The organism is Alteraurantiacibacter aquimixticola (assembly GCF_004965515.1).
GTDB classification, from domain to species: Bacteria; Pseudomonadota; Alphaproteobacteria; order Sphingomonadales; family Sphingomonadaceae; genus Alteraurantiacibacter; species Alteraurantiacibacter aquimixticola.
The window spans coordinates 227,455-284,554 of record NZ_SSHH01000001.1 but is presented as its reverse complement, the minus strand read 5'-3'; the positions used below and the strand labels follow the sequence as shown (position 1 = coordinate 284,554).

Annotated in this window: 52 protein-coding genes and 1 tRNA gene (1 of these 53 cut by a window edge); 40 read left to right on the top strand and 13 right to left on the bottom strand. The window is 64.6% G+C overall.

The genetic code is table 11. The annotated features are described in order from the left end of the window. Positions 1–34: 34 nt before the first annotated feature. Positions 35–541 (top strand): hypothetical protein, encoded by a 507-nt coding sequence (locus E5222_RS01235; protein WP_136691756.1) that lies wholly within the window; start codon positions 35–37, stop codon positions 539–541. Positions 542–613: 72 nt separating this feature from the next. Here the strand turns inward: E5222_RS01235 and E5222_RS01230 are convergent, their stop codons facing one another. Next, positions 614–1,225 (bottom strand): superoxide dismutase, encoded by a 612-nt coding sequence (locus E5222_RS01230; protein ID WP_136691754.1) that lies wholly within the window; start codon positions 1,223–1,225, stop codon positions 614–616. A 171-nt stretch (positions 1,226–1,396) separates the two neighbouring features. Here E5222_RS01230 and glmM point away from each other — a divergent pair, with 171 nt between their 5' ends. Genes glmM through thiD form a run of 3 tightly spaced genes read left to right on the top strand, consistent with a single transcriptional unit; the run spans position 1,397 to position 3,806 of the window. Beyond that, the gene (glmM, locus tag E5222_RS01225; protein WP_136691752.1) at positions 1,397–2,734 is read left to right on the top strand and encodes a phosphoglucosamine mutase; all 1,338 of its coding nucleotides are present in this window, start codon (positions 1,397–1,399) and stop codon (positions 2,732–2,734) included. Beyond that, on the top strand, positions 2,731–2,961 hold the full coding sequence (locus E5222_RS01220; RefSeq protein WP_136691750.1) for a DUF1272 domain-containing protein: 231 nt from the start codon (positions 2,731–2,733) through the stop codon (positions 2,959–2,961). The genes glmM and E5222_RS01220 overlap by 4 nt, the downstream gene beginning before the upstream one ends. Then, positions 2,958–3,806, top strand: coding sequence for a bifunctional hydroxymethylpyrimidine kinase/phosphomethylpyrimidine kinase (thiD, locus tag E5222_RS01215; protein WP_136691748.1), 849 nt, complete (start codon positions 2,958–2,960; stop codon positions 3,804–3,806). The genes E5222_RS01220 and thiD overlap by 4 nt, the downstream gene beginning before the upstream one ends. Before the next feature lie 14 nt (positions 3,807–3,820). Here thiD and E5222_RS01210 read toward each other — a convergent pair whose 3' ends face one another. Then, positions 3,821–4,732 (bottom strand): LOG family protein, encoded by a 912-nt coding sequence (locus tag E5222_RS01210; RefSeq protein ID WP_136691746.1) that lies wholly within the window; start codon positions 4,730–4,732, stop codon positions 3,821–3,823. Positions 4,733–4,867: 135 nt separating this feature from the next. Between E5222_RS01210 and E5222_RS16370 the strand changes: the two genes are divergently transcribed. After that, entirely contained in the window at positions 4,868–5,206 is a 339-nt protein-coding gene (locus tag E5222_RS16370) for an Hpt domain-containing protein (RefSeq protein ID WP_169053444.1), read from the top strand. 12 nt (positions 5,207–5,218) lie between these two features. Here E5222_RS16370 and E5222_RS01200 read toward each other — a convergent pair whose 3' ends face one another. Continuing rightward, the gene (locus E5222_RS01200; RefSeq protein ID WP_169053443.1) at positions 5,219–5,845 is read right to left on the bottom strand and encodes a response regulator; all 627 of its coding nucleotides are present in this window, start codon (positions 5,843–5,845) and stop codon (positions 5,219–5,221) included. Between the two features lie 152 nt (positions 5,846–5,997). On the opposite strand from E5222_RS01200, the gene E5222_RS01195 reads away from it, so the two are divergent. The 9 genes from E5222_RS01195 to E5222_RS01155 all read left to right on the top strand — a co-directional run bounded on the left by E5222_RS01195 (position 5,998) and on the right by E5222_RS01155 (position 21,792). Then, positions 5,998–6,969 (top strand): hypothetical protein, encoded by a 972-nt coding sequence (locus E5222_RS01195; RefSeq protein WP_136691740.1) that lies wholly within the window; start codon positions 5,998–6,000, stop codon positions 6,967–6,969. A gap of 14 nt (positions 6,970–6,983) precedes the next feature. Further along, the gene (locus E5222_RS01190) at positions 6,984–7,454 is read left to right on the top strand and encodes a hypothetical protein (RefSeq protein WP_136691738.1); all 471 of its coding nucleotides are present in this window, start codon (positions 6,984–6,986) and stop codon (positions 7,452–7,454) included. Positions 7,455–7,516: 62 nt separating this feature from the next. Continuing rightward, on the top strand, positions 7,517–8,575 hold the full coding sequence (locus E5222_RS01185; RefSeq protein WP_246021496.1) for a DUF11 domain-containing protein: 1,059 nt from the start codon (positions 7,517–7,519) through the stop codon (positions 8,573–8,575). Positions 8,576–8,749: 174 nt separating this feature from the next. After that, positions 8,750–13,702 carry a DUF11 domain-containing protein gene (locus E5222_RS01180; protein ID WP_211196070.1) on the top strand — a complete coding sequence of 1,651 codons (4,953 nt, stop codon included), beginning with the start codon at positions 8,750–8,752 and terminating at the stop codon, positions 13,700–13,702. A gap of 170 nt (positions 13,703–13,872) precedes the next feature. Next, positions 13,873–14,436, top strand: coding sequence for a heme NO-binding domain-containing protein (locus E5222_RS01175; protein WP_136691735.1), 564 nt, complete (start codon positions 13,873–13,875; stop codon positions 14,434–14,436). Positions 14,437–14,439: 3 nt separating this feature from the next. Next, entirely contained in the window at positions 14,440–16,377 is a 1,938-nt protein-coding gene (locus E5222_RS01170; protein ID WP_136691734.1) for an ATP-binding protein, read from the top strand. Between the two features lie 52 nt (positions 16,378–16,429). After that, the gene (locus tag E5222_RS16365; RefSeq protein WP_169053442.1) at positions 16,430–16,750 is read left to right on the top strand and encodes an Hpt domain-containing protein; all 321 of its coding nucleotides are present in this window, start codon (positions 16,430–16,432) and stop codon (positions 16,748–16,750) included. A gap of 346 nt (positions 16,751–17,096) precedes the next feature. Continuing rightward, positions 17,097–18,524 carry a sigma-54-dependent transcriptional regulator gene (locus E5222_RS01160; protein ID WP_211196069.1) on the top strand — a complete coding sequence of 476 codons (1,428 nt, stop codon included), beginning with the start codon at positions 17,097–17,099 and terminating at the stop codon, positions 18,522–18,524. Between the two features lie 13 nt (positions 18,525–18,537). After that, complete coding sequence (locus tag E5222_RS01155) at positions 18,538–21,792, top strand: PAS domain S-box protein (protein ID WP_136691730.1); 3,255 nt, start codon at positions 18,538–18,540, stop codon at positions 21,790–21,792. On the opposite strand, the gene E5222_RS01150 is transcribed toward E5222_RS01155, so the two are convergent. After that, positions 21,751–22,722: an endonuclease/exonuclease/phosphatase family protein gene (locus E5222_RS01150; RefSeq protein ID WP_246021562.1), complete on the bottom strand. Its 972-nt coding sequence runs from the start codon at positions 22,720–22,722 to the stop codon at positions 21,751–21,753. The genes E5222_RS01155 and E5222_RS01150 overlap by 42 nt on opposite strands. A 273-nt stretch (positions 22,723–22,995) precedes the next feature. Between E5222_RS01150 and E5222_RS01145 the strand changes: the two genes are divergently transcribed. From E5222_RS01145 to E5222_RS01095, 10 genes are all read left to right on the top strand, one after another. Beyond that, positions 22,996–23,688: a hypothetical protein gene (locus E5222_RS01145; RefSeq protein WP_136691726.1), complete on the top strand. Its 693-nt coding sequence runs from the start codon at positions 22,996–22,998 to the stop codon at positions 23,686–23,688. A 119-nt stretch (positions 23,689–23,807) separates the two neighbouring features. Next, positions 23,808–24,329, top strand: coding sequence for an RNA polymerase sigma factor (locus E5222_RS01140; protein ID WP_169053441.1), 522 nt, complete (start codon positions 23,808–23,810; stop codon positions 24,327–24,329). A gap of 34 nt (positions 24,330–24,363) precedes the next feature. Further along, on the top strand, positions 24,364–25,287 hold the full coding sequence (locus E5222_RS01135; protein WP_136691722.1) for a FecR family protein: 924 nt from the start codon (positions 24,364–24,366) through the stop codon (positions 25,285–25,287). Between the two features lie 2 nt (positions 25,288–25,289). After that, positions 25,290–27,644, top strand: a complete 2,355-nt coding sequence (locus E5222_RS01125) for a TonB-dependent receptor (protein WP_169053440.1) — start codon at positions 25,290–25,292, stop codon at positions 27,642–27,644. Next, positions 27,631–28,377, top strand: a complete 747-nt coding sequence (locus E5222_RS01120; protein WP_136691718.1) for a DUF2334 domain-containing protein — start codon at positions 27,631–27,633, stop codon at positions 28,375–28,377. The genes E5222_RS01125 and E5222_RS01120 overlap by 14 nt, the downstream gene beginning before the upstream one ends. Positions 28,378–28,426: 49 nt before the next feature. Continuing rightward, complete coding sequence (locus tag E5222_RS01115; RefSeq protein ID WP_169053439.1) at positions 28,427–29,617, top strand: glycosyltransferase; 1,191 nt, start codon at positions 28,427–28,429, stop codon at positions 29,615–29,617. Positions 29,618–29,619: 2 nt separating this feature from the next. Further along, positions 29,620–30,555, top strand: coding sequence for a hypothetical protein (locus E5222_RS01110; RefSeq protein WP_246021495.1), 936 nt, complete (start codon positions 29,620–29,622; stop codon positions 30,553–30,555). Next, the gene (locus tag E5222_RS01105; protein WP_136691714.1) at positions 30,539–31,057 is read left to right on the top strand and encodes a DUF2141 domain-containing protein; all 519 of its coding nucleotides are present in this window, start codon (positions 30,539–30,541) and stop codon (positions 31,055–31,057) included. Before E5222_RS01110 ends, E5222_RS01105 begins: the two co-directional genes overlap by 17 nt. A gap of 7 nt (positions 31,058–31,064) precedes the next feature. After that, a complete protein-coding gene (locus E5222_RS01100) occupies positions 31,065–32,225 on the top strand; it encodes a glycosyltransferase (protein WP_136691712.1) in 1,161 nt (386 codons plus the stop codon). Positions 32,226–32,239: 14 nt separating this feature from the next. After that, positions 32,240–33,385 carry an LptF/LptG family permease gene (locus tag E5222_RS01095; RefSeq protein ID WP_136691710.1) on the top strand — a complete coding sequence of 382 codons (1,146 nt, stop codon included), beginning with the start codon at positions 32,240–32,242 and terminating at the stop codon, positions 33,383–33,385. A 47-nt stretch (positions 33,386–33,432) separates the two neighbouring features. On the opposite strand, the gene E5222_RS01090 is transcribed toward E5222_RS01095, so the two are convergent. From E5222_RS01090 to E5222_RS01075, 4 genes are all read right to left on the bottom strand, one after another. Further along, a tRNA-Gln gene (locus E5222_RS01090) sits at positions 33,433–33,506 on the bottom strand. A gap of 80 nt (positions 33,507–33,586) precedes the next feature. Beyond that, positions 33,587–34,003, bottom strand: coding sequence for a DUF2147 domain-containing protein (locus E5222_RS01085; protein ID WP_169053438.1), 417 nt, complete (start codon positions 34,001–34,003; stop codon positions 33,587–33,589). 38 nt (positions 34,004–34,041) lie between these two features. Continuing rightward, positions 34,042–35,037: a radical SAM protein gene (locus E5222_RS01080; RefSeq protein ID WP_136691706.1), complete on the bottom strand. Its 996-nt coding sequence runs from the start codon at positions 35,035–35,037 to the stop codon at positions 34,042–34,044. After that, the gene (locus tag E5222_RS01075; protein WP_136691704.1) at positions 35,037–36,452 is read right to left on the bottom strand and encodes a dihydrolipoyl dehydrogenase family protein; all 1,416 of its coding nucleotides are present in this window, start codon (positions 36,450–36,452) and stop codon (positions 35,037–35,039) included. The genes E5222_RS01080 and E5222_RS01075 overlap by 1 nt, the downstream gene beginning before the upstream one ends. A gap of 88 nt (positions 36,453–36,540) precedes the next feature. Here E5222_RS01075 and E5222_RS01070 point away from each other — a divergent pair, with 88 nt between their 5' ends. After that, complete coding sequence (locus tag E5222_RS01070; protein WP_136691702.1) at positions 36,541–37,593, top strand: methyltransferase domain-containing protein; 1,053 nt, start codon at positions 36,541–36,543, stop codon at positions 37,591–37,593. A gap of 13 nt (positions 37,594–37,606) precedes the next feature. After that, positions 37,607–38,659, top strand: coding sequence for an SDR family oxidoreductase (locus E5222_RS01065; RefSeq protein WP_246021494.1), 1,053 nt, complete (start codon positions 37,607–37,609; stop codon positions 38,657–38,659). Here E5222_RS01065 and E5222_RS01060 read toward each other — a convergent pair. Next, positions 38,610–39,332: a glycosyltransferase gene (locus tag E5222_RS01060; protein WP_136691700.1), complete on the bottom strand. Its 723-nt coding sequence runs from the start codon at positions 39,330–39,332 to the stop codon at positions 38,610–38,612. The two genes, E5222_RS01065 and E5222_RS01060, sit on opposite strands and share 50 nt — an antisense overlap. Beyond that, positions 39,332–39,919 (bottom strand): TIGR04282 family arsenosugar biosynthesis glycosyltransferase, encoded by a 588-nt coding sequence (locus E5222_RS01055; RefSeq protein WP_246021493.1) that lies wholly within the window; start codon positions 39,917–39,919, stop codon positions 39,332–39,334. The genes E5222_RS01060 and E5222_RS01055 overlap by 1 nt, the downstream gene beginning before the upstream one ends. A gap of 54 nt (positions 39,920–39,973) precedes the next feature. On the opposite strand from E5222_RS01055, the gene E5222_RS01050 reads away from it, so the two are divergent. From E5222_RS01050 to E5222_RS01040, 3 genes are all read left to right on the top strand, one after another. Then, positions 39,974–40,777, top strand: coding sequence for a sterol desaturase family protein (locus E5222_RS01050; protein WP_136691698.1), 804 nt, complete (start codon positions 39,974–39,976; stop codon positions 40,775–40,777). Positions 40,778–40,872: 95 nt separating this feature from the next. After that, a complete protein-coding gene (locus tag E5222_RS01045; protein ID WP_136691696.1) occupies positions 40,873–42,087 on the top strand; it encodes a Ppx/GppA phosphatase family protein in 1,215 nt (404 codons plus the stop codon). Next, positions 42,087–42,761, top strand: coding sequence for an RlmE family RNA methyltransferase (locus E5222_RS01040; RefSeq protein WP_136691694.1), 675 nt, complete (start codon positions 42,087–42,089; stop codon positions 42,759–42,761). The genes E5222_RS01045 and E5222_RS01040 overlap by 1 nt, the downstream gene beginning before the upstream one ends. A gap of 74 nt (positions 42,762–42,835) precedes the next feature. Here the strand turns inward: E5222_RS01040 and E5222_RS01035 are convergent, their stop codons facing one another. Further along, positions 42,836–43,471: a c-type cytochrome gene (locus E5222_RS01035; RefSeq protein WP_136691692.1), complete on the bottom strand. Its 636-nt coding sequence runs from the start codon at positions 43,469–43,471 to the stop codon at positions 42,836–42,838. Positions 43,472–43,592: 121 nt separating this feature from the next. On the opposite strand from E5222_RS01035, the gene E5222_RS01030 reads away from it, so the two are divergent. Both E5222_RS01030 and E5222_RS01025 read left to right on the top strand, forming a co-directional pair. After that, a complete protein-coding gene (locus tag E5222_RS01030; protein ID WP_136691690.1) occupies positions 43,593–44,501 on the top strand; it encodes a prephenate dehydratase in 909 nt (302 codons plus the stop codon). Between the two features lie 5 nt (positions 44,502–44,506). After that, complete coding sequence (locus tag E5222_RS01025; RefSeq protein ID WP_136691688.1) at positions 44,507–44,995, top strand: GNAT family N-acetyltransferase; 489 nt, start codon at positions 44,507–44,509, stop codon at positions 44,993–44,995. Here the strand turns inward: E5222_RS01025 and E5222_RS01020 are convergent, their stop codons facing one another. After that, entirely contained in the window at positions 44,996–46,573 is a 1,578-nt protein-coding gene (locus E5222_RS01020; protein WP_136691686.1) for a tryptophan halogenase family protein, read from the bottom strand. It lies immediately after the preceding gene. Between the two features lie 96 nt (positions 46,574–46,669). Here E5222_RS01020 and E5222_RS01015 point away from each other — a divergent pair, with 96 nt between their 5' ends. The 9 genes from E5222_RS01015 (at position 46,670) to E5222_RS00975 (ending at position 56,403) form a co-directional block, all read left to right on the top strand. Further along, positions 46,670–47,335 carry a hypothetical protein gene (locus E5222_RS01015; RefSeq protein ID WP_246021492.1) on the top strand — a complete coding sequence of 222 codons (666 nt, stop codon included), beginning with the start codon at positions 46,670–46,672 and terminating at the stop codon, positions 47,333–47,335. Continuing rightward, positions 47,332–48,633 (top strand): DUF4350 domain-containing protein, encoded by a 1,302-nt coding sequence (locus tag E5222_RS01010; RefSeq protein WP_136691684.1) that lies wholly within the window; start codon positions 47,332–47,334, stop codon positions 48,631–48,633. The genes E5222_RS01015 and E5222_RS01010 overlap by 4 nt, the downstream gene beginning before the upstream one ends. Further along, positions 48,630–49,592: an AAA family ATPase gene (locus tag E5222_RS01005; protein ID WP_425456214.1), complete on the top strand. Its 963-nt coding sequence runs from the start codon at positions 48,630–48,632 to the stop codon at positions 49,590–49,592. Before E5222_RS01010 ends, E5222_RS01005 begins: the two co-directional genes overlap by 4 nt. Positions 49,593–49,603: 11 nt before the next feature. Next, positions 49,604–50,944: a DUF58 domain-containing protein gene (locus tag E5222_RS01000; protein ID WP_136691682.1), complete on the top strand. Its 1,341-nt coding sequence runs from the start codon at positions 49,604–49,606 to the stop codon at positions 50,942–50,944. 148 nt (positions 50,945–51,092) lie between these two features. Then, positions 51,093–52,154, top strand: a complete 1,062-nt coding sequence (locus E5222_RS00995) for a stage II sporulation protein M (protein ID WP_136691681.1) — start codon at positions 51,093–51,095, stop codon at positions 52,152–52,154. After that, positions 52,151–53,041 (top strand): RDD family protein, encoded by an 891-nt coding sequence (locus E5222_RS00990; RefSeq protein WP_136691679.1) that lies wholly within the window; start codon positions 52,151–52,153, stop codon positions 53,039–53,041. The genes E5222_RS00995 and E5222_RS00990 overlap by 4 nt, the downstream gene beginning before the upstream one ends. Positions 53,042–53,162: 121 nt before the next feature. Further along, positions 53,163–54,413 (top strand): mechanosensitive ion channel, encoded by a 1,251-nt coding sequence (locus E5222_RS00985; protein WP_136691678.1) that lies wholly within the window; start codon positions 53,163–53,165, stop codon positions 54,411–54,413. Between the two features lie 40 nt (positions 54,414–54,453). Continuing rightward, positions 54,454–54,978, top strand: a complete 525-nt coding sequence (locus E5222_RS00980; RefSeq protein WP_246021491.1) for a GNAT family N-acetyltransferase — start codon at positions 54,454–54,456, stop codon at positions 54,976–54,978. A gap of 93 nt (positions 54,979–55,071) precedes the next feature. Continuing rightward, on the top strand, positions 55,072–56,403 hold the full coding sequence (locus E5222_RS00975) for a sensor domain-containing phosphodiesterase (protein WP_136691675.1): 1,332 nt from the start codon (positions 55,072–55,074) through the stop codon (positions 56,401–56,403). A 25-nt stretch (positions 56,404–56,428) separates the two neighbouring features. Here E5222_RS00975 and E5222_RS00970 read toward each other — a convergent pair whose 3' ends face one another. Next, positions 56,429–57,100, bottom strand: partial view of a cation:proton antiporter domain-containing protein gene (locus E5222_RS00970; RefSeq protein WP_136691674.1) — the end only. The gene runs 1,107 nt beyond the window's last position; 672 of the gene's 1,779 nt are visible here — the last part of the coding sequence; the start codon falls outside the window, past its right edge; the stop codon is at positions 56,429–56,431.

Here is a 57,100-nt window from a genome sequence, read left to right as displayed (position 1 = left end):
GGGGTTGAGTGACATATTCCGTGGAGGGGAAACCATGCGCAAGATGATGATCGCAGCCGGCGCAGCTATGGCGCTGGCGACAGGGGCAGCCCAGGCCCAGAATTCCGCCTGGGGCTATTTCGAAGGCGAAGGCGGGTTGCTGCAGGCTGGCCTGGGCAATGCCGAAGGCCAGCAATTGCTGATCAAATGTGACGAGAGCGGCGACAACAAGGTCTTCGCCGCAATCCACTCGCCCCAGCAATTGGCTGGCCCGCAACAACGCGCACCATCGCGCGACGTACGGATGCAACTAGACGGCGGGCGGGTCATCGACACGCGGTGGCGCTTCTACCCCAACACCGCAATCGCGCTGAACAACCGCCGCGAGAGCGTGCTGCCCGACCTGGTGCTGCCGATGGCCGATGCCAATGAACTGACGGTCTGGCTCGATCCTGAAGACGGCACGGAAATCCGAATGATCTTCAATGTCGCCGGTGCGCGCGATGCGATCAATCGCGTGTTCGAAAGCTGCGATGATGACGCCAATCCGCTCGCAGGCTGACGCAGCGAGATCAAGAAAACGCCCGCCTTGCCGGATGGCAAGGCGGGCGTTTTCTTGCGCTGAGACCAGCGATCAGGCGGGATAGGTCCAGGCCGAACCGCGCGCCAGATTATCGGCGGCGAAGTCCCAGTTGAGATGATCGTTCACCACTGCCTTCAAATAGGCAGGGCGGGCATTGCGGTGGTCGATGTAATAGGCGTGCTCCCACACGTCGATCACCAGCAGCGGGTTGAAGCCGCTATCGGCCAGCGTATCGCCGTCATGCGTTTCCTCGATGGAAAGCTTGCCGTCCTTTTCAGCGAGCCACACCCAGCCGCTGGCGAAATGGCCTGCGCCGCGCGCTTCCAGCTGGCTCTTCAATTCATCGAGTGAGCCGAAAGCCGCATCGATCTTGTCGGCCAGGTCGCCCGAGGGGCCGCTGGTCGAAGGCGTCAGCGAGTGCCAGTAGAAGCCGTGGTTCCAGCTCTGCGCCGCATTGTTGAACAGGCCCTGGTTCGATCCGCGGGCCGCCACGATCACCTCTTCCATGCTCTTGCCGTCAAGGTCGGTCCCGGCAATCGCGTCGTTCATCTTGGTGATGTAGGTGTTGTGGTGCTTGCCATGATGGAAGCTGAGCGTCTCCGCGCTGATGGCGGGGGCAAGCGCTTCGCTGTCATAGGGCAGCGGCAGAAGTTCGAACGACATGAGGGATCCCTTCCTGTTAACTTGACTGTCACGGGGCCAACGCACGAGCCGCGCATCGGTTGCAAATCTTGGGGGGACTCCCCCTTGCGGGCGTGACATTGGCGCCCCGGCGCGCCATTGCAAGGGCAGAATTCCTTTAACTGACCAAAGCACGGGGTCAAAAGATCGCATATGGCTAGAGAGCTATTCGGGACGGACGGTATTCGCGGGCGCGCCAATGCCGGCAAGCTGACCGCGGATATCGCGATGAAGGTGGGCCAGGCGGCCGGCAAGCTCTTCCTGCGCGGCGATCACCGGCACCGCGTGGTGATCGGCAAGGATACCCGCCTGTCCGGCTACATGATGGAAAACGCGCTGACCGCGGGCTTCACCTCGGTCGGCATGGACGTGATCCTCACCGGGCCGCTGCCCACGCCCGCCGTGGCGCTGCTCACGCGTGAGATGCGCGCCGATATCGGCGTGATGATCTCCGCCAGCCACAACAAGTTCGCCGACAATGGCATCAAGCTGTTCGGGCCTGACGGCTTCAAGCTGTCCGATGCGGACGAGGAAGCGATCGAGGCCGAGATGGGGCGCGAGCAGCCGCTGGCGCAGGCGGAAAAGATCGGCCGCGCACGCCGGATCGACGATGCGCGCGGACGCTATATCCATGCGGTGAAGCAATCGCTGCCTGACGAGATCCGCCTCGATGGCCTCAAGATCGTGGTCGATTGTGCGCATGGCGCGGCCTATGACGTCGCGCCCACCGCGATCTGGGAACTGGGCGCGAAGGTCGTGGCGATGGGGGTCAGCCCCAATGGCCTCAACATCAATGACGGCGTCGGTTCGACCGATCTCGACGCGATCCGCGCCCGCGTGGTCGATGAGCGTGCGCATATCGGCATTGCGCTGGACGGCGATGCCGACCGGCTGATCGTGATCGACGAGAAGGGCGAGGTGGTCGATGGCGACCAGATCATGGCGCTGATCGGCACCACCATGGCCGAACAGGGCCTGCTGAAGGGGGGCGGCGTGGTGGCCACCGTCATGTCCAATCTCGGCCTCGAACGCTATCTTGCCGGCAAGGGTCTCGACCTGATCCGCACCAAGGTGGGCGACCGCTACGTGCTGGAGGCGATGAAGGCCGGCGGATACAATGTCGGCGGGGAGCAATCCGGCCACATGATCCTGCTCGACCATGCGACCACGGGCGACGGCACCATCGCCGCGCTGCAAGTGCTGGGCGCGCTGGTGAAGAGCGGCAAGCCCGCCAGCGAATTGCTGCACCTGTTCGATCCGGTGCCGCAACTGCTCAAGAATGTCCGCTATGACGGCGGCAATCCGCTGGAGAGCGAAAGCGTCAAATATGCGATCTCGCAAGCGGAAGGCGAGCTGGCCGGGAGCGGCCGGCTAGTGATCCGCAAGTCGGGCACCGAGCCCTTGATCCGGGTGATGGCCGAAGGTGACGATGCCGCGCAGGTCGAACGCGTGGTCGATGGTGTGTGCAAGGCGGTGGAGGACGCCGCTTGAGCCTGGAGATACGCCCGGACTGCGAACGCTGCGGCGCGGACCTGCCGGCAGAAGCGCCGGGCGCCTTCATCTGCAGCTTCGAATGCACCTTCTGCGCCCCATGTGCAGAGGCGCTGGATGATCGGTGCCCCAATTGCGGCGGCGAATTGTGCGACCGGCCGACGCGCGCGGCAAAGTACCACGCCAAGCATCCCCCCTCGACCGAGCGCCGCTACAAAGCCGCATGAGCAAGCGCCCGCCCCGCATCCTCGTGATCGCAGGCTCGGACAGTTCGGGCGGCGCCGGGATACAGGCCGATATCCGCACGATTACGCAATTGGGCGGCTATGCGATGACGGCGATCACTGCTGTCACGGCGCAGAACACCAAGGGCGTCAGCGGCATTGAAGTGATGTCTCCCGATTTCGTCGCCGCACAGATGGATGCCTGCATGTCCGATATCGGCGTCGATGCGGTGAAGATCGGCATGCTCGGCAGCGCGGATGTGGCCGAAGTGGTGGCGGACCGGCTGGAGGAGCTGGCCTGCCCTATCGTCTTCGATCCGGTGATGGTCGCCACCAGCGGTGCGCAGCTGGCCGATGAGGCGACCATCGAAGTGTTCGAATGGCTGATGGAGCTGGCGACGCTCACCACGCCCAATGTCCCCGAGCTAGAAAGACTCTCCAGAATGGAGATCGCAAACGAGATTGATCTCTCGGACGCAACAGGGATTGTGCTCAACAGGATAGGCGGCGGTGCGATTCTAGCGAAGGGTGGTCATTGGAAGGGTGGATTCATCAGCTCCAGAGATTCTTCCCCCGTCAGTACAGACAATCTGATCGTTGACACCCTCTACACGCGGGATGAGCAAGGACACTGGAACGAGCGTGCTTGGTCCGCTCCACGCATCGATACGCGCCACACGCATGGCACGGGCTGCACGCTGTCATCGGCCATCGCCACATTGCTGGCGCAGGGAATGGCGCTGGACGCCGCCGTTGCCGAGGCCCGCCAGTTCGTCCGCCGCGCGCTGGAGAACGCACCCGGCTTCGGATCAGGCCACGGCCCGCTGGGGCTACAGTCGCGAGACTAGCCCAGGGTTCAGGCTCAGTCGCAACCCCTGATCGGGTCGTCAGCCAGCTTGTAGAACTCGCAGATCTCGCCCCAGGCCTCGTCCGCGGTCTCGCAGATCTTGAACAGGTCGAGATCGTCCGCGCTGATCGTGCCTTCTTCCACCAGCCCTTCGAAGTTGATGATGTTGTCCCAGAACTTTTTGCCGAACAGCAGGACCGGGATCGGCTTCATCTTGCCCGTCTGGATCAGCGTGAGCAGTTCAAACAGCTCGTCGCAGGTCCCGAAGCCGCCGGGGAACACCGCCACCGCCCGCGCGCGGATCAGGAAATGCATTTTCCTGAGCGCGAAATAGTGGAAGTTGAGCGAGAGATAGGGCGTCACATAGGAATTGGGCGCCTGCTCATGCGGCAGCACGATGTTGAGGCCGATGCTTTCGCCGCCCGCCTCGCTCGCGCCGCGATTGGCCGCTTCCATGATCGAGGGGCCGCCGCCCGAGCAGACGACGAACTGGCGGTGCCCATCCTCGATGATGGACTTTTCGGTGGCCATCCGCGCCAGCTTGTTCGCCTCGACGTAGTAGCGCGACTTTTCGGCCAGCTTCTCGGCGATCTTCTTCTTTTCGGGCGTGTCCGCCTTGGCGAAGACTTCGTCGATCTGGTCGGGCGCGGGAATGCGGGCGGAGCCGTACATCACCAGCGTCGAGCCGACGCGCGCCTCTTCCAGCACCATCTCGGGCTTGAGCAGTTCGAGCTGGAAGCGCACCGGGCGCAATTCCTCGCGCAGCAGGAATTCGGTGTCGCGAAAGGCCAGCTTGTAGGTCGGATGGCGGGTCTGCGGGGTATCGGACGGATCGCTGTCGGCAAAACCTGCCTCTTCCTCCGCCGGATAGAATTTACGGTTGACCAGGTCGTGGTCGTCTTCACGACCATCGCTACGCTTATCCAAGGTGATCCTCCTAGGTTTCGCGCTGCCCTAGTCGCTTGCAGCGGTGGAGGAAAGGGGAAGGATGCAAACGCCGGCGCTCCGATGGGTAGGCGAGATGCATTCCAAGTACCGCCGATCTGCTCTACAGGCGACATCATGCGTTTTGCGATGTTCGATCCCAAACACCTGTTGGAGGACCTGCCGCGCGAGGCGGTGCCAGCGCTGATCGCGCAATTCATGGAACAGGCCTTCGCCGACCTCGAGGCTCTCGACCGGTGCCTTGAAGCAGAAGACTTCGGCAAGGCGCAGGAAGTCGCCCATCACCTGAAGGGAGGCGCCGCGGCCATGGGAGCGCGGGAAATTGCGCGCCAGGCCCATGCGATCGAGCAGGCCGCCGCCGGACGATCGGAAAAGGTGGAGCTGGGTGCACTGCGCAGCTGTGTGGAACAGACCCAGGTCGAACTTGCCGCCTTCCGCGCCATGCTGGAGCGTTAGGGCCAGCCGGCCCTATTGCACCGAACGCCCGCCCATTTCCTTCAGCGCCATGATCGCCTGGCTGCGGTTGGTCACGCCCAGGGCACGGTAGATGGCGGTGAGGTGGCTCTTCACCGTCGGTTCCGAAATGCCGAGCTCATAGGCGATGACCTTGTTCGAGCTTCCCGTGCTCAACGCATGCATCACGCGCAGCTGGGCTTTGGACAGCTTCTCGATCCCGCTCGCCTCAGCCTCCTCAGATGCGGCCAGGTCCCGCTCCTCGAAATAGTCCCCGCCGGCAAGGATCGCCCCGATGGCAGAACCGATCTTCTGCAGGCTGGCCTCCTTGTTGAGGAAGCCTTGCGCACCCATTCCCTTGGCGCGCGCGGCGACCTTCGCGCCTTCCGTACCGCTGATGATCAGCACCGGGATGCCCGGAAAGTCGGAGCGGACGAGACTGAGATTGATCAGCCCGGAACTGTCCTTCAGGCCGAGGTCGAGGACAAGCGCGTCATACTCCCGCTCGCCGAGCATTCGCAGCGCATCGGCCAGCGTTTCGCAGGTTTCGACAAAGATCGTGCTGTCGTGATCCTGCGCGGCCAGCTTGATTGCCGCGGCGCAAATTGGGTGATCTTCCGCAATCAGGACGTATTGGAGCATGACTACTCCCATATAGCCAAGTCGAAGCGACGGCAAAAGTCACGCGTGTCTGCGGCTTACAATGGTTAATTATGCTTTAGCCTTCTCATCCGTTAGTCTGAAAATGCGACTTCGCGGCAGAATTGGATCAATTCGCCTGCCAGTTGGCAGGCATGAAAAACGCATCTCACATCTATCTTATCGCTGCCAGCCTGGTTGGCATTGTCGCGACAACTGCCGTTCCCGCCCACGCCGCCGGCACCGATGCCGGCACGCTGATCGAGAACACGGCGGAAGCGACCTATGCTTCGGGCTCCTCGAACATCACGGTCACGTCGAACACCGTTACCATCAAGGTAGACGAGGTGCTGGACGTCACCGTGGCTTCGAACAATGTCAGCCAGCTTGCGGCGGACGTGGCCGTCTTCTCCTTCGATGTCACCAATACCGGCAACGGCCCCGAGGCCTATATCCTCGAAGCGGACGCTGCCCTTCCCGGCACGGACTTCGAGTTCACGGTCACGGCGATCGTTATCGACGATGGCGATGGCATCTATGAGCCTGGGATCGATACCGTCCTTCCCGCCGGCAGCGCAACGCCGGCTCTCGACCCCGACACCAGCGTTACCGTTTTCGTGATCGGCACGATGCCCGCAACCGCCACGGACGGGCAGAGCGGCTCGATCGAGCTCACCGCCAATGCCGAAACCGGTACCGGCGCGCCCGGCACGAGCTTTACCGGACAAGGCGAAGGTGGCGGCGATGCCATCGTCGGCTCGTCCAGCGCTACGGGCAATGCCACCTTGTCATCCATCGCGTCACTCGCAGTCGTGACGCTGACCAAGTCGGCCAGCATCGCCGATCCCTTCGGCGGTGAAGAAGCCGTTCCCGGCGCCGCCATCACCTATTCCATCGTCGCCGACATTACCGGAAGCGGCGAAATCTCCGGCCTGAACGTCATCGACCTCATCCCCACCGGTACGACCTATTCCGTCAATTCCCTCCTCCTCGACGGAACCAGCCTGACCGATGCCGATGACACCGATGGCGGGCAGGCCAACCAGACAGACGGAATCCACGTCTCGCTCGGAACTGTGAGCGGCGGGAATTCCCACACGGTCACTTTCGAAGTGACGATCGATTGAATCGGAGGTCCATCATGAAAACCAAGCGCTTCGCATCCCTCTTCGCCATCTTCGCCCTTGCAACGGCCGTGCCGGCGCAGGCGGAGGACGTTGTGTCGCTGACAGGCAATGTCCTTGTCGAACGCACCGTGGTTGAAAACGGCGAAAGCCGCATCGTCTACCAGGCGCCCGATCGGGTGGTGCCCGGAGACAAGCTCGTCTTCAGCACCGATTACGACAACACGACCAGCCAGGATGTCGAACAGTTCGTGGTCACCAACCCGGTACCGGCAGCAGTTACCGTCGCGCCGGAATCGGCGGCCGAGCTCGATGTTTCGGTTGATGGCGGACAGAGCTGGGGGCGGCTTGCCGACCTCACCATCGCCGGGACCGACGGCGCGGTACGCGCCGCCACGGCATCCGACGTCACCCATATTCGCTGGGTCCTTCCCATGATCGCCGCAGGCGAGAACGGGTCGCTGACCTACAACGCAATCGTCCGCTGACGCGGGGGTAACGCCCGGCCCGCGGGCAGGATTGGCGGGCAACAGTAGAAAGGAACTGAAAAGTGACACGCACCAGCAGAATGCTGGGTGCGGTGAGCGCGGTCGCGCTCACGGCTCTCAGCGTCAGCCCCTCCTATGCCGCAGGCACGGAAGCTGGCACCTCGATCACCAATACGGTGACCGTGAACTACCAGGTCGGGGGCATTGCCCAGACCGCGGAAACCGCGTCCGACACCTTCGTGGTCGACCGCAAGATCGACCTTCTCGTTGACCAGTCGGATGCCGTCACCACCACGGTTTCACCGGGTGAGACGCAGACGGTGACCACGTTCACTGTCACCAACCTGTCGAACGACGTGATGGACGTCGCGCTGACTGCCGCGCAGCTTGTCGGCGGCACCGCCGAACAGGGCGGCACGGACAATTTCGACGTGACCAACCTGCAGATCTGGGTTGATAACGGCGACGGCATCTTCGATCCGGCGACCGACACGCAGGTCAGCTATATCGATGAGCTGGCAGCCGATACCACGGCGACCGTCTTCGTGATCGGCGACATTCCGATCTCGCAGGAGACCGGCGATGTCGCGGGCGTGGTCCTGACCGGTACAGCGGCCGAAGGTGGCACTGCCGGCAGCCAGGGCGCAACGATCGTCGAAACCACCGGTGGCGACACGGCTGGTGAAGACACCGTCTTTGCCGATGCGGCGGGCGAAACCGACGTCCAGTATGACGGCACCCATTCGGCCGGCGACGACTGGAGCGTCCTTGCCGCGCTGGTGAGCGTGACCAAGGAAAGCCTGGTCCTGAGCGATCCCGTCAACGGGACCACCGATCCCAAGGCAATTCCTGGCGCAACGGTGCAGTACTGCATCAAGGTCAGCAACGCCGCCGGCGGCGCCGATGCGACCAATGTGACCCTGACCGACCCTGTTCCTGGCGACGTGACCTATGTCACCAGCACCGCTTTCGTCGACGGAACCGTGAATGGCGACGGCACCTGCAATGCAGGTACGACCACCGGTTCCTATGACGGGGGGACCACAACAGTGAGCGGCACGATCCCGACCCTTTCGGCCGGCGATACGCGCACGCTCGTGTTCAACGCGACGATCAACTGATCGAAGCGCAACTGCGATGGCCGGGGCTCCACCACCTCCTACCCCTGCTCCGGCCATCGCCATCTTCCTTCACCTAAAGGACTTGCCGTGTTTCTGGGCCGCCTCCTCGCTAAAGCTACGATAGTCGCCGCATTGGCGATGTCGCTTGGCGCGGGCACTGTCCAGGCCCAGGAAGTGCGCAATATCGCAGAAGCGCATTGGATGGCGGGTGACACGCCGGTCCGCGCCATCTCCAACGAAGTTTCCATCCCGATCGTTTCGAAGCCGGTCGCGATCACCACCTATCACCTGGACGGCAATTCCAAGCTCAGCTTGACGATGCCCGCCGCCCGCTGCGGATCCGGCAACGGCGCAACCCTCACCCCCGCATCGGCCGGTTCTTCCAGCGATCACGCCTCGCAGATCCGCAAGATCAGCCCGACCAGCAAAATCCGCATCGGCGAAGACCTGATCGTCGGCGTCGAGGCCGCTTTCGCCAATCGCGACCCCGACGCGGTCGATCTGCTGACCTTTGTCATCACCACCGAAAGCGGCGATCGCGAAGAGATCGTGGTCGGCGAGACCGGTCCCGACACCGGCATCTTCATGGGTTCCATCCCCACCGGCCCGATCCCGATGCCCGCCGTACATGACGATTGCACGCTGAGCCTCGTCCCGCTCGAACACATCACCGTCGAAGTTCGGGACCAGCGCAACAACAGCCCGCTGGGTTCGGTCGTGGTGAGTGCGCTGGTCGATCCCTATGGCTATGTCTTCGACAGCGAGACCGGCGAAGCCGTGGACGGCGCCGTGGTGACGCTGATCAATGTCGACACCGGCCTGCCCGCAACTGTCTTCGCCCATGACGGCGTGACACCCTGGCCTTCCACTGTCGTGACCGGCAGCGTGGTGACCGACGGCGCGGGCAACATCTATACGTTGGCCCCGGGCGAGTATCTCTTCCCGCTGGTGCCCGAAGCCAATTACCGCATCGAAGTATCGCCGCCCGATCCCTATTCCGCGCCGTCCATCGTCTCGCCGGGAGAGCTTGCCGAACTGACGCGGCCCAATGGGACGCCGCTGGTCATCCGCGACGGCTCCTATGGCGGATCCTTCCTTGTCACCGCGCCCGATGCGATGCGCATCGACATACCGCTCGACCGTCCGACGCTAGCCGTGGGGTTGAGCAAGGTCGCCTCGCGCGAGGTGGCCGAACCCGGCGATCCGGTGATCTACACCGTCACCGTGCGCAATCTCGATCCCTCGCGGGCGAAGCGCAATGTGACGCTGGTCGACCGCCCGTCCCGCTGGCTGCGCCTGCGCTCCGACTCGATCCGCATCGATGGCGAGCCGGTGGAAGGCGATGCCCTGACCATCGCACAGGATGGCGGCATGCTGACGCTGGCCTTCGACAAGATCGATGCGGGCGCGACCGCTACCGTGACCTATGCGATGATCGTACTGCCCGATGCCCCTCCCGGCGATGCGGTGAACGTGGCCGAGGCAACCGACATCTTCGGCAATGCCAGCCGCGCCCAGGCAAACCTGCGCATTGCACGTGAGTCCATTGCCGGGCGCATGACGCTGATCGGGCGCATCTCCGCAGGCGACTGCGCCGTGGAAGGTCCGCGCCCCGGCATCCCCGGCGTGCGCGTGATGCTGGAAGACGGCAGCTTTGCCATCACCGATGCCGATGGACGCTATCACTTCGAAGGCCTGATCCCCGGCACTCACGTGGTGCAGATTGCCGAGCGCACCCTGCCCGAAGGCGGCGAGCTGGTGGACTGCGCCCGCTCCACCCGCTCCGCCGGCAAGGACAATTCGCGCTTCATCACCGGCCAGGGCGGCAGCCTCGCCGTCGCCGACTTCCATGCGATCATCCCGCAGGCCGCAGCAGTGGAAGAGGCTGCTTCTGCCGCCGCCGAGGAGAGCACCCTGCTCTCCGATACCGCCGCTGCCGGCAGCGAAACGGACTGGATCGCGCTGGGTGATGGAGCGAACGAGTTCCTCTTCCCCGCCATCGACCACAATCCCCGCGCACCCGCCGTGCGTGTCGCCATCCGCCATCGCGGAGACCAGACCATCGCGCTGACCGCCAATGGCGCTCCGGTCGATCCTCTGACTTTCGAAGGCACCGACTACGCCACCGGCCGCGCTTTCGGCGTGAGCGCATGGCGCGGCATCCATATCGAGGGCGAAGTGCTGCAGCTGCGCGCGGAAATCCGCAACGCCGATGGCTCCGTCGCCGAAACGCTGACGCGCGACGTGTTCTTCGCCAACCGCCCGGCACGGGTGGAATTGCTCGAGGCGCGCTCGCAGCTTGTTGCCGACGGCACGACCCGTCCGGTGGTCGCCGTGCGCATCACCGATAGCAATGGCCGCCCCGTCCATGCAGGCATCACCGGCGAATTCGGCCTCAGCCAGCCTTACGAAAGCGCGCAGGCTCTCGACGCCATGCAGTCGCGCATGCTGTCGGGCCTTAACCGCAACCGCCCCGTATGGCGGGTGGAAGGCGATGACGGCATTGCCCTGATCGAGCTTGCCCCGACCATGGTGAGCGGCAAGCTGACGCTCGATTTCGCCTTCGTCGACAAGGACTTCTCCCGCCAGCAGCAGCTGGATGCATGGATCGTCCCCGGCGACATGGAATGGACCATTGTCGGCCTGGTCGAAGGGTCGGTCGGCTCGCAGAATATTGCCGACAACATGCAGCGCACCGGCACGTTCGACAGCGACCTTGGCGATAATGCGCGCGTCGCGCTCTATGCCAAGGGCCGCGTGCTGGGCCGCTTCCTGCTCACCGCCGCCTATGACAGCGCGAAGCAGAGCGATGACCAGCCGTTGCTCGGCCAGATCGATCCGCAGGCTTACTACACCGTGTTTGCAGATGGCTCCACGCGCCGCTTCGATGCCGCCAGCCGCGAAAAGCTCTATGTCCGTATCGAGACTGCAGCCTTCTATGCGCTCTATGGCGACTTCGTCACCGGCTTCGACCAGACGCAGCTCGCCCGTTACAACCGCACCATGACCGGCGTGAAGGCCGAGCTGCAGACCGGCGGCCTGCATGTCGAAGCCTTCGCCGCCGAAACCGGCAGCACATATCGCCGCGACGAGATCCAGGGCGAAGGCCTGTCGGGCCCCTACCAGCTGTCCAGCCGCGCGATCATCGCCAATAGCGAGCGTGTGGTGATCGAAGTGCGCGACCGCCTGCGCTCCGAACTGATCGTCTCGACCCGCCAGCTGACCCGCTTCGTGGACTACGATATCGACCTGCTGAGCGGCACGATCCGTTTCAGCGAGCCGGTGCTGAGCCGCGACCCGGCGGGCAATCCGCAATTCATCGTGATCGATTACGAAGTCGACGAACTGGGCGAAGGCGAGCTCAATGCCGGCCTGCGCGCCGACTACACCACCGCCGACGGCAACCTCCGCGTCGGCACCACCGTTATCAGCGAGAAGGGCCGCGAAGAACGCGCCAACCTGGCCGCTGTCGATGTGCAGGCCCGCATCGGCGAGAATACCGAGATCCGCGCCGAAGCCGCGATCAGCCGCTCGGGCGACGAAAGCGGCGAAGCCTGGCTGGTGGAAGTCGAGCATCACGACGGCAATCTCGACCTGCTGGCCTATGCCCGTTCCGTCTCCGGCAACTTCGGCGTGGGCCAGCAAAACCTGGCCGAGCGTGGCCGCCGCAAGGTCGGCGTGGATGCCCGCTATGCCCTGTCCGAGAACATGTCGGTCACTGCCAGCGGCTGGCTCGACAATGCGCTGGACGGCGCCAATGCCCGCCGCGCCCTGCAGCTCCGCGGCGAATATCGTACCGGCGATACCGACCTGCTGCTGGGCCTGACGCATTTTGCCGACACGCTGTCGGACGGCTCCGATGCCTCCTCGACCGTGCTCGAAGGTGGTGCAACCCAGCGCCTGTTCGGCAACAAGCTGGAACTGAGCGCACTGTCGAGCATCGCGCTGGGCGAAACCGGATCTGTCGACCTGCCCGTGCGCCATCGCATCGGTGCGCGCTATGCGATCACCAGCGATGTTCGCGCCATCGGCAGCTACGAAATCGCCAACGGCGATGCAGTGGATGCGCGCACGGCACGCGTCGGGCTGGAGCTTACTCCTTGGGATGGCGCCCGGATGATCGGCTCGCTGGGCCAGGAAGAGATCACCGAATATGGCAAGCGCGCCTTCGCTGCCTTCGGCCTCGCCCAGTCGCTGCAGCTGAACGAGCACCTGACCGTCGACGCCACTGTCGATCACAACCGCACGATCGGCGGAAGCATTGCCGAGGGCAACCTGGTGAACCCCGCCCATCCTGCGGCGAGTGGCGGCCAGCTGGGGCAGAACGGCACGCTGGCAGAGGACTTCACCGCGATCACGCTGGGCGCCACCTATCGCCGCGACCGCTGGGCGGTGACCGGCCGCGGCGAATGGCGCGGCGGCGAATTCGCCAACCGCCGCGGGCTGACCTTCGGCGCGATCCGCCAGATCGGCGAAGGCAGCATGCTCGGCTCGGGCTTTACCTGGACCTCGGCCAAGGGGATCGACGGTGCGACCAGCGAAGTCTTCGACGGCTCGCTCGTCGCCGCCAGCCGCCCGGACAGCTCCAGCATCGCATGGCTCGCCAAGGCGCAGTTCCGCAGCGACAAGGTCTCGGGCGCCGTGGCCGGCAATACGGGCACGGTCGGCAATACGATCTTCAACGTAGATGGCGATGCCATCTCGCGCCGCCTGATCGGCAGCGCCTCGGTCAACTGGTCGCCGCGCGATCAGCAATTCCTGCGCCGCTCCGAATTCGGCCTGTTCCTCGGCAGCCGCTACAGCTTCGACGAGATCGCCGGCTACGACATTTCCGCATGGACCCTGCTGGCCGGCCTCGATGCCCGCATCGGTCTGGGCGAGCGGTTCGAGATCGGCGCGATCGCCACCGCGCGCGCCAGCGTCAGCGACGGCTATGTCCGCTACGCCATCGGCCCCAATATCGGCTTCACCCCGACCGACGATGTGCTGATCACGCTCGGCTACAACATCACCGGCTTCCGCGATCCCGACTTCTCGTCCCTGCGGCACACGAATGAAGGCCTCTATGTCAGCGGAAAGATCAAGTTCGACGCAGGCAGCTTCGGCTTCCTGGGGCTGGGGCAGTGACTGGCCGTGTCGAATTTTGCAGATCACGAACACCTTTTGCAAAATGCGAAATATCCTTCGCATTCTGCAAAAGAACTACGGCCAAAAGGCGGTAACTTCTTGTATTGCTTCAGAGCCGGTCTTTGGCACGACAATTGCTGCGTCACGACCGGAAACTCGGAGAATCTATCATGAAAGGCGTGATTTTCGCCGAACTGCAACGTTGGGTCGAGCAGGCATTTTCGCCTGCGACGGCCGATGCGATGATCACGCAGTCCGGCCTTGCGCGCAATGGCGTCTACACCTCGGTCGGCTCCTATCCGCATGAGGAAGCGCTCGAGCTGATTGGCGCGCTGAGCAAGATTGTCGACAAGCCGGTGCCGGAGCTCGCCAATGCCTATGGCTATTGGCTCGCCTTCCGCTTCGTCGAACTCTATCCGCAGATGTTCGAAGGCTATACCGACGCGGTCAACTTCCTGCGCGATGTCGATGCCAATCACCACCAGGAAGTGGCAAAGCTCTATCCCGGCGCGCGCACGCCCACCATCGTGGCGGTGGTCGAGGGCGAGGAGCTGATCGTCAGCTATTCCTCGCACCGCCCCTTTGCCGACGTCGCGCTTGGGCTGGTTCGCGGCTACCTGGACTATTTCGACCATCGGCTTGAAGTGGTGCGCGACCCCAACGACGAAGGCCCGCACGCCGCGCGCTTCTTCATTCGCGAACCCGGTAACCAGGCGCTGGGCCACAAGGTCTGAGCCATGTCCGGTAGCCCGCGTGACAGTTTCAATGTGACCACTGGAGTGGTGCTGGAGCCGCTTGCGCCCGAGGAGCAGGTCGCCCTGCTCGAACGGCGCCTGGCCCGCGAATTTGCCGCACGCGCGGCTGCCGAGAACCTGCTCGAGGAAAGAAGCCGCACGCTGGCCGAAGCCAACAACCAGCTTGAACTGCGCAAGGCGGATCTCGCCGCCAGTCTTGAACGCCGCCACCGGCAATTGCTGGAAGCGCAAAAGGTCGCCGGTTTCGGAACGCTGACGATCGACCTGCGCAGCAAGCGGGTGGAGATCTCCGACAATGCGAAGGAACTGGTCGGGTTCGCCAGCGAGGAGGAAGCGCAATCCTATCGCGCGCACCTCCGCCGCGTCGTGCAGGAAGACCGCGACCAGCTGTTCCGCTGGATGAAGGAACTGTTCGGGACCGCCCGGCAGGGGAAATGCGCCACATGCCCCAGCCTGCGGCCCCCGGCCGATGGCGACGCCCGGCATATCTCCAAGCTGGTCAGCAAGCCGCGCCTGGCCGACCTGATCGACCAGCACAAGACCTGCATGGGCGAAGGCCAGCACATCGAGGTACGGCTATCCCCGAGAGGTGATGAAGGGCCGCGCTGGGTGCGCGTGATCGCCCAGATCGAATTCGACCATCGTTGCCGTGCCTCCATGCTGTTTGCGACGATCCAGGACATCACCCAGAGAATCCGCTCAGAGCAGGAAACCGAGGCGCTGCGCGCACGCGACCTTTCCCGGCTTGGCGAGCTTGAACGCCTGAACCGGGAATTGTCGGATGCCCGCGAGGAAGCCGAACGCGCCAGCGATGCCAAGTCCCGCTTCCTCGCCATGATGAGCCACGATATCCGCACGCCTCTCAACGGAATTGTCGGCATGATGAGCCTGCTGGAAGAGGAAGGGCTGACCAGCGAGCAGAGGCGTTCGCTCGAGCTAGCACGCAATAGCGGCGAGCAACTACGCGTCCTGCTCAACGATATTATCGACCTCGCCCGCGCCGAGGCGGGACGCTTCGACCTGCATCCGCAGCCGACCCAGCTTCTCTCGCTGATCGAACAGCGGGCGGAGTTCTGGCGCTGCGGCGCGCTGGAAAAGCAGCTGGTGCTGGAAACCAAGGTCACGCCGCAAGTGCCGTCATGGATCATGATCGACATGGTGCGGCTGAACCAGCTGCTCGACAATTTGCTGAGCAATGCGATCAAATACACCAATGAAGGCGGCATCCTGCTGTCGTTGGACTATTTGCCGTCCGGCCGGCTGCGAGTGGAAATCATAGATTCCGGCGTCGGCGTTCCGCCGGAGCGGCGCAAGGACCTGTTCGAGGAATTCGGCCAGCTGCACATGCCGGGCAGCCAGGCTGGCGGTGCCGGCCTGGGCTTGGCGATTTGCCGCCGCATCGCGGAAGTGATGGGGGGCGAAATCGGGGTGGACTCGGCCGATATCGGCAGTTGCTTCTGGTTCGAACTTCCCTGCAATCCCATCATGCCGCCTTTGCATATGGCCAACCCCATCGTCGACGAACTCAAGGGCCGCGGCGGCAGGACGCCGCGCGTGCTGGTGGCCGAGGATTTGACCACCAACCAGATCGTCGTGAAAGGCATGCTGAAGAAATTCGGCTGCGAGGCGACGATCGTCGGCAATGGACGCGATGCTCTCTACGAGGTGGAAGCGGGCGATTACGACATCGTCCTGATGGACATGGCCATGCCGGTCATGGACGGCGCCACGGCCACCCGTGCCATTCGCGAGCTGCCCGAGGAGAAGGGCAGGATCCCGATCATCGCGCTGACCGCCTATGCCCGCGACGAGGAACTGGCCCCCATGGTCGAGGCGGGCGCGAATGCCTGCGCCAGCAAGCCGATCGTGTCTGAAGACCTGCGCCAGAAGCTCACCGACGGACTGGCCACGTCCTATTGACCCTTCGCGGGTTGCTCGCTTCAACTTCCGTCGCTTCAAATGGGGTTTCACCATGGCCGAACTCATCGACCAACAGCTCGTGCGGGAGCAATTCGGCGCACTCGATGCCGAAACCGCGGCCATGCTTGTCGAAGCCATGGAAGCCGACCTGCGCGAATGGAGCAAAGCCCTGATTACTGCCTGGCAGCAGGGCGATAAGGAAAAAGCCAGCCGTGCGCGACACTCGCTGAAAGGGCTGTGCGGCAATTTCGGTGCCAGCGAGCTGATGGCATTGGCCGAAGGCGAGCTTTCCGGCGATGCCGAGCAGGCGGCGCTGAAAGCCTGCCTCGAACAGACCATCACCGCTATCAGGGCAACTGCCTGCCACGCGTGAAGCAATGCCTGCGGCGCCTCCATCGTGGCGCAGGCGCCCGTCAGGCTCGCACAGCCAAGAAGGGAAAGAATGTGCTTCGGCTGCATGATGGACTCCAAGTGTTCGGAGACCATTGCGCAAGCACCGTGCCAATTCCGCAGCCCCATGTTGCACTATGCAAAAAGATCCACACTCATTGCATTTTGCAAATAGGCGGATCTCGATCTTTGCATAATACTAAAGTCGCATATGCAGCCTGCAAACATTCATGATACAAATGGGGTAATTACCAGTGAAGCGTAGATTGGCATAGATCGCGCGTCTGACCAAAAGCTTCCGAAGCAGTAGGTAATTTTGCGAGAGCCCAATGAGCCGCACACGCATCTTGATTGTCGAAGACGTGCCGTCTCTTTCGATGGCCTATGCAGCACATCTGGAGAAGGCAGGCTTCGAGGCCGTTATTGCCGATACCGGCGCAGCCGCATTGGAAACGATCGCCAAGGACGGCGATTTCGCTGCCATGCTGCTCGACCTGCAATTGCCGGACACGGACGGGCTGCAGCTCTTGCGTGATAGGCCAGAGCTCTTGCGCAAGTTCCCGATCGTGGTGGCAACCGCGGACGCTTCCCTGTCACGTGCGGTCGATGCCATGCGGCTGGGATCCTTCGACTTCCTTGTCAAACCGGTTTCCGGCCCACGGCTCGTGTCGGTCATCACCAGCGCCGTCGAACTCGGTCAGGCCGATGACGAAGCAGAAGGCGCTGCCGGAGAGGATGCCGCCAACGGCGACAGGCCAGGCAATTTCATCGGCAATTCGCCCGAAATGCGCGAGGTCTACCGGCAGATCGAATGCGTTGCGCGCAGCAAGGCGACAGTCTTCGTGACCGGCGAAAGCGGTACGGGCAAGGAATTATGCGCCGAGGCGATCCATGCCGAGAGCGGCCGCCGCAAGGGGCCCTTTGTTGCCATCAACTGCGGCGCTATTCCCGAAAACCTGCTCGAGTCCGAACTGTTCGGCCATTTGAAAGGCTCCTTTACCGGCGCGGTGGGCGACCGGATCGGTGCGGCGCAGGCCGCTCACAAGGGAACCCTGTTCCTAGACGAGATCTGCGAAATGGCGCTGCCGCTACAGGTGAAGCTTCTGCGCTTCCTGCAAACCGGCACCGTGCAGCGCGTCGGTTCCAACCGGGTCGAGGATGTCGACGTACGGATCGTCTGCGCGACCAATCGCGACCCCCGCCGCGAGGTTGCGCAAGGCCGTTTTCGCGAGGACCTTTATTACCGGCTCGCCGTGGTGCCCCTGCACCTGCCAGCCCTGCGCGAACGCCATGGCGACGTGGCTGAACTTGCCGCCTACTTCCTCGATCGCTTCGGCCGCGAGGAAGGCAAGAGTTTCGCTCCGCTTGCCGCCGATACGCTCGCCCGGCTTTCGCGCTATTCCTGGCCGGGCAACGTCCGCGAATTGCAGAACGTGGTACGCCGCGCGACTGTGATGCATGCCGGGCCCGATTTGCCGGGCACCGCTTTTCACCTGCCCGGCCCAGAAGACATAGCGGCACCGACATCCAGCTTGCCAGAACCGGCAGAACAACCCGGCGTCGCCGATGGGCCCGCATCGCGGACGGCCGATATCGTCACGGCCATTCACGGCCTGACGCTCGAACAGGTAGAGCGGATCGCGATCGAAGGGGCGATCGACAGTGCGGGCGGCAGCTTGCCTGCTGCGGCAAGGGCTCTGGGCGTCAGCCCTTCGACGCTGTATCGCAAACGTGAACGCTGGGCTGTGGCGGATTGAACGGTATCGGATTGTGAACTGGAAACCCGAAAAATGGCAATGGCTGGCGCTGGCGACCTTCATCGTCAGCTTCGCCGAGAACTATTTCTCGATCACGGATCGCACTTTGCTGATTGCCTATCTGGCGCCGGGAATGGCGCTGATGGGCCTCTACCACTTGCATGGTCAGACACGGCTGAAATTCTTGGGCGCCGTGGCATTCGGGATCGTCGCATCCCTTGTCCTCACCGGCTTCTCCCTTCCCGCCGCGCTCTTCTTGGGCGTGGGCATATTGGCACAATGCCTTGCCGGCGCATGGCTGCTGCGCAAGCTGCTGCCCAGCGGCATGGACCTCACGCAAGTCCGGGCGCTGCTCGCCATTTCCGCTGTAGCCATATTCGTCGCCCCGTTTGTCGGGCTCTTCATCCTGCAAAGCTTCGATTTCCTGCTCGACGCCAGTTTGATGGCTCCTGCACCGATTGTGGGAGCGGAGGAAAATCAGGTCGGCCTCACACTCTCATTGATGGAGTGGAGCATCTTCCCCCTCGCCCTGGGCATCTTCCTGACTGCCCCGATCATCACCTGCTTCCTGTCCGATTGTGAGATCGGCATGCCGCGGGACTGGACCACCGAGCGCGTCGGCGTCCTGTTCGGCGCCTTGGCCCTGAACGCACTGACGATGTGGACCGACGGCCATACTCTCCACTTCCTCATCGCCCCGCCGCTGATCTTCGTGGCGTTGCGGCTGGGTATCCGGGATACCGCGATTGCCCTGATCGCCTCGATCTACATCACCTCCAGCGCGACGGCCGCGAGCATCGGCCCGGTCGCCGCCTCTGTCGCGAACCCGTTTTTCCAGGTCGGCTATATCCAGGCCATCTACCTCGTCGCGATCGCCTGTCTCGTGCCGGTGGCAGCGACGATCGAGTTGCGGCGCAGGCTCGAACACTCGCTGGAAGAGAGCATCGAATATACCGACCAGATCATCTCCCACATGCAGCAGATCGTCTTCCGCACCGACCATGAAGGGTGCTGGACTTATCTCAACCCGGCATGGGAGCAGGTGACGGGTTATACTTGCGAAGAAAGCATGGGCTGGAAAACAACCCGTTTGCTGGTCCCCGACGAGCTGGCGAAGACGAAGACCATCTATCCGGACCTGATCGGCGGAAAGTGCGACCAGCTGCAACTGCACCAGCGCTTCACCCGCAAGGACGGCGAGATTCGCGATATCGCCGTGAGCATCCGCGCCGTCAGGGACGAGCGCGGCCAGTTTGCCGGTACCACCGGCACGATCCGCGACAGCACGGACGATCACAATTACCTGCGCGCGCTCAAGGCGAGCGAGCAGCGTTTCCGCGAACTGTGCGATACAGCGCCGGTCGGTATCGTCCGATCCGATATCGATGGCGCAATCACCTATGCAAACAATCGCTTCGAATACCTGGCGCTCGCGCCGGAGAAGTCCCTGCTGGGCAAGTTCTGGTACGATATCCTGCATGTAGATGCCGACATGCTGCGGGCACAGATCCGCGAAAACACGCTGACTCCGGGCTCCGTCCACCAGTTCGAAATGGAGTTTCGCGACGCCTCCAACCAGAAGCGCTGGATGGTCGTCGTGGTGACCGGCGAATTCAACAAGGCCGGTCAGCGAACAGGCTATATCGCGACAGCAGCCGACGTTACCCGGCGCAAGCAAACCGAAGAACAGCTCGCGCGGACCAGCAGCGAAATGCGGGTGCTGGCGCAAAACATCAACGACGTGGTGCTGCGGGTCAGCCTTGAGGGCACCTGTCTCTATGCCACGCCCTCGATCAAGGAAGTACTCGGCCATGACGCGCAGGCGGTGGTGGGCCGAAGAGTGATGAACAGCGTCCATCCCGAAGATGTCGACAAGCTGCAGTCAGCATTCGATACTCTCGTGCAAGGCGAAGGCGAGCAGCGGACGGTGACTTACCGCTACCTCCCCGCATTCCCCGATGCCGAGTACCTATGGCTGGAAGCCAATACGCGCCTGACCCGCGACCGCAACGGCCAGCCTGCGGAAATCGTGGCATCGATACGCGATGTGACCGACCGCAAAAAGCTGGAGCTCGAGCTGACCGAGGCGCGGCGCAGGGCCGAAGATGCAGCCGACGCGAAGAGCAGCTTCCTGGCCAATTTCAGCCACGAAATCCGCACGCCGATGAATGGAGTGATCGGCCTCACCGAACTGCTCATGGACCGCGAGCTGGACCCGGTGGCGCGCAATTACGCGCAGCTTATCGCGGATTCCGGCGACACCATGATGAAGTTGCTGAACGACATTCTCGACCTTGCCAAGATCGAGTCCGGGCGCCTGCAGCTGGTCGATCGCAATCTCGACCTGCGCGAGATGCTTGAAGGCGCGTTGAAGGTGATGACAGCCGTGGCCGCCCAGAAGCACCTCACGCTCGCGCTTGAGATGGACGACGATGTTCCGCGCCGGATCATGGGCGACGATTTGCGTCTGCGCCAGATCCTTTCCAACCTCGTGGGCAACGCGGTGAAGTTCACGAACGAAGGCGGTGTCCGTGTGTCGGCACACGTGGCGGGTGAGAACCTCGTCATCGCCGTGGCCGACACCGGCATAGGCATCGCCGAAGAGGCACAGGCCGGGGTGTTCGACGAATTCGTCCAGGTGCGAAATTCGGAAAGAAGCATTGCAGTGGGAACCGGCCTTGGCCTGCCCATCGCCCGGCGCCTTGCCGAAGCCATGGAAGGGACGCTCGAGCTGGAGAGCGAAGAGGGCGTCGGGACGACCTTCACGCTGTCGCTTCCATGCCGCGCAGCCGAAGAAGAAGCCGCGCCGGAAGAGGATGCCGCGCCAGAAAACTCAACGGTCCGCGAACAGCCGGCCCTGCGCGTCCTCGTTGCTGAGGACAACCAGACCAACTGCATCATCATCGACGGCATGCTCAAGCGCCTTGGCCACGACGCCGTGCTGGTGAACGATGGCCGTGCCGCTGTCGACGAGGCGCTCTCGGCCGACCGCTCGGACAAACCCTACGACATCGTGCTGATGGATGTTTTCATGCCGGAACTCGACGGCCTCGACGCCACGCGGGAGATCCGCGCGTCGGGCCTTTGTGGCGAACGCCTGCCGATCGTGGCGATCACCGCCAACGCCTATCAGGAAGACGTCCAGCGTTGCCTGGAAGCAGGCATGCAGGCGCATCTCAGCAAGCCGGTTCGGCTGGCGGACCTGCAGAAAGCGATGGAAAAGGTGTCATCGGGCATCCTGAGCAGCGAAATTGTCGCCAGCAAGTGAGGGCACGATTTCCGGCTGGCTTCGGTATCCGGGGCGGGAAGCGTTGCTTGACGCGAAGCGGACAACGAAGCCTGCATGATCGGATAGCGGAGATCCCGCGGTCGCATATGGGAAAGGCACGAAAGCATGCTGCGGAACTATGCGTTTCCCGGCGCTATCATCATCCCTGAAGAGGATCATGTCCTTGTATCGGCGGACAATGCTCGCTTCCTCCGCCCGTGATCCGGTATCCACTTCGGCATTCGGCAGCAGCATCGCCATCGCGTCTTTCTGGCTTTCTCCGAGCGGTGGAGAAGCTGCGAAACCGGCCATACGCGTGCCAACCCTTCCAACGTTGAAATCACCGCCGAAGACAATCGGCGTCGCCGGACTGACGGATCCCGCGATGAGGCGCTGCAGCTCCTGAATTTGCCAGCCATGGGCGGCATCCGCACGTTCAAGCGCAACATGGGTGGATCTACGCGAATTGAGGTGCGTATTGGCGAATGCAACCGGCCGGTCGAAGCCGGGCAATGCGATCCACGCGATCATCACACCCTTGGCAGCGAGGCAATCGAACCCTGCACAGGCACCTTGCGGAAAGGCAATTCGATCGGTGCGGACAATCGGATAGTCAGACAGGATCACAAGTCCGCTATCCAGCACGGTGCCCAGCCCCTCGCCGCGGTCCCGTCTTGCCGAAGCAGCATAGGCCTGACCCAGGGGCGGCAAACCGCCTGCCGGCGCCGATTGCGGACCCAACATCACATGGCGATAGCCTGCCGCAGCGCCGATCGCCTTCGCATCGTCGCTAAATGCTTCCTGCAGCAAGACCACGTCGGGCGCGTTCCCGCTGGCACGCATCTGTGCCAGCCTCCCGCCGATTTCGGCCAGCGCGTTGCCGCGGCCCGAGGCAGCGGGCCAGGGCAGTCCCTTGACGTTGTAGGTCATCACCGAGAATCCCGGAGATGCCTGCCGGACCTCCACCGGGAGCGAGGGCATGGGATCGAAAGGTGGCTGGCGGATGCTCGGCGCCATGAGCATGGCGGCGATCGCCACCCAGCCTGCGAATGTCAGCCCGCGCATTGTCGTCCCCACTGCAATTGCATCTGCCTACGAGACGCCTCGCACGCGCCGATCCCGCAGCTCTTCGCTGCGAAGTGCGGAATTCTGCGGCCCGCGGAGTCTTGCCTCTGTCACCAAGGGACGAACCGGGGTTTGGCTATGGGTAGATCGGTACTGGGCATGTTGACGGCATCGCTGATCGTTGCGGGTCTCGGCAGCGCTTGTGACGCGCAGGCACAGGAAACGAAGCGCGAGGACGCGCGAGACACAGGCTACGCGGCTCCCGGCGCAGCCATGGCGATGGCCGGTACTTCGCGCCGGCAAGTGGCCGGCCGCACGCTTGAAGCGGACCTGGGCGCCGGAAGGTTCAGCTTACGCGGCGAGCGCGTGCGCCAGGGCGAAAAGCGGCGCTGCGGAGCCAGCGGCTGCGGCCAGTGGTTCCGCTCCTACAACGCCGAAGCTGCCGCCCGCATGAAGCTGACCGACTCCTTCGATCTCGGCATGCGCTTTGCAGTCGCCCGCGAACGCCGGGGAAATCCGCGCGCCGCCTTGCTGACGGGCAGGACGGGCGGCGTCAGCCAGGCGCTGTCGCTCGAATTGCATCGCGGCAACCGCATGCTTGCGGTAGGCGCCTTCGACCGGGCGGGATGGTCGCCCGGCAATATTGCCAATCTCGCCGAGCGGATGAACAATGGCGAAGGGCTCGCACGGCGCGGGATCGCGGTGGAATATTCCGCCTCCGCATCCTCCGGCGCGACGGATACGAGGATCGGTCTTGCGCTCGAACGTGCGGAAAGCCGCTTCAACAGCAATGAGACAACGGCCCTATTGCGTTTCAGGACCATGTTTTGATGAGCCGGACTGTCTTTTCCCTGCAAAATGATGTGGACAACACTCCCCCTGTCACGCTGGCGACCAATTGGGTACATAGTGGCCAGCCCGAAGCTTGGCGGACGGGTGGGGTCGGCGGTATGAAACAGCTTCTTCTGGAAATGCATGGCGACCTGAAGCGCTTTGCCCTTTCGCGGCAATGCGACCCTGACGAGATCGATGACCTGTTGCAGGATCTCTTTGTCAAGCTGACGACCGGCAAGACCGGACCGGTCGCCAATCCGCGCGCCTATCTCTACCAGATGACCAACAATTTGATCCTCGACCGTCGCCGGGGCAAGCGGCGGCAGGAACGTCGAGACGACGCCTGGGCACGGGCGAGTTTCGGCCACGAATTGCGCAATGATCCGGCTGCCTCGCCGGAGCGGACCGCGATCGACCGGCACTTGCTGGCGCAGGTCGATGCGGCAATTGCGGCCATGCCCGATCGCCGGGCGGAGATCCTCCGGCGCTTTCGCATCGATGGCCAGACACAACAGCATATTGCCACAGAACTCGGTATCAGCCTCAGCGCCGTGGAAAAGCACCTGCAGAAAGCCTATCATGTGCTCTTGGAACTGCGTGAGGAACTCGAGAACGAGCCCGGCCAAGAGGTAGTCTGAAGTGCATAAGCCGAGTTCAGGTGGCGACGGAGCTATGGAGCAGGCGCTTGCCTGGCACCTGCGCCTGCGCGACGGCGACGAAGCTGCATGGGAGGAATTCACCGCGTGGCTGGAGAGCGATCCGGCCCATAACGCCGCCTATGAAGAGGTGGCCGCGCGCGACGCCGCCCTCGACTCGATCCTCCAGGAAGCGAATTTCGCCGCTCCGGACAATATGCATCCGGCAGCCGCGAATGACGAGGGGCCGCCGCCGGCAAGCAAAGGCTGGCGCTGGCTTGCCATTGCCGCCTCGCTGGTGCTCGTCGCCATGCTGGCCGCGCAATTGCTGACCTCGGGCAGCGATCGCTATGTCGTTGCGACATCGCCCGGAGAAACGCGGACCATCGCGCTCTCTGACGGCGGCCAGATTGTCGTCAACGGCGGAAGCGAAATCGTGCTCGACCACGAGGATGCGCGCTTTGCCGAACTGGTTGCCGGCGAAGCGCATTTCACCGTGGTCCATGACGCAAGCGCCCCCTTCGTGGTGACGGTTGGGGAAGACCGGCTGGTCGATATCGGAACCGTCTTCAACGTGCTGCGCGAGGATGGCGAACTGCACGTCGCGGTCGCCGAGGGCGCGGTACGCTATGAAGGTGGCAGGAATGTCGAGCTTGATGCCGGGGAAGCGATGCGGCTGGGTGCCGACGGCAATATCCAGGTCTCCACCCTCCCGGTCGAAGCCATTGGCGGCTGGGTGGACGGAATGCTCGTCTACGATGCGACGCCGATCGGCGAACTTGCCGCGGATATCGAGCGGTCCACGGGTATCGCCATCGCGCTCGACCCGGAGCTTGAGGGACGCAGCTTCTCGGGCGTCATCCAGACAACGGGCGATGACGCCGCGCTGCGGGGCCGGTTGCAGGATCTGTTGGGCGTCACCGTCGATAGCGATGAAACGGGTTGGACATTGCGGCCCTGACGATGCGCGCACTCGCCTTCGCTGCGACCGGAATAGCATGCGTCGCCTTCGCCCAACCCGCCTCCGCACAGGAGCGGATTGCCTTCGAGATTCCAGCAGGAAGGCTCGACATCGCGCTTGTTCGCTTTGCGCGACAGGCAGGCATGTCGGTCGATGTCAGCGATCCGGCGCTGCAGCGGGCGCGCACGCGGGGACTGAGCGGGCGCCATACGCGGAGCGAAGGCTTGCGGCTGCTGCTGCGCGGGACGGGCTATGATTTCCGCATCGGCGCGCAGTCGGTCATCACCCTGACAGCCCGTCCGGCACCGGCGCCCGCCCCGGCACCAGCTCCTCGCCCGGCGGAACCTCCCCCGCCCGCTCCGCCACCTCCAGTGTCGATTGTCGTCACCGCCAGCAAGCAGAAGGCCTTGCTGGAGGATTATCCCGGCACCATCCATATGGCGCAGTTCGATGCCGCCGACGGGCTGCGCTTCGGCGGAGGCGGATCGGGCATACTGCTGCGCGAATTGCCCAATCTTACTTCCACCGACCTGGGGGAGGGCCGCAACAAGATCTTTATCCGTGGTGTGGCGGACAGCAGTTTCAACGGACAGACGCAGGCGACAATCAGCCAGTATTTCGGCGAGAGCCGGCTCAATTACAGCGGCCCCGATCCTGACCTGATGCTCTATGATGTCGAGCGGTTTGAGGTCCTCGAGGGCCCGCAGGGCACGCTCTACGGTGCGGGATCGCTCGGCGGCGTAATCCGCATCGCACCGCGTTCGCCGCAACCGGGCGAGACCTCGCTTGCGGGAGTAGCGGCGGGCACGCTCACGCAGGATGAGCCCGGCGCAGAACTGGCACTGGTGGGAAACCTTCCCGTTGGTAGTACAGGGGCCGCACGCCTCGTCGCCTATCGCGCATATCGGCCGGGTTATATCGACGATCCGGAGCGCGGGCTTGCCGATATCAACAGCACGGATATCGTCGGCCTGCGCGCCAGCCTGAGCCTCGAGCCGCACGACACGCTCGATCTCGAGTTCGGTGCACTGATGCAGGATCTCAGCAGCGAGGACGGGCAATATACCGATAGCGGCACCGATGCCCTCACCCGCCATTCGGCGATCGGCCAGCCTTTCGACAGCAATTACTTCCTCGTCTGGGCCACCGCGCGCGCGCAGTTCGACTTCGCGGAGCTGGTATCGACCACTTCGGCCGCACAGCAGGCCATCGATACCGTTTTCGATGCAACGCCGGCCAGCAGTGCGGAGCCGCTTGCCTATGTCGAGGATCGCAATGTCGCGCTCTTCGCTCATGAAACGCGCCTGGCGGGATCCTTCGGCCCGGTTTCGAGCTGGGTTGCAGGCATCGCCCTCGCGGGCAATTACGACCGCGCGGCCCGCGCTTTCGGCGCCGCAGCCGATCCGTCGGACATCTCGATCGTCCGGTCGATCACCGTCGACACGGCCCTTTTCGGGGAGGCCACGATCGGGCCATGGCATAATTTCTCGCTGACCGCAGGCGGGCGCTTTTCATGGGTGCGATCGAGCTATGAAGTCGAATTCGTCCCGGACGAACAGGAGATCGAATCGCGCCGATCCCAATCGCGCTTCCTGCCAACGGCCGCGCTGTCCTGGACGCCCCTCTCCGGCCTCATCGTCTATGCCCGTTACCGTGAGGGCTATCGCCCCGGCTCCGTCAGGGTCAGCGGAGCTGGTGAGGATGCGGCGGGCACGCTTTTCGATGCCGACGAGATGTTCACCAGCGAGGCCGGACTGCGTGTCGGCGCCCGAGAGGAGTCGCGCGTCTGGGGCGGGCTGCAATATTCCTATTCACGCTGGAACGAGGTCCAGGCCGACCTCGTCACCCCCGAAGGCTTTCCCTATGTCGCCAATCTCGGCTCGGGCTTCGTGCGCTATTCCTCGATCGACCTTGGCTGGCGGCCCTTCGATCCGCTGGTATTGGAGGCATCGGCTTTCCTGACAACCAGCCAGCTCGACCGGCCGAGCACGGCATTCGCCGGCCTCAACGAGGAAGACCTGCCGAACATCGCCGATGAGGGCTGGCGGTTTTCGGCACGGTTCGACCAGCGGCTGGGCGATGCGCAGCTCACGGTCAGCGGTTCGGTCGGCTATATCGGCCCGTCCTTCCTGGCGATCGGCGAACCCTTCGAGCTGCCGCAGGGCCGTTATCACGACACGGCGCTGGGAGCCCGCCTGGATCTGGGCGATTGGGGAATTTCGCTCGACATCGACAATGTGCTCGACGAGCGCAGCAATCGCTTCTCCTTTGGCAATCCGTTCTTCGTCGCTGAAGGAATGCAGCGCACGCCGCTGCGTCCGCGGACGATAAGGCTGGGCGTCGATGCGCAGTTCTGACGACAAGCTGCTGCTCGCCTCCATCCACGATGTCGGCCCGCGTTTCGAGCGCGAGGTCGGCGCGCTGGCGGAGCTTTTCGCGCGGCAATTGGGCGGCCCGCGATTTGCCATGCTGGTCGTGCCCGATCATTGGGGGGAGAGCCCCCTGCGGCCGGGCACGCCCTTCGCGGCGGGCCTGCGCCAATGGGCCGAGCAGGGTGTCGAGATGTTCGTGCATGGCTGGTTCCACAAGGACCTTGCGGATCATGCCGGGCTGGCGAGCTTCAAGGCCAAACACATGACCGCAGGCGAAGGCGAGTTCCTCGGCCTCTCCCGCGAGGAGGCCGCGCGCCGCATGGATGGGGGCAGGAAGCTGATAGAGGATGTTATCGGCGGCCCGGTTGCCGGTTTTATCGCCCCGGCCTGGCTCTATGGCGAAGGCGCACGGGCGGCGCTCAGAACAAGCGGCTTTACGCTCGCCGAGGACCATATGCGCGTATGGCGCCCGGCGACGGACGAAACGCTGGCCAGGGGGCCGGTGGTCACCTGGGCCAGCCGGTCGAGCGCGCGCACCGCCTCATCGCTGGCCTTCGCCGCGCTCGCACGGCACGCGCTCAATCCGCTCAGGACCGTGCGTGTCGCGGCGCATCCGGGCGATACGTCCAAGGCCTCGATCCTCGCCAGTATCGAGCGCACGCTCGGCCATTTCGCCTCCCGCCGCCGCGCGGCGCGCTATGCGGAGCTCTCTGGCTGACAAGCGCTGGCATAGTGCGGGTATCGGCTCGCCGCGGCGTCCACAGGACATGCGCATTGCCATACCGATCCACGCATTCGAACCCGGCGGCGTCGAGCGCGTAGGCCTGCGGCTGGCGGAACGCTGGCAGGAGGAAGGGCACGATGTCGCGGTCGTGCTCGGCCGCGACCGCGGGACCTGCCGTGAGGATCGGCCCGCGCTCGATTACCGGACATTTCGCGAGCCCATCCCGACCGCCGGCTGGGAAACCATCTGGATGATGCTGTGCCTGCTGCGCTTCCTGATGCGCGAGCGGCCCGATGTCATCTTCTGCCCCGGACTCACCTATACAGCGCCCTGCGTCGTTGCGCGCCTGCTGCTCGGGCAGTGCTGCCCGCCGGTGGTGGTGAAGGTGAGCAACGATCTCGACCGGCCCGACATGTCAGGACCGCTGGCCGCGCCCTATCGCGCTTGGCTCTCACTACAGGGCCGCCTACTCGACCATTTCGTGGCGATCGGTGCGCCAATGCGCGAGCCCGTCGCCAGCGCCCTGCAGATCAAGGCTGACAGGGTGAGCGTGATCCCGGACCCGGCACTGTCGCAAGCCGAATGCGCTGGCCTGGCAAAGCTCGCCGGGCGCAAGGCGAATGACCGCGCCGGGCGCAGCTTCCTCGCGGTGGGCAGGCTGGTGCCGCAAAAGAACTTCGCGCTGCTGCTGCGGGCTTTTGCCGCCATGGCATCGCCGGGTGACCGGCTGGCGATCGCCGGCGAAGGCCCGTGCCGCGCGGCGCTGGAGCGCGAGGCCGGACGGCTGGGCATTGCCGCGCAATTGACCATGCCAGGACACGTTCACGACATGACGGCACTCTATCGCGATGCCGATGTGCTTGTGCTGTCCTCCGATTACGAGGGCGTTCCTGCGGTCGTGATCGAAGCGCTGGCCGCTGGCCTGCCGATCGCTGCCACCGATTGCTGTGCCAGCATGGCATGGCTGGCGGGCGATGGCGCTTTCGGCAGACTTGCTCCGCGCGGCGATGCAGCAGCGCTGGCGCGCGCCATGGTCGAAGCGAGCAAGCTCGATCCGCCGCAGGAGGACAGGCGGTGCTTCGCTGCGGATTTCACCCTCGAACGGGCCTCACAACATTATCTCGGGCTGTTCGCAGAAGCATGCGAAGCGCAGGCGCCGGAGAAATCCGGTGAGCAAGTGCGGGAACCGCGCGGTGGCGGCGTCTGTCAAGGCAATCACCACCACAAGGCGTGAGAATGACAGAACAAATGCTCCTGCCGGTCAGCGGCGACACCATCCCCCTCCTGCCGCAAGACCGGCCCCGCACCTTCAGCTGGACCCGCGCTCTCACCATCCTCCTGTCGCTGCTGGTCGTCGCGGCAGCGCTCTCGCAGATCAGTACGCTTGATGCAGCCAGCATCCTGGATCTTGTCCCGTCCTCGCCGTCCTTCTGGGTGCTGTTCGCTCTCGGCTTCATGGCCGGGCCGCTCAGCGAATGGTATATCTTCAACCGGCTGTGGGGCGTGGGCCGCCCTGCCCTTGGCGCGCTAACCCGCAAGCTCGTCTACAACGAATTGCTGCTCGGCTATCTTGGCGAGGCGTGGTTCTATGCCTGGGCGCGCAAGAACAGCCAGGTAGAGGCGGCGCCCTTCGGTGCAGTGAAGGACGTGGCAGTGCTTTCCGCCATGGCGGGCAATGTGATGACGCTGGTGCTGATCGCGCTCGCCATCCCCTTCCTCGACCTGCTGCCGCTGGGTGAGCATGGCGCACAGATCGGCTGGTCGCTCGCTTTCGTTGTCGCCAGTTCGCTTGCGGTGATGGTCTGGCGCAAGGCGCTGTTCTCGCTCCCTGCATCGGAGCTGCGCATGGTCTTCGCCGTCCATGTCGCCCGTATCCTCGCCACGACGCTCATCTCTGCGATGCTATGGAATATGGTGCTGCCCGAAACGCCGATCGGCTGGTGGCTGGTACTCGCCGCAATCCGGCTGCTGATCTCGCGCCTGCCCTTCGTGCCCAACAAGGATGTGGTCTTTGCCGGCGTCGCCGTGCTGGCGGCGGGCGCGCATCTCGAGATCGCCGGGCTGGTGGCGATGATGGCGGGGCTGATCCTTGCCGCCAACCTGATTGTTGGCCTCGGCTTCTCGCTCATCGACCTGCTCACCGGAGAACGCAGCGATGCGCCTGCTCGCTAGCCTCGCCCTGCTGCCCGTGCTGGCGCAGGCGAGCATCCCTTCGACGCCGGACCTCGGCCAGGCCGAAGGCCGGTGCCGCACCAATGAGCAGGGTCCGGCTTTCCTCGTGGATGTGGTCGGGCTGCGCGATCGGCAAGGTAAGCTCAAGCTGGAAGTCTATCCCGCCAATGACGATGATTTCCTGGCCGACGACAATATCCTCATTTCGGCTGGCAAGACCTTCCGCCGCATCGAAGTCGCGGTGCCGGCGGCTGCCCAGCCCCAGCTCTGTGTCAGGGTGCCGCAGGCGGGGCGCTACTCGGTGGTGCTGCTGCATGATCGCAATTCCAATCGGCGCTTCAACTGGCGGAACGACGGGATCGGCTTTGCGGGCAATCCCCGGCTCGGGATCAGCCAGCCGGCAGCGCAAGAAGCGAGCGCGGTCGCCGGGGCCGGGCGCACGGAAATCAGGATCGTCGTGAATTACCTGCGCGGCCTCAGGATGCGGCCGCTGGAGGACTGAACAGCCTATGCGCATTGTCGATGTCTGTGGTTTCTATACGCCCGAGGGCGGCGGCATTCGCACCTATGTGGAGCAGAAGCTGCGGGTCGCCGAAAAGCTGGGGCAGGATATCACCCTGCTCGCCCCGGGCGCAGCGGATCGCACGGTGGAGATTTCCGGATCCGCCCGGATTGTCACGCTCGCTTCCCCGCACTTCCCGCTCGACCGGAAATATTTCTCCTTTGCCGATCAGGCGGCGGTACATGCCGCGCTCGACCGCCTGCAGCCGGATCTGATCGAGGCTTCCTCTCCATGGAATAGCGCGAATTACGTTGCGGCCTATCCGCAGCCGGTCCCGCGTGCGCTGGTGATGCATTCCGAACCGCTGTCGGCCCATGTCTATCGCTGGTTCGAGGGGATCGCGCAGCCCGCCTCGGTCGATCGCGTCTTCGACTGGTTCTGGGAGCGCTTGCGCCGTTACGGCAGGAGCTTCGACGCCGTGATCGCGGCCAATTCCAGCCTTGCGCAGCGCCTGTCGGATGGCGGCGTGGCCAATGTCGTGACCATGCCCATGGGCGTCGAGCCCGGCCTGTTCTCACCCGCGCTTCGCAGCGAGTCCCTGCGCGAGCGCTTGCTGGGCCTTTGCCAGCTTGGGCCAGAAGCGACCCTGCTGGTCAGCGCCGGGCGCCTTGCCACCGAAAAGCGCGTACCCATGCTGGTCGAGGCGGCGACGATTGCGGGAGCACACCGCCCGATCGGCCTCGTCATTTTCGGAGAGGGGCGCGCGCATCGAAAGATCATGCGCGCCATCGCGGGAAACCCGCATATCCGCCTTCTCCGCCCGGTGCGCGATCGCAAGCAGTTCGCCGCGATCCTGGCCAGCGCCGATGCCTTGCTGCATGGCTGCGAGGCCGAGACATTCGGAATGATCGCCGCAGAGGCGCATGCCAGCGGCCTTCCGCTGATCGCGCCCAATCTTGGCGGGGCGAGCGATTTCGTCCGCCATAACCCGGCGCTCGGCTTCACGCCCACCAACATGGCAGATATCGTGCGGGCGATCCTCCAGCTTCCCGATGGCGGATTGCGGGCGGCGGCCAGTCCCCCACCCCGCAACATGGAGGAGCACTTCCGCGATCTCTTCCGGCTCTATTCGGGGCTCGTTCCCCAAAAGAGCGCGGCGGCTGCCTGATCGGAGGCGGAGCAATGCTCCTCGCCCGGATCGATCGATATGTGCTCGGCTCATCGCTGGGCACGCTGGGCAGCGTGATCGGCATTATCATGTCGCTGATGGTGCTCGAGCATATCCCGCGGCTGATCGAGATCACCCGCCTTTCCGGCCAGCGCGGATACATCGTCTGGCAGACCGTTCTCGGCCTGCTGCCCGAATATGCCGGGATCGGCATGCTGGTGGGACTTTACCTCGCCATTGCCTTGTCGGTCCGCAAGCTCGCAATGCGCGGCGAACTGGCTGTGATCGAGGCGACCGGCATCGGCCCCCGACGCTGGATGCGCATGCCTGTCCTGCTCAGCGTTCTGGTCGCGGCCTTCGTCCTCGCCAACCAGGGGTGGATGCAGCCGGAGGGTGAGCGCAGGATCGATGAAATCGGCCAGCGCATGGCGAATGGCGACTTCGGCATCAACCTGGCCCCGCGAAGGTTCCACGATCTCGGCGACGGGATGATGGTGTATTTCGATAGCGTCGACCCGGACTCCGCCACGCTGGGCGGCCTGATGATCGTCGACGATGAACGCACCTACAATGCCTCAAGCGGCAAGCTGGGATTTGCCCCGGACGGCAGGAGCTTTGTCCGGCTGATCGATGGGCAGTCGATCGGCAAGGCCGACGGGACGGTATTGAGCTTCGCGATGCTGGCCTTCGAATCCCGCCCCGAAGGCATCCGTATGGAATCCGGACACGCCGAGGACAATCCCTTGCGCAGCCGAAGCCTTGATGAGTTGCTGCGCTCGCCCGATCCTGACCACCGGGCGGCAGCCTTCGCGCGCATGCTGTGGGTCGTCCTGGTGCTGCTGACGCCCTTGCTGGCCTTCGCGCTGGGGCGCCCTCCCATGCGATCTTCAAGCCCGATCGGCTTCGCGCTGGGACTTTGCCTGCTTGTGGCCTTTATCAAGTCCCTCTCGCTCATCGAAACGCGCATATGGCTCACGCCGATGGCCGATGCGCTTGCCTTGGGAATGTGCTGGACCGCCCTCGTGATGGCCCTGATCCTCTGGCAGAACCGGAGCGGCTTCGGCGCGGTGGATCGGGCGATCCTGTCCGGGTTCAAGCGAATCCGGCGAGGCATCGTGCTCGCAAGGCCGCCAGCCGCAGCGAGGCACAGCTGCGCGTGACGCATCGTCATTGCCGGCAAGGCTTGCGGTGGAAACTGGTGGAAAACTGGATGCCCCGTGAGGATTCGAACCTCAATTGACGGAGTCAGAGTCCGTAGTCTTACCATTAGACGACGGGGCAACAGAGGGCGCGCGTCTATAACGCGGCTTGGATTCGGTCAAGACCCGCAGATTGGAAAGCTGCGCGGCGGCGCGATTTTGTCAGGTTTTCGCGGGCCAGAGGCGCGTGCGGCAGATGAAGGCGACGCAGCCTTTCACTTCCAGCGCGCCACCCGCAGCAGGGCGCACTTCGGTGCGATAGGTTCCGCCATCTTCCGGGTTGTAGACCTCGCCCCTCCATGCGCCATCATCCCAGCGCAGGTCCTGCAGCAGGGTGATGCCGAGGATCGGGCGCTCGCGCAGGGCGGGATTATCATTGTGGCGGTCGCGATTGCTCTCACCCGGCTTGTTGCGGATGATCCGGGTGATCTTGCCGCAACGCACCGATCCGCAGCGCTCAACCGTGATCTCCACATAGCCGCCCGAGTCGACATAGGTCCCGTCGATGGAGCTTTGCGCGGATGCGGGCGCGGCCAGCGCCAGTGCCGCGGCGGCGGATGCGAAGATCAGACGTCCCATGCCGCCCATAACGCATGACGCGGCTGAACGGGTCCTGATCACGCCGAACAACTCGCCCCGCCCAGCACGCAAAAGCGCGCGCAATGCGGGTGGTTGAGTGGCACCTCGCGCGCGGCCTCCGCCAAAGTCTCGCCCAGATCGAAGCCCGCATCGTAGGGCAGCAAAGTGCAGGCGACGACGCGGGCGCGCCCTTCCCCCTTGCGGTGGACGACCATCCGGCTGGTGGCGCACATCACGTCCGAAGGCGACTTGCCAAGGATGGACCAGCAGGCGGTGGTGATCTCGGGCACGTCGGCGCTCTCGTCCATCTCCGGGAAGAGCACCAGCCGCGCGGGATCGGCGGCGTCAATGGCGATACCCTCGCGCACGAATAGCTCGGCATAGGCGGCGCGCGCCGCGCCCATGTCCTCACCCGCCAGCGAGCGTCCGGCGGCGGCGATGGAGAAGCCATGGGTGGAGAGCCATTGCAGGCCATCGATCATCGGGGCCCAGCTATTCGGCCCGCGCTCGCCTTCATGCACCGCCTGTGTGTGGTGGTCGATGGAGACGCGCAGGGTAAGCCGATCCCCGAACCGCTCGCGCAGGGCCAGCAGCGCCGCCTCATGCCGCCGCATGGGCTTCATCGCATTGGTCAGCACCAGCACCTCATGTCCGCGGTCCAACGCGTCCTCCAGCATCCGCAAGAAGGCCGGGTTCATGAAAGGCTCGCCGCCGGTGAAGCCGATCTCGCGCACATGCTGGCCGGACGCGGCAATCTCGTCATAGAAGCTCGCCGCGTCCTCGGCGCTCAGATAGACCAGCGCATCATTGGTGGGCGAGCTTTCGATATAGCAGCTGGCGCAGGCGAGATTGCAGAGCGTGCCGGTGTTGAGCCACAGCGTTTCGAGGTGATCCAGCGCCACCGATGCGCGCGGAGAGCCATCCGCCGTCACCGCCGGATCGGCAAACTTCTCGCGCTTCAGAGGCACCTTGTCCGGAATCGCGAAAGGCGATGGTCCCGTGGGCACGTTGCGGCTCTTCACGCGGCTCGCCATCAGAACAGTTTCCTCAGTTTCGAGACGAACCGCGCATAGCTCTTGGGCAGCGAACCGAAGACGGTCGGCTCCCATGTCTTGAAGGCCAGCGCCTTGGTGATTTCCGAACGGGTGGGATAGGCGATCACCGCACCACCAAGCGCGAAACTGCTGCTCTTGCCCGTGATCGCCTGCGTCAGCGGCAGCAACAACTCGCCCGCATTATGGCCGACAATGCTGGCGCCAATGACCTTCTTGCCCTTCATTACCAGCTTCATGTGGCCCGCAATCTCGCCTTCCGAGACAGCGCGGTCATTGTGGTCGAAATCCTCGCGCACCACCGTCACAGCCTCGCCATGCTTCTCCCGCGCCTCGGCCTCGGTCATGCCGATCTGGGCGACTTCGGGATCGGTATAGGTGCACCAGGGCAGCGCCTTCCAGTCCACCTTGGTCGGCAGGCCGGTGGCGATTTCGAGCACGACGTTGGAGCCTTCATAGCCCGAGACATGGGTGAGGCGCGGCCCCTCTCGGCAATCGCCGATGGCGTAGATGTTCTTGATGGACGTCCGGCGGCGCGCATCGACCTTGATGCCGTTGCGGCCCAGTTCGATACCCAGCTCCTCCAGCCCATACCCGGAAGTGCGCGCCTTGCGGCCGACGGCGACGAGCAGGTGCGAGCCGGTGAGCGTTTCCCCGCCATCAGTGGTGACGGTGATGGTGCCGGAGCTGCCTGCAACCTTGGCCGCCTTGCCATCGACAAAGCGCACGCCTTCGCGCTCCATCTGTGCCTGCACGACGGCGACCGAGTCCGGATCGTCTCGCCCCATCAGCGGGCCGGGATTGATGATGGTCACTTCGCTGCCGAGGCGGCGGAAGCTCTGACCCATTTCCATGCCGATCACGCCGCCACCGATGATGACAAGGTGCCTCGGCTGTTCGGTCAGCTCGAACAGGTTCTCATTGGTGAGATAAGGGACGCTATCGATCCCCTCGATCGGCGGCACGAAAGGCTCGGAGCCGGTGGCGATGACGATGCGTGGTGCGGTCAGCTTGCGACCCGCAACCTCCACCGTGTGCCGGTCCCGCAAGGTGGCATGGTCACGCAGCACCTCACAGCCCATCTCCTCGAAACGCTCCTGTGAATCATGCGGGGCGATGGCGGCGATGGCTGCGTGGATGTGGCCATGCACGCCCATCCAGTCGACCTGCGGCGCGGCCAGTTGCACGCCCAGCCGCTTCTCCTCGCGCGCTTCGGCGGCTCGGCGCGCGGAAGCGATCAGCGCCTTCGATGGAACGCAGCCATTATTGAGGCATTCGCCCCCCATCGCGCCCTTCTCGATCAGCGCGACCTTGAGGCCGAACAGCGCGCAGCCGCCCGCGGCGGTCAATCCCGCAGCACCGCCGCCGATCACGATCACGTCATGCGAATATTCCATTGGTCCCCACGGTAACCGAAAAGCGCTGCCAAGCGACAATATTCCTGTCTATGATCAAGCCATTCGACCCGAAGGGACAGGTAGTTTCATGAATCTCCAGAATTCGCAGGACTATTATGGAAAGGTGCTGGGAGGCAGTACGGACCTTCGGACCGATGCCTGCTGCACGCTCGAAATGCCTGCGCCCGCTATTCTCGATGCGTTGAAGAACGTCCATCCGGAAGTGAAGGCCCGTTATTACGGCTGCGGCCTGGTAGTCCCGCAGGCGATCGAGGGGTGCAATGTGCTCGATCTCGGATCGGGTAGCGGGCAGGACGCGTATTTGCTGGCGCAGCTGGTCGGCGCGAAGGGCTCGGTCACCGGCGTCGATGCCACGCCCGAACAGCTCGCGGTGGCGAACGAACATCTCGACTGGCATGCGGAACGTTTCGGATATCGCAATGTCCGCTTCGTGGAAGGCGATATCGAGAAGCTGGACGAACTGGGGCTGGAGCCGGAGAGCTTCGACGTCATCGTCTCCAATTGCGTGATCAACCTCGTCGCCGACAAGGAAGCGGTCTTCCGCGCCGCGCACCGCGTGCTGAAGCCGGGCGGGGAGCTCTATTTCTCCGACGTCTATGCTGATCGCCGCGTGCCAAAGCACTTGCTGGAAGACCCGGTGCTGCACGGCGAATGCCTGTCCGGCGCGCTCTATTGGGGCGATTTCGACATGCTGGCCAAGCGCGCCGGTTTCGCCGATCCGCGCCTCGTCACCGACCGGGTGCTGGGCATCAACGATGCGGAAGTGGCGAAGAAGCTGGAAGGGATCGCCTTCGTTTCCGCCACCTACCGCCTGTTCAAGCTCGCCGGGCTGGAACCGCAATGCGAGGATTACGGCCAGGCTGTGATCTACAAGGGCACGGTGCCGGGTGAGGAGCAGATGTTCCACCTCGATGACCACCACGCGATCGAACGCGGGCGTATCTTCCCGGTGTGCGGGAACAGCTGGCTGATGCTGGCAGAAACTCGGCTGGCCGAGCATTTCGAATTCATCGGCAATTTCGACACGCATTTCGGCGTCTTCCCCGGTTGCGGCACCGCCGTTCCTTTCGGCCAGAGCGATGCTAATCCGGCCAAGAGCGAAGCGGCGCCCTGTTGTTGAGGGATTTGGGCTGTTGAGGATTCTGGTCACAGGTGCCGCCGGGCTGATCGGCGGCGAGGTTTGCGCACGGCTGGCGGCGCGGGGACATGACATCACCGCCATGGTCCGCCGAACGAAAGAGGTGCGCGGCAATGATGGGGCCGATGTGCCCGTCGCCAGCGTGGTTTCGGGCGACGTCACCCTGCCCTTGATGGAGCTAGACCCCGCCAGGCATGCGCTAGACCTCGTTGTGCACTGCGCAGCCTCGCTTCAGTTCGACGCGCCGGAGGAGGAGCTGGAGCGCGACAATGTGCAGGGGACCGCCAACGCGCTTGCCTTTGCCAAGGCTTGCGGAGCGAAGTTCGCGCACGTCTCCACCGCCTATGTTTGCGGCCTTCGCCAAGGGGTTATCGAGGAAGGGCCGGTCCCTGAAGGCACCCAATTCGCCAACAATTACGAGGCGAGCAAGGCCCGCGCCGAGGCCTTGGTGGCGGCAAGCGGCGTGCCCTTCGCGATCGCCCGCCCCTCGATTACTTTGGGCCATTCAGAGACCGGCGCGATCCGCGATTTTCCCTCGCTTTGCAATGTCTTCCGCCTGATGGCGCGCGGCAAGATCACGACCTTCCCCGCCGACCCAAACTCCACGCTCGACCTCGTTCCCATCGACCATGTCGCAGAAGGAATTGCCCGCATTTCCGAGAGGATGGATGAGGCCCAGGGCGGCTATTTCCACCTCGTCGCGGCAACGCCCACACCCTCCGCCGAGCTGGCCCACGGCGTCGCCCGCGTGCCCCATTTCCCCGATCCGCAAATAGTAGCTCCCGCCGATTTCGATCTCGCCAGCCTCTCGCCGATGGAAGCACGCGTGGCCGGGCGGATGCTCGCCACTTTCGGAAGCTATTTCACCCGCAGTCCCCGGTTCGATGACCGCAAACTGCGCGCACTGACCGGGCTCACCTGCCCACCCACGGATAGCGAATGGATGGACCGGCTAATCGCCTATGGCATGGCGGCGGGATACCTCCCTGCGCCGCCGGTCAGCGCACGTCCGGATAGTGACGCTCGAGCCGCTCCCGCACACCCATAGCCCAGAGGAAACCGACTTTCAGATAGGTCCAGTTGGCCTTCAGCGCGCCCCATTCGGCGATGCGGCGGTCGCTGGTTTCGATCATGCGCGGCACCAGTTTCACGCGGCCTAGCTCCACCAGTTTGGCGCACAAATCCACTTCCTCCATCACCTTGGCGGAAGGATCGCAACCGCCGACATCGAGGAACTGGTGACGGCGGAAGAACATGCCGTGGTCGCCGAACAGGAGCCGCGCCCCCCTCAAGAATAGCAGCGGCCGGAAGAGCAGCGGGGCGTACCAGGTCTTCGCCCAGTTATGCGCCGTGGTGCCCCAACGCGTCTTCTCCGACCCCTTGATCACCGGCGTGAAACTGGCGAGCGCGATGCGCGGATCGGAGAGCGTCTGGACGATCACCTGCATCGCATCGGCAGGCGGATAGGTATCGGCATGGAGCACCAGCACCGCTTCCCCGCGCGCCGCTTCGACCCCGGTGTTGATCTGAAGCCCGCGCCCCCGCGCGCTGTTCACGACGCGCCAGCCATAGCTCTCCGCCAAGCCCACCGAACCATCCTCGCTCCCGCCATCGACGCACAGCACCTCGAACGGCGCGGGATCGAGCCGTCCCAGCACCTCGGCCAGCTGCGGGAGCGCCTTCTCCTCATTCAGCATCGGGATGACGATGGAAATGCGCATCAGGGCAGCAATTCGGGCCAGCGGGCGAGGTCGGCCGGGCGGTCGCAATCCTCCAGTTCGTCGATCATCGCCGGTTCGACGCCAGCTTGCGACAGGCGCTGCAAGGTCTCGGCCAGAACCGCGTCGGTCCCCCAGGGCATATCGGTAAACAGGAAAGGCAGCCGGCGATTGAAGCCGAGCAGGTAATATCCGCCATCGCTTGCCGGGCCGATCACCGCATCGCGCCGCTCCAGTGCGCTCGCCGCGTCGCGCAGATGGCGCGGCGCAAGGTCCGGCACGTCCGCGCCCAGCAGGATCGCCGGTCCGCCCACGCGGGTGAGCCGCGCGCCCAAGTCGCCCTCGCCCTGGTCCACCAGTGTCACGTCATCGCCGAGCCATTCGGCGAAGTCGGCACGCTCCGCCCCCGTGAACCACACGTCGAAAGCAAGCCCGCTCGCGCGGATGGTGGCGATGGTCCGCTCCACCAGCAGGCGATGGACATGCGCCGCGCCGCTCGGCCCCAGCGCTGGGATCAGCCGCGTCTTGGCCTTGCCGGGATGCGGATATTTCGCAAACAGCGCGACGACGGGTTCCGGAATGGCGGCCATCTGCTTCCCCTAGCCTCTCGACGCGGCTTTGGCGAACCGCCATTGTCGCGCGCCATGGCATCGCGATTCCTCAAGGCTGCGGGCTTCGCCGCGACGCTCGGCATTGTCGGGGCGATCGCGCTTGCCGAACGCCGCCGCCCGCTGAGGAAACAGACGCGCGATCCGCTTCCGCGCACCATCCGCAATGCCGCGATGGGGGCGGGCTGCCAGGCGATGATCATGGTGAGCGAAGCCCCGGCGACGCAGGCCATCGCACGGCGCAATGAGAGCGAGCAGCGCGGATTGCAGCACGCGCTGGGAGGCGGGATCATCGGCAAGCTCGCCGCTTTCCTCGCCATGGATTACGGCTTCTATCTCTGGCACATCGCCACGCACAAGGTGCCTTTCCTGTGGCGCTTCCACCGCGTCCACCATGTCGATCCGGACATGGACATGAGCACGGCGGTGAGGTTCCATTTCCTCGACATGTTGATCTCCCTGCCATGGCGGCTGGTGCAGGTGCGCGTGTCCGGCGTCGATCCGAAGATGCTCAAGGCGTGGCAGGGCTTCTTCGTGCTTTCGGTGCTGTTCCACCATTCGAACACGCGCTTGCCAAAGGGCTTGGACGAGAAACTCTCCCGCGTGATCACCACGCCGAAGATGCACGGCATCCACCATTCGCAGGACTTGTCCGAAATGGACAGCAACTGGAGCAGCGGCATCGCCATCTGGGATCACCTCCACGGCACTTATCGCGACGATGTGGCGCAGGAGGATATCGCCATCGGGGTCGACGATGCGCTGGCCGAACGCGATGTCGAGCTCGTCCCCGCCCTGCTCGCCCCGGCGCGCACTGGCGGCGCCCGGTCGGAGGCATAAGGCCGCTCTCCTTGCGGGAGCGCTACCCATGCGCTAGCCTGCACTCAGGTTCCGCTCGTGTGGCGGGTTTTGAGAAGTAGTGAGTTTTACAAATTATGGCGGACATGTCTCCGCCGGACGGCCGCAAGGTAAAGGCCGGTGATCGACAGGGACGAAGCAAGGACCGTCCCGACAGGCAACCGGCCAAGGCGCGCCAGAATTCCGGCAACAGGGCCAGCAAGCGCCCGGATTCCGATAAATCCCGCAGCAAGGGCACGATGCGCGACGCCACCAGCTGGCGCCGCCCGCCGCATCACAATTATCGCCAGGCCTATGCCGCGATCGACCTCGGCACCAATAATTGCCGCCTGCTGATCGCCAAACCGTCCGACGAGAACTTCGTGGTGATCGATGCCTTTTCGCGCGTCGTGCGGCTGGGCGAAGGACTGGCACAGACCAATCGCCTGTCGGACAAGGCGATGGACCGCGCGGTGGGCGCGCTGCGCATTTGCGCGGACAAGCTGAGGAAGCGCAATGTCCACCTCGCCCGATCGGTCGCCACCGAAGCCTGCCGCCGGGCGGATAATGGCGGGGAATTCATCGAGCGGGTGCGCAAGGAGACCGGCATCGTGCTCGACATCATCAGCGCGCAGGAAGAAGCGCGGCTGGCGGTGCTGGGCTGCCATATCCTGCTGGAGGACGGCATCGGCCCGGCGGTGATCTTCGATATCGGCGGCGGCTCGACCGAGCTGGTGCTGATCGAACCCGGCGCGCCCGTGCCCCGCATCCTCGACTGGCAGAGCGTGCCCTGGGGCGTGGTCTCCCTGTCCGAGACGGTGGGACCGGAGGAAGGCGACCAGGAAGCACGCCTCGCCCGCTATGCCGAGATGAAGCGGCTGGTGCGCGAGAGCTTTGCCGAATTCGCCAAACGGATCGACGCCCACCGCTCGCCCGACCTGCGCCTGCTGGGCACCAGCGGCACGGTGACGACGCTCGCCAGCCTGCATCTCGAACTGCCGCAATATGATCGCAAGGCGGTGGACGGGCTGATCGTGCCCGCCACATCGATGCGGGATATCTCGCAGGAATTGTCCGCGCTTTCTCCGCAGGAACGGCGGCAGTTGAATTGCATCGGCAACGAACGCGCGGACCTGGTGGTGGCGGGCTGCGCCATTCTCGAAGCGATCCTCGACATCTGGCCCGCGCCGCGACTGGGCGTGGCCGATCGCGGCATTCGCGAGGGGATCCTGCGATCGATGATGACCGCCGATGCCGAAGGCGCGCAGGCGCAGGCCGCTTTGCGCGACCAGAAGGGCAAGGGACAGGGCTGATGGCACGAGCAGGCAAGGATGCGGACCGTCGGTTGAAGACGGCGAAGAAGCGCAAGGCAAGCTCGCAGCGCTGGCTGGAGCGGCAGCTCAACGATCCTTACGTGAAGCAGGCCAAGGCCGATGGCTATCGTAGCCGTGCGGCCTTCAAACTGATCGAACTCGACGACAAGTTCGGTCTCGTGAAAGGCGCGCAACGCGTGGTCGACCTGGGCATTGCGCCGGGCGGCTGGAGCCAGGTCGTACGCAAGCGCGCGCCGAAGGCGGGCGTGGTCGGTATCGACCTGCTTGAGACCGAACCGATCGAGGGCGTCACCATCTTCCAGATGGACTTCATGGACGATGCTGCCCCGCAGAAGCTGGAAGAGGCGCTGGACGGCCCGCCCGACCTGGTGTTGTCGGACATGGCCGCCAACACGGTGGGCCACAAGCAGACCGACCATTTGCGCACCATGGCACTGGTGGAAGCGGGCGCGTGGTTCGCGGTGGAGACGCTGGCGGAAGGCGGGGCTTTCGTTGCCAAGGTGCTGGCCGGCGGGACGGACAAGGACCTGCTCGACCTGCTCAAGAAGCACTTCAAGACCGTCAAGCATGCCAAGCCGCCCGCCAGCCGCAAGGGCAGCTCCGAATGGTATGTCGTGGCGCAGGGCTTCAAGGGACGCGCCGAGGACGACTGACCGGGACGCCACAAATGAAAAGGGCCGGGATTGCTCCCGGCCCATTTCCTCTCGAACCTAAAGCTGTCGAGCGATCAGGCTGCCGCCTCGAGTTCGGCTTCCGCGCCTTCCTCGGCAGCGTCTTCGGCCACGGCTTCACCCTCTTCGGCACCTGCTGCGTCACCTTCTTCCGCAGCGGGCTCTTCCACCGGGGGTTCGGGAAGCGCGGGACCGCCGCCATTCTCCATCAGGTAGAGCATGACATTGGCGCGTTCCTGCGGATCGGACAGGCCGGCAAAGCTCATCTTCGTGCCATTGGCGAAGGCACGCGGGCTGGAGAGCCAGGCGTCCATGTTCTCGTAAGTCCATTCACCGCCATGATCGGCCAGCGCGCTGGAATAGTCGAAGCCGGCAACATGCTGGCCGACAGGCTGGCCCAGCACACCGAAGAGATTCGGGCCGATGCCGTTGGCGCCGCCCTGATCGATCGTGTGGCAGGCCACGCACTTGGCGAAGGAATTGCCGCCCGCAGCCGCATCGCCGCCAGCAAGCAGGGTTGCCAGTGCCGGACCCTGGTCCGCACCGCCTGCATCGGCAGCTTCGATCACATAGCCGGGTTGTTCGGGCATTTCCGCATCGGGCATGATCAGGTTCATCGCAAAGCGCATCATCAGCGCAACGACGCCTGCGAAAAGAAGCCAGCCGAAAATGGTATTGAGACGGTCAGTCATGGACGATTCATCTGCACGGTTGAGCCAAGGTTGTGGGGCGCTCTAGTGGGGCATGGCGTCCGGCGCAAGTGCCGATAGTGGCTTGTTTGCCCTGAGCAGTGGCGATAGGCGGCTTTGCACCATGCACAGCTTTCCCGCTCCCGCCCTCGCGCTCGTCGAAAAAATGCGCGCCGCCGCCGCTGCAGAGCCCGAGCGCGCCGTTGCGTTTCAGGGAGCGCCTGGCGCCAATTCGCACCGCGCGGCGATGGAATATGCGCCCGATGGCCTGCCGCTGCCCTGCTTCAGTTTCGAGGATGCGCTGGAGGCGGTGAAGAGCGGCCAGGCCGGCTGCGCGATCATCCCGATCGAGAATTCCCAGCATGGCCGCGTGGCCGATATCCACTTCCTGCTGCCCGAAAGCGGCCTTGCCATCGTGGGCGAGCATTTCCTCGAGATCCGCCATGCGCTGATGGGCCTTCCGCTCGACACGGTCACGCTGGAGAGCGTCAAGGCCGCGCACAGCCATCCGCAAGCGCTGGGCCAGTCGCGCCACTATCTGCGAGAGCGCGGCATCACCCCGCTCGCCTATGCCGATACGGCCGCCGCTGCAGCCCATGTGATAGAAGAGGGCGATCCGACCGAGGCGGCGATCGCGCCGCTGATGGCCGCGGACCTCTATGGCCTCAAGGTTATCGAGGACCGGGTGGAGGATGCGCATGACAACACCACCCGCTTCGTGGTGCTGGCGCGCGAGGCGCTCGATCCCGCATCGCTGGCAGGCGAGCAGGCGATGACCACCTTCGTCTTCGAAGTGAACAACGTGCCCGCCGCGCTCTACAAGGCGCTGGGCTGCTTCGCCACGAACGGCGTCAACATGACCAAGCTGGAAAGCTACCAGAAGGGCGCCAGCTTCGCCGCAACCATGTTCTATTGCGACATCGTGGGCGCGCCGGGCGATCCGGCAGTGGACCGCGCGCTGGAGGAACTCGCCTTCCACGCCAAGGAAGTACGCATGCTGGGCACTTACCGCTCGGCACGGATGCGGGGCTGAGGCCTATGTCTGGCGAGCGGCTTCCCCCGGATGCCTTTCGCCTGATCGAGGACGACCTGACCGCCCCCGAAGTCGTCGCCCTGCTGCAACAGCATCTGGACGAGATGCACCAGTTCTCGCCGCCAGAGATGGTCCACGCCATGCCGGTCGAGCGGCTGCGCCAGACCGATGTCACCTTCTATTCCGCATGGCATGACGGCCAGCTGGCCGCCGTCGGCGCGATCCGCCATATCGATGACCAGCGCGGCGAGCTCAAATCCATGCGAGCGAGCGACCTCTTTCGCGGGCGCGGCGCGGGCGAAGCAGTGCTGTTGCAGCTGATGGCGGAAGCGCGGCGGCGCGGATATCGCTGGCTGGGGCTGGAGACGGGAAGAACCGAACCGTTCCATCCCGCCCTCGGCCTCTACCGCAAGCACGGCTTTTCCGAATGCGCGCCTTTCGGCGACTACCTGCCCGGCGATTTCAGCATCTGCCTGTCGCGCAATCTCGACTGATCAGGCCATTTCCATCGGCTGCGCGGCGCAATAGCCGGCAATGAAATCGGCGTGCTTGGGCAGGCGCGAGGCTGCCGTGCGACACTCGTCCGCGATCCGGCGCACGGCCTGCGCCGCATATGCCGGGTCAGCCCTGTCGGCGAGCGCATGGACCCCGCCCGGCAGGCAGCGCTGGCCGATCAGCATGGAGGACCAGCTGCCGAGCTGGAACAGATGCCCGCCCGAAATGTCGAGGATGCCGCGCGCCCGCCACACGTCGAGCACATGGGCGAGGCTGTCGGGGATCGCCATATTGCGCGTGTAGCGCCAGAACTCGGAATCCTCGCGTTCCGACAAATGGTAATGCGCCACGATGAAGTCGCGCACGTCGAGCCATTCCTGCTCGGTGCGGCGATTGAAAGCCTCCGCCAGCGCCGGGTCCATTGCCCGCGTGGGGAAATAGTCGACCAGCCGTTCGAGCGCGGACTGCACGAAATGGATCGAGGTGGATTCGAGCGGTTCGAGGAAGCCGCTGGAAAGACCGAGCCCGACGACGTTCTTCACCCATGCGCGCTTGCGCCGCCCGGTCCGGAACTTGATCAGCCGCGGCGTATCGAGCGCTTCGCCCTCTATCGTTGCCAGCAGCCGTTCTTCCGCCTCGCTTTCGGATGAAAAGGCGCTGGCGAAGACATGGCCATTGCCGGTGCGGTGCTGCAGCGGGATACGCCACTGCCAGCCAACGGAATGCGCGATGCCCTGCGTATAGGGCCGGATATCGCCGTCGGGCCGCTTGCTTGGGACCGCCAGAGCGCGGTCGGAGGGGATGTAGCGGCTCCAGTCGTCCCACTCCTCCTCCAGCGCGCCGCCCAGCAGCAGGCTGCGGAAACCCGAGCAATCGATGAACAGGTCGGCCTCCAGCCGCCGCCCATCTTCCAGCACCACGGCGGAGACGAACCCGCTTTCGCCGTCGCGTTCGACATCGGTGATGCGCCCTTCGTGACGCACCGCGCCGCGTTCCTCGGCTACCGAGCGCAGGTGCCGGGCATAGAGATGCGCATCGAAGTGATAGGCATGGGTATAGCGGTTGGGCAGCTGGTCCTTCGGCCGTCCGGCGGGCGCGAAGCGGTTTTCGCGCGCGGCGGCCTGGGCAACGTAAAGCTCCTGGAATTGCGGGTAGGGCCTGCCATCCTGAGCTGCCGCCAGTCGTCCCAGCAGCCACCAGTGATGCAGCTTCACCAGCGCATCGATCTCGCGCCCCACCGCGCCGAACTGGTGGAGATAGCGGTCGCCCTTACGGCCCCAATTGTGGAACTCGATCCCCAGTTTGAAGGTGCCTTGCGTCGCCGCCATGAAGGCAGCCTCGTCCAGCTTCACGAAGTGGTTGAACTTCTGCATCGGCGGGATCGTCGCCTCGCCTACGCCGACAATGCCGATCGCTTCGCTTTCGACCAGCTCCACCGAGATATCCTTCGACAGCGTGGTCGCCAGCATGGTCGCAGCCATCCAGCCGGACGAGCCTCCGCCCACCACCAGCACCCTGCGCAGGCTCTGGTCGCTGGGCGGTTGCGGAAGGTGTTCACCGGGATCGAATTGCGTCATGTTGACATATTGGGCCGTTGGCTCGCGCGGCGCAATGATCGGCCGTAATTTGCCAGACTCGCAAGTCTTAACACGAAGACGTTGCCTCCCCGCGCCATGCGTGCCACCAGTCGCTACGTGACCAGAATGGCGGGGGATCAGGATTTTGCGCGCGATTGGGACGCGGTGCGTTCCGATGGCGATATCCAGTTCGCCCCGATAGAGCTTCCCGCCCAGCCGGAGCGAGAGCCGGATTGGCTCTCCAAATTCTTCGAGTGGCTTGGCGAACTGCTCAGTCCCGCTGCACAGGTCTTTGCCGGCAGCTGGAGCTGGCTGTCCTGGGTGCTGATCGCAGCAGCCGTCGCCCTGATCCTGTTCGCTATCTACCGCATCGTTGATCCCGCCATGCTGCAGCGGCGCAAATCCGCGCATGAGGAAGATGCCGAGTTCGTGCCCGAACGCGGCGCGGCGCTGGCCCTGCTGGAGGAGGCGGACCGGCTGGCCAGCGAAGGCCGCTTCGACGAGGCGACGCACCTGCTGCTGACGCGATCGGTGGGCCAGATCGCCGAATTGCGCCCCGACCTGATCGATCCTTCGAGCACGGCGCGCGAGATTTCCGCCTTGCCCGCCCTCCCCGACAGCGCGCGCACCGCCTTTGCCACGATTGCCGAGCGGGTCGAGCGCAGCCTCTTCGCCCTGACGCGCCTGTCTTCGGATGACTGGCATGCCGCCCGCGCGGCCTATTCCGAATTCGCGCTCGGCTATCGCGAGATCCGGACATGAGCCGGGCAGCCAATCCCTTCTCGCCCGGCAAGCTGGTGGCGCTGGTGCTGGTGGGGGCGAGCGCCTTCCTTCTGTTCCTCTATGCTATTGGCGCGGGCTGGACCGGCGGCAATCGCGAGGGGATGACCGCGCATGCCAATTCCAATGCGCTGAACGGCTTTTCCGGCCTGGTCGCGCTGATGAAGCGGCGTGGCCACGATGTCTCCATCGCCACGACGCGCGAGGTCCAGGAGGACGAGGTGCTGCTGGTCCTCACACCCTCCTTCCAGACCGATGCCGCCGAATTGCAGGAGGTTATGGAATCGCGCCGCTATCGCGGGCCGACCGTGGTGATCCTGCCCAAATGGGCGAGCGCGCCCTTGCCGGAAGAAGCGCGCGGCGAAGCGCCTTCGGACTGGGTGCAGGTCGCGCTCGGCTTCTCCCCGTTCTGGTTCGAGCAGGTCGAGGATTTCGAGCCCATGGCGCTGGGTCAGGGCGGCACGGCCAGCTGGAGCGGGTTCGGCCTGTCCGGAACGCTGCCCGATAGCGAGGCCATGCAGGCGATTGTCGATGTGCCGAACAAGGAGTTGTTCCCCCTCGTCACCGATGCCGAGGGCGACTTGCTGGCAGGATATTGGAACCGCAACGGCTATCACCCCGAGCTGGCCGAGGCCGGCCGGATTACCTTCTCCGAGGAGGAGGAATACGACCAGGACAATGCTCTCTATCCGCTGGTGATCGTGGCCGAGCCGGATCTTATGAACAATTACGGCATGGCCGACCGCACCCGTGCCTTGGCCTCGGTTCGGCTGCTTGAACTGAGCATGGAGGGCTATGACATGCCCGTCGCTTTCGACATGACCATGCCCGGCCTGGGATCGAGCGAGAACCTGCTGACCCTTGCCTTCCGGCCGCCTTTCCTTGCCGCAACCTTGTGCCTGATCGCCGCGCTGTTCGTGGTCGGCTGGCGTGCCTTCCGCCGCTTCGGCCCGCCGGTGGCCGAGGAGGAGGCCTTCGCGCGCGGCAAGACGCAACTGGCGCGCAACGGCGCGGCCCTGATCGAACGCACGCGGCGCTGGCACCTGCTGGGCGCGCCCTATGCCGCGATGGTCGCCGGGCGCATCGCCTCAGCCCTGCATATTCGCGAGACCGATCGCATGGAGCGCGAGGCGGCAATCGATGCCGCGATGGTCGCGCGCGGCCTCGACGCCCCGCTGTTCAGCGAAAGGGCGGAACGCCTGCGCGACGCACGCGGTGCGGCGGAAATGATACGCGCGGCCAGCGCATTGCAATCACTGGAAAGGACGCTGAAACGATGAGCATGACACTGGAAGAGACGCGCGCCTTGGCGCAGTCGATCCGGGACGAGGTGGGCAAGGCCATCGTCGGCCAGGAGGAGACGATCGAGCACCTGCTGATCGCGCTCATCAGCCGCGGCCACGTGCTGCTGGAAGGCCCGCCGGGGACGGCCAAGACCTTCCTCGCCCAGTGCTTCAGCCGCGCCACCGGTCTCGAATTCGGGCGCATCCAGTTCACGCCCGACTTGCTGCCAGGCGATATCCTCGGCTCCAACCTGTTCAACTTTCAGACCAGCCAGTTCACCCTGACGCGCGGGCCGATCTTCTGCGACCTGCTGCTGGCGGACGAGATCAACCGCACCCCGCCCAAGACGCAGGCCGCGCTGCTCGAAGCGATGCAGGAACGCCGGGTAACGCTGGATGGCGAGACGCATGCGCTGGGCGACCAGTTCATGGTGGTTGCGACCCAAAACCCGATCGAGAACCAGGGCGTCTATCCGCTGCCCGAAGCACAGCTGGACCGCTTCGCCTTCAAGCTGCTGGTGCCCTATCCCAGCCTCGAAGAGGAAGCGCGTATTGTCGAGCGGTTCGGAACGCTCTCCGGCCCGCCCAGCGTGGACGATTTCGGTATTTCGCAAGTGGCGGACGCGACGAAGATCGCCGCCGCGCAGGCCTCGCTCGGCCATGTCACGCTGGCGAAGGAGATCGTCGATTATACGGTGAACCTGGTGCGCGCCACGCGCGACAATCCGGAACTCGCCAGCGGCGCATCCCCGCGCGCCGCCGTGCTGCTGGCCAATGCCGCCCGCGCCCGTGCCGCGCTGCATGGCCGCGCCTATGTCATTCCTGACGACGTGAAGGCCCTCGCCACTGCAGCCCTGCGCCACCGCCTGCTGCTCTCGCCCGCCGCAGAGATCGAAGGGCGCGAGATGGAGGACCTCGTCGCCGACCTCGTCGAACAGACAGAGGCGCCGCGCTAAGGCCCCTGCAAATGCGTCTCCCCGCCTTCCCCATTGTCCCGTCCGCCCGGATGCTGGTGATCCTGACGCTGCTGGCGCCCATCGCGCTGGTGGTGGCGGCGACCGCGCCCTCCGCCTGGGTGGTCGCGCCTGCCGCGGCGCTAGCGCTGCTGCTGGTGATGCTGCTCGATGGATGGCTGGCCGGGAGGCTCCACGACCTGCAGTTGCACGTCCCCAGCGATACCGAGGTGGGGCAGCCCGCTTCCATCCGCGTGCTCGCCGATCTCGACCGCAGCTCCAATGCCACACCGCCTGAAGCCGCTCTCGGCTTCGACGCACGGCTGGGCGAAGGCGGAGTGGTCACATTCCCGCTTGCCGGCAAAGGCGAAGCTTCCACTTTCGCAGGCGAAGGCGCAATCACCCCTGTGCGCCGGGGTACGGGCGCCTTCCACGACCTTTGGCTGCGCTGGCCCGGACCGCTGGGGCTTGGCGTGCGGCAGGTGCATCGCAAGCTGGAGGAGACAGAACTCCGCGTCTGGCCCGATCTCTCCCCCACCCGCTCACCCGTGCTGCAAGCGTTTTTGCGCGATGCGCAATTCGGCCTGATCGCCCGGCGCATTCGCGGCGAAGGCACGCAGTTCGAGGCCTTGTCCGAATATGAAGCAGGCATGGACCGCCGCCGCATCGACTGGAAGGCATCGGCGCGCCACACCGCACTCTATGCCCGCGAGAACGAGGCGGAGCGCGACAACCAGATCGTCTTCGCCTTCGATTGCGGGCAGTCCATGTGCGAGCCGGTGGACGGCCTGCCGCGTATCGACCGGGCCGTGACCGCAGCGCTCACCGCCAGCTATGTCGCGCTGAAGGGCGGTGACCGCGTGGCCTTTTTCGGCTTTGCCGATGCGCCCAGCGTGCTGACACCCTTCGTCACCGACACGCGCGCCTTCCACCGCTTGCAGACCGCTGCCGCCGGGCTGGATTACACGACGCGCGAGCCGAATTTCACGCTGGCGCTCGCAACGCTCACCGCCCGCCTGCAGCGCCGCAGCCTGATCGTGCTCTTCTCCGATTTCACCGACCCGACCTCGGCCGAACTGATGGTGGAAAGCGTCGCGCGGCTGGTGCGCCACCACCTCGTCATTTTCGTCACCATGGTGGATACCGAGCTGGAAGGCCTCGCCACGCGCGAACCGGAGACCGTGGCGGATATCGCCACCGCCGTCTCCGCCGCATCGCTCGCCCACCAGCGCGCCATCGTGTTGCAGCGGTTGCGGCAGATGGGCGTCGACGTGATCGAGGCCCCGCATGACACGATCGGCTACCGCCTGATCGACCGCTACCTCCAGGCCAAGCGCGCGGAGGCGATCGGGTGAGCCACTTCGCTTCTCCTTCCAGCCGCCCGTCTCTTGGTCGCAGTAGCCATAGGCCGAACGGCCGCCCGCAGGCGCCCCGCAGCCGAGCGGAGGGAATAGCGCCGAGGACCGCGCGCCCGGATGGGCGTGCGGAAAGAGGGGGTTGCTGATGGCGCTCAATCTTTTCCGAAAGAAGGTGGCCGAGGCAGCCGCCGATATCGAGGCGGCGTCCCTGCGCTCCGACCAGTTCCGGCTGGAGCGCGAAGGCGACTGGCAGCGGCTCGAAACCATCGTCGAGGCGCTGGAGAAAGGCCGCCTCGGCAGGATCGCCGATGACGACCTGCTGGAGCTTCCCGTGCTCTACCGCAAGGCCGCCTCCAGCCTCTCCGTCGCGCGCGAGACTTCGCTCGATGCGGCGACGCTCGCCTATCTCGAATCGCTGGTCCGGCGAGCATGGTTCCAGGTCTATGGCCCGCGCTCCAGCCTGTTCGCATGGGCGCGGCGGTTCCTTGGCGGCGGATGGAGCGCATCGGTGCGCGAAATCTGGCTCGACATCTGCATCGCCCTGTTCGCCATGATCTCCGGCACGGTGGTCGGCTACCTGCTCGTCGCCAGCGATCGCGGCTGGTACTATTCGCTCGTCTCGGGCGGAATGGCGGGCGGGCGCCAGCCCGGCGCGAGCCGGGAGGAGCTGGCCGAAACGCTGGCGAGTACCGAGAACGCCGATGGGCTCGGCATGTTCGCCGCCTATCTCTTCTCCAACAATTCGGCCGTGTGCATCATGGCTTTCGCGCTGGGCTTCTGCTTCGGCATCCCCACGCTGCTGCTGCTGGTCTACAACATGGCGCTGCTGGGGGCGATGCTGTGGCTGTTCGCCGATGCCGGGCTGACATGGGAATTCGCCGCCTGGCTTTCCGTCCATGGCACGACGGAACTGGGCGCGATCCTGCTTTCGGGTGCGGCCGGCATGCATATTGGCAGGTCGATGGCCTTTCCTGGCCGCCGGAGCGTGCTCTCCGCCGCCGCCGCATCGGGCCGGCGTGCGGCGCAGGTGATGGCGGGCTGCGTGCTGATGCTGGTCGTTGCGGGACTGCTCGAAGGCTATGCGCGCCAGCTGCTTCCCGGGGCCGGGCCGCGCGCCATCGTCGGCGGTCTCTTCCTTGCCGGATGGGTGTTCTATTTCCTCCTCATGCCGCGCCCGCGCGACCATGGCACGGAGGACGCGCCATGAGCAGCGCCAGCGTTACCAATCGCCTGCGGTCATCGCAATTGAGGCGGCAGCGGGAGCTGGTGACGCCCGAAGGGCTGTCGCTTCCGCTCACCATTGCCAGCCGCGGCGCGCGCGTGGGCGCATTACTGCTCGACCTCATCATCATCGCCCTGTCGGTGGTGGCGCTGGTCCTGCTGCTGCTGGCCTTTGGCACCAATATGGCGACCATCGGCTCTGGCGAGGTCGGCGGAGCGGTGGAATTCCTCGTGGTGATCCTCATCATGCTGACCTTCCTCGCCCGTTATGGATACTTCCTGTTCTTCGAACTGGGGCCGCGCGGAGCAACGCCCGGCAAGCGCATCATGGGCATCCGCGTCGCCGCGCGCGACGGCGGGCGATTGACGGCTGAGGCGGTGATCGCGCGCAACCTGCTGCGCGACGTGGAGGTATTCCTGCCCGCCACCTACCTCCTATCGGGAGAGGCCGAGCAAGGCGTGATGGGCGTCGCCGCATTCGTCTGGCTGATGTGCTTCGTGCTGTTTCCCGTCTTCAACAAGGACCGCCTGCGCGCCGGCGACCTGGTGGCCGGGACATGGGTGGTCGAAGCCAGCCGCGTGAAGCTCGCCGAGGCCATGTCCACCGCGCCCGACCGCAGCCGGGACTTCCGCTTCGGCGAGGAAGAACTGTCTGTCTACGGCGAGCACGAATTGCAGGTGCTCGAAGGCGTGCTGCGGCAGGATAACTCCGAAGCCATGCATGAGGTGATGCTGGCCATCTGCAACAAGATCGGCTGGGAAGCAGGCGCGGGCCATGAGCGCGAGTTCCTCGAAGCCTTCTATGCCGCCCTGCGCGCGCATCTTGAGCGCAACATGCGTTTCGGCAAGCGCAAGGCGGACAAGTTCTCCTGACGGGCCTGCGCCGAAACGTGCATTTTCATCGGTCAATCGCGGCTCAATTTGGCCGCTATCCTCTGCAATAATCCGTCCCGAGAGGGTCGTATCAACGGCCCCATAGCAGGGGAGTAGTTTGATGCGTTTGGGACGTTACCGCTTCGATCAGGACCTGGCGATAGAGATCGCTGCCGATATCTTGCTGGCCATTGCCATTGTGGTGGTCACATGGCTGCTGGCAAGGGCCGCCAAATGGGCTTTCGCCAAGATCGTCGACAATGTCTCCTTCCTGCAGAAGGACACCTCTTCGGGCGAGAGCATCGGTATGCAGCTGGGCAAGATCGTGTCCATGCTGATCTGGCTGCTCGGCCTCCTCGCAGTCTTGCAGGTATTCGACCTGGGCGGCGTGATGCGGCCGGTGACCACACTGCTCGATTCGATCATGGGCTTCATCCCGCATTTGATCGGGGCGGGCCTGATCTTCTTCATCGGCCTGATGATCGCACGCATCCTGCGCGACCTGACGGTGACCGCACTGCAGACGGTCGATTTCGACAAATGGGCGAACAGGGGCGGCGTGGACAACGTCACCGGCAATGCCGCCATCAGCAAGACGATCGGCACGATCGTCTTCGTGCTGGTGATCATCCCGGTCTCCATCGCCGCGCTGGAGGCGCTGGATATAGAGACCATTTCCGGCCCGGCGAGCGAGATGCTGCAGATGATCTTCGGGGCGATCCCGCGCATCATCGGGGCGGCGATCCTGCTCGGCCTCGGTTATCTGATCGCCCGCTTTGCCGGCACCATGCTGGCCGACGTGCTGCGCGGCCTGGGCGTCGACCGCTCACTGGAAAGCACCGGACTGCTGCCGGCGAACACCTCCGCCTCGCGCGTGATCGGCAACGTAGTGCAGGTGGCGATCATCCTGTTCATCGCCATTGCCGCCACGCGCCTGCTGGGCTTCCCGGAACTGACCGTCATTCTCGACGAGATACTCGAGCTGGGCGGACGCGTCGTCTTCGGTGCAGTGGTGATCGGCGCGGGTTTCCTGATCGCCGGACTGCTCGGCCGTATCATCGGCGGCGAAGGCGGCAATGCTGTGGCCGGTAGCGTGGTGAAATGGGCCGCGATCGTGCTGTTCACGTTCATGGGCCTGCAATTCATGGGCGTGGGCGAGGAGATCGTGCAGACGGCTTTCTCCGCCATCGTGATCGGCGGCGCGGTAGCAGCGGCACTCGCTTTTGGCCTGGGCGGACGCGAATGGGCCGCGCGCAAGCTGGAACAGGCGGATGAGGCGGTCAGCCGCAGCGCTGCCGCTTCCTCGTCTTCCGGCTCAACGCCTGCCACAACGGCGGGAGAAGAGCCCGCGGACCTGCCGCCCGGCGCCTGAGGCTTCACAGCCACCCGCCCAAAGGATAGGGCGCAGGACCATGACCCTGGAACTGCGCCCTGCAACCCTTGACGATGCCGACGCACTGGCAGGCTTTGCCCGCGATGCCTTCGATGCTGCGTTCGGCCATCTCTACAAGCCTGAGGACCTGCAGGCGTTTTTTGACGAGTGGCGCACGCCGGAGCGTTATCGTGCATCCGTCGAAGACCCCGACACCGCCGTGCAGCTCGCGCTCGATAATGGGGAAATCGCCGCCTACTGCCTGCTGGTGCGCGGTTACATGTTCGACGAGCACCCCGAACCGCGCCCGGCAAACCCGGCCTTCCTCAGCCAGCTCTATTGCGCGAAGAAGAGCACCGGACGTGGCCTTGGCGCGGCATTGATGGACTGGGCGCTGGCGCAAACGCGCACGTGGGATGGCGATGCCATTACCCTGTCGGTCTTCAGCGAGAATTTCGGGGCGCAGCGTTTCTACCAGCGCCACGGCTTTCACCACGTGGCCAATATCGATTTCTGGGTGGGGAACCATCGCGACGATGAATTCCTCTACGAATTGCGCCTTTGACGAAATGGAGCGCTAGTCCAAAGTTAATCCGCGTTTAGGGATTGCGGTCCACAGCGTTCATAGCCACGACCTTTCAAGGACAAACCTGCACCGATGGCCCCCGCGCGACCAGAGCTGACCACACCGGTGTTTTCGACGGGACCACTGCCGGACGAACTGTTGCGCGACGCCCAGATCGATCGCGTCCTGGCCGCCGTGCGCGGGCATCTCGGGCTCGAGATCGCCTTTGTCTCGCGCTATGTCGGCGACGGTGAGCGGGAGTTGACGCATGTCGATACCGATCTCGACCTGCCGATGGGCCCCGGCTTTCGCGAGCCGGTGGAGGAATCCTATTGCTGGCACATCCTGCAAGGGCGCCTGCCCGAGCTGATCCAGGACCCCGCCGACCATCCGTTGACGGCAGAGCTGGCGATCACCGACATGCTGCCCGTAGGCTGCCATCTCAACGTGCCGCTGCGCCTGTCGGACGGCAGCGTGTGGGGCAGTTTCTGCGCGCTGGGCCGCAAGCCCGACCGCAGCCTGGGCCAGCGTGACCTGAAGGTGGTACACGCCTTCGCCAGCCTCGCTGCCGAGCGAATCGAACAGGCGATGGAAGGCGAAATGGCGCTTAAAGCAGCCCGCGAGCGGGTCACCGACATGCTGGACGGCAGCGCGATCACCATCTTCCACCAGCCGATCCACGCGCTGGACACCGGCGAACCGGTGGGCGTGGAATGCCTGGCGCGCTTCCCCAACCAGAACCGCCTGGGACCTGATGCCTGGTTCGACGATGCGGAGCAGGTCGGACTGGGAGTAGAGCTGGAAATGGCCGCCGTGCGCGCCGCGCTCGATACAATCGATCACCTGCCAGCGGGCATTTATGCGACGGTCAATGTCGCGCCCTCCACCATCATGTCCGGCATGCTCGAGGCAGAGCTCGAGAAGGTCGACACCGCGCAACTGGTGATCGAGGTGACCGAGCACCAGCAGGTAGCCGATTTCGGCGCGCTGGCGGAGCGGCTGGTCAGGCTGAAGGAGAAGGTGCGCATCGCCATCGACGATGTCGGCACGGGCTATTCGGGCCTTAGGCACATCGTCGACCTCAAGCCCGACATGCTCAAGATGGACATGGCCCTCACCCGCGAAATCGACAGCGATCCGGCGCGCCGCGCGCTGACCGGCGCGCTGGTGCAGCTGGCGCGGGATATCGGCTGCCTGCTGGTGGCCGAAGGGATCGAGACGCAGCAGGAATGCGATACGATGACCGCGCTCGGCGTCGCCTGCGGACAGGGCTATTTCTTCTCACGCCCGCTGCCGGTGGTGGCGGCGCAGCAATATCTCATGGGCAACCGGGCGAAGGGTGAGGCTCCCGACCGCAATGCCCAGGAAACGCGCGGCCTTCCGGAAGCGAACGACCAGCCGCCGGCGCGCCTGCCGCGAAGCTGAGCTGCCTTGGCAACCCGCGTCCGGCTCAGTCGTCGCGGGCGCCGTTGCGCATGGCCCGCTCCTGTTCGCGGGTCATCTCCTTTGCGGCATAGACGTCGCCCGCTTCCATCTGCACGCGCAGCCGCTGCCGGTCGTTCTCGCGATAACGGCTTTCGGCCCGGTCGATCTCCTGCTCGCTCAGACCCACATTATCCAGCGCCATAAGCGCCATGCGCAGCGCGGATTCGAACAATTCGCGCATGACGTAATCGGCCTTGCTGCCGGCCATCGCGATCACGCTTCGCCGGTCGTATCCACGCAAATAGACCTGCGCATCGGGGAAGGCCTGCTTCAACGCTTCGACCAGTTCGGCGTCCACCTTGTCATTCGCCGTGCAGAACATGATCAGCTGCGCTTCGCCCGCCCCTGCCTGGCGCAGCATGTCGAGCCGCAACCCGTCGCCGAAATAGACTTTCCAGCCGAACTCCTCGGCCATGTCGATGCGCTTCACATCGGTATCGATCACGGTGACGGTCAGGCCCGCGCCCTGCAGCGTCTGCGCCACGGTCTGCCCGAAGCGGCCATATCCGACCACGATCGCGCTGGCGCCTTCGGCCTGCGGGCCCTCGCGCTCCTCCCCGCCATCGCTGCCGGGCGGCTCGCGGCGGACACGGCGCGTGGCCATCATCAGGAAGGGCGTGGCGGCCATGGACAGGGT

Excerpts from the sequence above, each read along its gene's own strand:
- E5222_RS01235 (WP_136691756.1), top strand. The coding sequence starts at position 35 with ATGCGCAAGATGATGATCGCAGCCGGCGCAGCTATGGCGCTGGCGACA.
- E5222_RS01230 (WP_136691754.1), bottom strand. The coding sequence starts at position 1,225 with ATGTCGTTCGAACTTCTGCCGCTGCCCTATGACAGCGAAGCGCTTGCC.
- glmM (WP_136691752.1), top strand. The coding sequence starts at position 1,397 with ATGGCTAGAGAGCTATTCGGGACGGACGGTATTCGCGGGCGCGCCAAT.
- thiD (WP_136691748.1), top strand. The coding sequence starts at position 2,958 with ATGAGCAAGCGCCCGCCCCGCATCCTCGTGATCGCAGGCTCGGACAGT.
- E5222_RS16370 (WP_169053444.1), top strand. The coding sequence starts at position 4,868 with ATGCGTTTTGCGATGTTCGATCCCAAACACCTGTTGGAGGACCTGCCG.
- E5222_RS01200 (WP_169053443.1), bottom strand. The coding sequence starts at position 5,845 with ATGCTCCAATACGTCCTGATTGCGGAAGATCACCCAATTTGCGCCGCG.
- E5222_RS01195 (WP_136691740.1), top strand. The coding sequence starts at position 5,998 with ATGAAAAACGCATCTCACATCTATCTTATCGCTGCCAGCCTGGTTGGC.
- E5222_RS01190 (WP_136691738.1), top strand. The coding sequence starts at position 6,984 with ATGAAAACCAAGCGCTTCGCATCCCTCTTCGCCATCTTCGCCCTTGCA.
- E5222_RS01175 (WP_136691735.1), top strand. The coding sequence starts at position 13,873 with ATGAAAGGCGTGATTTTCGCCGAACTGCAACGTTGGGTCGAGCAGGCA.
- E5222_RS01170 (WP_136691734.1), top strand. The coding sequence starts at position 14,440 with ATGTCCGGTAGCCCGCGTGACAGTTTCAATGTGACCACTGGAGTGGTG.
- E5222_RS16365 (WP_169053442.1), top strand. The coding sequence starts at position 16,430 with ATGGCCGAACTCATCGACCAACAGCTCGTGCGGGAGCAATTCGGCGCA.
- E5222_RS01160 (WP_211196069.1), top strand. The coding sequence starts at position 17,097 with ATGAGCCGCACACGCATCTTGATTGTCGAAGACGTGCCGTCTCTTTCG.
- E5222_RS01150 (WP_246021562.1), bottom strand. The coding sequence starts at position 22,722 with ATGACCTACAACGTCAAGGGACTGCCCTGGCCCGCTGCCTCGGGCCGC.
- E5222_RS01145 (WP_136691726.1), top strand. The coding sequence starts at position 22,996 with ATGGGTAGATCGGTACTGGGCATGTTGACGGCATCGCTGATCGTTGCG.
- E5222_RS01140 (WP_169053441.1), top strand. The coding sequence starts at position 23,808 with ATGAAACAGCTTCTTCTGGAAATGCATGGCGACCTGAAGCGCTTTGCC.
- E5222_RS01135 (WP_136691722.1), top strand. The coding sequence starts at position 24,364 with ATGGAGCAGGCGCTTGCCTGGCACCTGCGCCTGCGCGACGGCGACGAA.
- E5222_RS01125 (WP_169053440.1), top strand. The coding sequence starts at position 25,290 with ATGCGCGCACTCGCCTTCGCTGCGACCGGAATAGCATGCGTCGCCTTC.
- E5222_RS01120 (WP_136691718.1), top strand. The coding sequence starts at position 27,631 with ATGCGCAGTTCTGACGACAAGCTGCTGCTCGCCTCCATCCACGATGTC.
- E5222_RS01115 (WP_169053439.1), top strand. The coding sequence starts at position 28,427 with ATGCGCATTGCCATACCGATCCACGCATTCGAACCCGGCGGCGTCGAG.
- E5222_RS01110 (WP_246021495.1), top strand. The coding sequence starts at position 29,620 with ATGACAGAACAAATGCTCCTGCCGGTCAGCGGCGACACCATCCCCCTC.
- E5222_RS01105 (WP_136691714.1), top strand. The coding sequence starts at position 30,539 with ATGCGCCTGCTCGCTAGCCTCGCCCTGCTGCCCGTGCTGGCGCAGGCG.
- E5222_RS01100 (WP_136691712.1), top strand. The coding sequence starts at position 31,065 with ATGCGCATTGTCGATGTCTGTGGTTTCTATACGCCCGAGGGCGGCGGC.
- E5222_RS01095 (WP_136691710.1), top strand. The coding sequence starts at position 32,240 with ATGCTCCTCGCCCGGATCGATCGATATGTGCTCGGCTCATCGCTGGGC.
- E5222_RS01085 (WP_169053438.1), bottom strand. The coding sequence starts at position 34,003 with ATGGGACGTCTGATCTTCGCATCCGCCGCCGCGGCACTGGCGCTGGCC.
- E5222_RS01080 (WP_136691706.1), bottom strand. The coding sequence starts at position 35,037 with ATGGCGAGCCGCGTGAAGAGCCGCAACGTGCCCACGGGACCATCGCCT.
- E5222_RS01075 (WP_136691704.1), bottom strand. The coding sequence starts at position 36,452 with ATGGAATATTCGCATGACGTGATCGTGATCGGCGGCGGTGCTGCGGGA.
- E5222_RS01070 (WP_136691702.1), top strand. The coding sequence starts at position 36,541 with ATGAATCTCCAGAATTCGCAGGACTATTATGGAAAGGTGCTGGGAGGC.
- E5222_RS01060 (WP_136691700.1), bottom strand. The coding sequence starts at position 39,332 with ATGCGCATTTCCATCGTCATCCCGATGCTGAATGAGGAGAAGGCGCTC.
- E5222_RS01055 (WP_246021493.1), bottom strand. The coding sequence starts at position 39,919 with ATGGCCGCCATTCCGGAACCCGTCGTCGCGCTGTTTGCGAAATATCCG.
- E5222_RS01050 (WP_136691698.1), top strand. The coding sequence starts at position 39,974 with ATGGCATCGCGATTCCTCAAGGCTGCGGGCTTCGCCGCGACGCTCGGC.
- E5222_RS01045 (WP_136691696.1), top strand. The coding sequence starts at position 40,873 with ATGGCGGACATGTCTCCGCCGGACGGCCGCAAGGTAAAGGCCGGTGAT.
- E5222_RS01040 (WP_136691694.1), top strand. The coding sequence starts at position 42,087 with ATGGCACGAGCAGGCAAGGATGCGGACCGTCGGTTGAAGACGGCGAAG.
- E5222_RS01035 (WP_136691692.1), bottom strand. The coding sequence starts at position 43,471 with ATGACTGACCGTCTCAATACCATTTTCGGCTGGCTTCTTTTCGCAGGC.
- E5222_RS01030 (WP_136691690.1), top strand. The coding sequence starts at position 43,593 with ATGCACAGCTTTCCCGCTCCCGCCCTCGCGCTCGTCGAAAAAATGCGC.
- E5222_RS01025 (WP_136691688.1), top strand. The coding sequence starts at position 44,507 with ATGTCTGGCGAGCGGCTTCCCCCGGATGCCTTTCGCCTGATCGAGGAC.
- E5222_RS01020 (WP_136691686.1), bottom strand. The coding sequence starts at position 46,573 with ATGACGCAATTCGATCCCGGTGAACACCTTCCGCAACCGCCCAGCGAC.
- E5222_RS01015 (WP_246021492.1), top strand. The coding sequence starts at position 46,670 with ATGCGTGCCACCAGTCGCTACGTGACCAGAATGGCGGGGGATCAGGAT.
- E5222_RS01010 (WP_136691684.1), top strand. The coding sequence starts at position 47,332 with ATGAGCCGGGCAGCCAATCCCTTCTCGCCCGGCAAGCTGGTGGCGCTG.
- E5222_RS01005 (WP_425456214.1), top strand. The coding sequence starts at position 48,630 with ATGAGCATGACACTGGAAGAGACGCGCGCCTTGGCGCAGTCGATCCGG.
- E5222_RS01000 (WP_136691682.1), top strand. The coding sequence starts at position 49,604 with ATGCGTCTCCCCGCCTTCCCCATTGTCCCGTCCGCCCGGATGCTGGTG.
- E5222_RS00995 (WP_136691681.1), top strand. The coding sequence starts at position 51,093 with ATGGCGCTCAATCTTTTCCGAAAGAAGGTGGCCGAGGCAGCCGCCGAT.
- E5222_RS00990 (WP_136691679.1), top strand. The coding sequence starts at position 52,151 with ATGAGCAGCGCCAGCGTTACCAATCGCCTGCGGTCATCGCAATTGAGG.
- E5222_RS00985 (WP_136691678.1), top strand. The coding sequence starts at position 53,163 with ATGCGTTTGGGACGTTACCGCTTCGATCAGGACCTGGCGATAGAGATC.
- E5222_RS00980 (WP_246021491.1), top strand. The coding sequence starts at position 54,454 with ATGACCCTGGAACTGCGCCCTGCAACCCTTGACGATGCCGACGCACTG.
- E5222_RS00975 (WP_136691675.1), top strand. The coding sequence starts at position 55,072 with ATGGCCCCCGCGCGACCAGAGCTGACCACACCGGTGTTTTCGACGGGA.